This window comes from Paenibacillus sp. FSL H3-0333, from assembly GCF_038002805.1.
GTDB lineage: Bacteria > Bacillota > Bacilli > Paenibacillales > Paenibacillaceae > Paenibacillus_AQ > Paenibacillus_AQ silagei.
In genome coordinates, this window is record NZ_JBBODG010000001.1 from 5,582,112 (window position 1) to 5,638,878 (window position 56,767).

The window sequence follows — 56,767 nt, forward strand, 5'->3', positions numbered from 1 at the left end:
CCTACCTCGGACTGGGTGCCGAGCTTGCCTCCGTCCTTCCCCGGGAAGAACAAGCCGAACAGTTGGCGATGTCCATCTAAGCCGCATCTTGTAATGGATTGTATTACTGACATAAGAGCCTCGTCCTATTCTGGACGAGGCTCTTGGTGCGGGTACAGATCAATATATGATACGTTGACGGGGAGTGGTTTGATTAGACTTTGTCGTCTGGAGTACAGGCACAGGTAGCTCCACGCGAGCAATTGTAATTGGTTTTTCGATTACATTTGGAGCAGGTACCTTCGCGCGAGCAATTGTAATCGGTTTTTTGATTACATTTGGACCAGGTACCTCCACGCGAGCAATTGTAATCGGTTTTTCGATTACATTTGGAGCAGGTAGCTCCACGCGAGTAATTATAATCGGTTTTTCGACTATATTTGGACCAGGTAGCTCCACGCGAGCAATTGTAATTGGTTTTTCGCATACATTTGGCTCAGGTGCCTTCATGTGAGCTATTGTGTTCGGTTTTTGTGACGCCTAACCTTACTTTAGAACCTTCTCCAGCTGCTTCGATCCTGCCTCCGGGAACAGCTTGGCCGTATGCTCCATAATCCGCTCCCTGGATGACACTGGCTGATCATTGTAACGCGAAGTCACATAATCTGCTCCAAATACATACTCGCTCACGGCATAACGCCCGATTCCCCAGCCGTAGGGACGGCCATGCTTGTCCTGCTTATACTCGAATTTGCTGGCTGTAATGTAGGTCTGCATCTGGAGCAGCGTCATGGCTGTGTCGAAGCCTTTCGCACCTTTGGCCGCGAAGCCGGACAGCCCTTTAAGATCACTGGAGAGCAGCCCCGCCTCATGCCCCAGCAGCACATCCATGATTCGTTTGCTGGCCATGGAGGCCAGTCCGTCATCATATCTGGCATCGAAATCATAACCGTCCCGGCGGTAATTGGCGAAGTCCGGGTACCATTCTCTGCTGATGAACCCGGCCTTCTTGTTAAAAAGCTTCGCATAAGCGATCTCGCCCCCGGCCGCAATCTCCTCGCGCCACTCCCACGGCCCTTCTACCCCCTTCACGAACCAGTAGCCCGCAGGAGTGCATTCCTCCAGAGAGAAGCCTGCGATCTCGCAGCGGAACATGGGCAGGTAACCGATCTCCCGCACCAGCGCGGCCAGTTCCCCGGCATTCTTAATAACGGGCAGCTTCATGATTGCCCTCCAGGGTGGTAGGTCCAGCCCTCATCTCCGTGATAAATCATCTGCTTGCCCATCCCGCCATCGATTGTAATATTCTCGCCCGTTATGAATCCCGCAGCCTCACTGCACAAGAACAGCACCATGCCTGCGATATCCGCCGGAGTTCCTACCCTTCCCGCAGGATGCTGCAGGCGATCCGGCTCTGTATGAACCGGCTCTGCCGATTCCTCTGTACCGTGATAAGCGGTGGTATCAATCCAACCCGGGCTGATTGCATTAACCCGCACTTTGCCGCTAAGACTTACACTAAGGGCGTGGGTCAATGCGCCGATCCCGCCTTTGGCCGCTGTATAACTCTCGGTATCCGGCTGAGACATCCGCTCCCGGCTGGAGGAGATATTCACAATAGAGGCTCCTTGGGCAAAATGAGGCTTAAGCCGCAGCGTCAGGTAATAAGGCGCCGTCACTCCAATCCGCTGCACATACTCGAAATCCTCATAGCTGCATTCTGATTGCAGCCCTTTACGGCTGATACAGGCATTGTTAATCAGGTAATCCACCTGTCCGTAGCGGCTGATTACCTGTGAGATGAAATCATCCAGCACCGGCTGTTCCGCAATGTCTCCCTGATAAAAGAACAGACGCTCTCTTCCATACTTGGCCTCCAGCCAGCGTCCGGCAGCAAGATCCGTATCGATGCAGGCAACCACTGCTCCGGCCTTCAGTAATTCCTCGGTGAGGCAGCGTCCGATTCCGCCTGCACCTCCGGTAACGATCGCTATTTTATGATGATGACTCATCTTGACCTCCATTCTCCGCTCATTCCGGGGTATAGGCTTCCGGTCTCGGCTCGCTCACCGGCTGATACAGGTATCTCCGGTCCAGCTTCACCACATGCTTGTTCGGACGCCGGATCATCACCTGGGTCTCGTCCCAGGCCAGCACGATTCCCCGGATATCATTGCTCGCCAGCCCGTCGCGTACAACTCTTATCCGCTCACCGGAAATCCGGTAGGCATCCAGTTGTTCATCACTTATCATAGTATTCTTACTCCCCTCTCTGTGCTTAGCTTGTCCAATTTAACTCTGAATCCGGTCATGAAAAAGACCCAAATGAGAATCATCCGGGTCTAGTTATCTTTCAAAAGCAATCTGTATGTCTTATGAAGTTCCTATATCAGCGCTTCATTCTTCTCAAACCAGAAGTCAAGAACTTTAGCGGACATCACACGTTGTTCCAGATATTCGACCTGATGCTCTGTGAATGTCTGTCTCCAGCCATACGACAGCTCTTCACACAAACTTGTGATTGTCAAAAGCTCCGACCAAGCAACATAACGTTTGTACCAGAAAAATTGAGGATGTTCGATCATATAGGGATACAAATCGTCGAACTCCGTGTGTTTGCAATCCAGCGCACGTTCGAAATGATCCTTAGCCTCGGTTAGTTTATCAATAAAAAATTGCTCTGTCACCGGTTCTTTCCCCATTGTGACGCCTCCTCTCTCATGTCTAATTTTTATTATAAAGGAAAACTTATAGGGTGAAAAGCAGATGTTTCAAAAATAGGCTGTGTTCCTGTTATTGTCACTTCAGCCTTATCCAAAAACAATCGTCCCGTCATTAAGAGAGGTGATATCAACAAGAGACTCCAGACGGATTCCCTGTTCCCGGATCGTGCGTGCACCGGCCTGGAAGCTTTTTTCGACCACTACGCCAAGGCCCACCAGCTCGGCACCTGAACGCTGGATAATCTTAATCAGGCCGCGCGCCGCGTCGCCATTGGCGATAATATCATCGATGAAGAGGATTTTGTCATCCTCCGAGATGAACTGGCGGGACAGCATAATGTCCGTAACAATCCCTTTGGTAAAAGATGGAACCCGTTCACACAGAGCGTCGGGATCAGCCAGCAGCGTTTTTTTGCGCCGGGCAAACACCAGCGGCACCTTCATCTCATAAGCGGTGGCAAATGCCACGGCAATCCCCGAGGATTCCACAGTCACTACGCGAGTAACTCCAGCCTCAGCAAATCTGCGGGCAAATTCCCGTCCCATTTCCATCGTCAGCATCGGATCGACCTGGTGGTTAAGCAGTCCATCCAGCTTGAGCACCTGATCCGAGACGACTACGCCTTCCTCCAATATCCGCTGTTTCAATAATTCCATCATTGTAAACCTCCATTACCCTTTATAGACGTTCCACCGAAATCGCACCTGTTCGTCCAGGCGGAAGTCATGTCCCTCTGTTCCTCATCATAACCTGTACTATGCGGACTACACAAGGCTATATCCTTGCAGGCCCCGCAATTGTAAACTTCGCAGCATTCATAAGGAGGCTAAGCATGAAGTCACATATCCGCACATTACAGATCGCTTTCACTTATATTGGCACCATTGTCGGCGCCGGATTCGCTACCGGCCAGGAAATCCTCCGTTTTTTCACCAGATACGGCCACTGGGCGCTGCTGACGATTCTATTCTCTGCCGCTCTCTTTATCTGGCTGGGCACCAAAATGATGATCATCGCCCGGAAAATCTCTGCGGACTCGTATGAGGATTTCAACCGCCACCTGTTCGGAGCCAAGACCGGGACCATCATCAGCCTGTTTACCATGATTATTCTGATCGGGGTGAACAGCATCATGCTGGCAGGCGCCGGGGCGATCTTCAAGGAGCATCTCAGCCTCCCTTATCAGGCGGGGCTGCTTCTGACGATCCTCGGATCTTACTTGCTGCTGAAGCGCGGCATTTCGGGAATTCTGCAGATCAACAGCCTGGTGGTGCCCCTGATGCTTACTTTGTCGCTGATCCTTGTCTGTAATACGCTGGGCGTCCCGGGAGCCGACCGCTTCCTCTTCCTGCCCACGGATCACAGCGGCATCAATGCCTGGATCTCTCCGCTGCTCTATACTTCGTTCAACCTTGGCATGGCCCAGGCAGTGCTGGTTCCGCTGGCCCGTCATACGGATGACGAACGTGCGCTGGTGCGCGGCGGGATTCTGGGCGGAGCGGGCATCGGGTTCATGCTGCTGGCGGCCCATTTTGCCATGAGCTCGCAGATGCCGGGTATCCTGCAGTTCGAGATTCCGATGGGAAGCATCGCCATCCGGTTGGGTCCGGTGGTGCAGATGGTCTTCTTGCTGCTAATCTTCATGGAAATCTTCAGCACCTTCGTCGCCGGTATCTACGGAGTAAGCGTACAGCTCCAGCAGCGGCTCCCAGTCGCCCCTGCGCTTGTCGCCCCGCTGCTGATGCTGATCTGCTATGTGTTCAGCCAATTCGGCTTCAGCTCGCTGCTGGGCATCTTCTACCCGATCTTCGGCGCGCTGTGTCTGATATGGGTGGTCATGCTGGTGCGCTCCCCTATGTCTCCGCCGCCGGGGCAGGGCAAGCCGCCCACAGGAGGAGCGGGCGGCAAGAAGCAGGGAATCACGATTGTCAGCATCAAGCCTGCGATCCGCACTACACGGAAATAACTGCTGCGGCAGGAATGCTGCCCGCCACAGCTTCGGCGACATGACGATGGCAGGTCATCATGACGATCTGCCGGGAAGAAGACAGCTCACCAAGCAGAGCCAGAGCCGCATGAAGCCGGTATTCATCGAAGTTAACGAACAGATCATCGAAGAACAGCGGCAGATTCACCTTGCTGCTCATCGTTTCTGCCAGGGCCAGCCGGATTGCCAGATACAACTGCTCCGCAGTTCCCCGGCTGAGCAGCCCGCTGTCCAGCAGTCCGGCATCCTTATGTTCAGCCTTCAGCTCCTTATGCCCCAGCGTCATGACAATCCGGCGGTATTCCCCGTGCGTGAGCTTCGCGAAATACACGGAGGCCAGCTGCAGCACCTGAGGCTGCTTCTCCTGCTCATAGATCCGGCGTGTCCGGCCCATCAGCTCGGCCGCCAGCGCCGTTACCGCATATTGCCCGGCCAGATTACGCAGTGCCGCCCGCTGTTCCTCCAGTTGCTGGAGTGCAGTATCTTCCTTGCCGCGCTTCGTCAATGCTTCCCGTTCCTGCAGCAGCTTGCCGCGCTGCTCAAGCAGTGCGCTGCGTTCCTCTTCAAGCTCGGCCGCCGCTTCTTCCGCGGCCTGACGCTCCTGCGCAAGCCGCCCAGCGTCCAGATGCGTGAGCAGACTCAGCAGCTCTGCCCGGCCTTCGTCATCCCATCCGCTGAACATCGCCAGCTCCGCTTGACGCACGGACCGCGTAACCTCTATCCGCCTCAGCCACGCCGAGGAACGGCGCAGGAACTGCTCGCCGTCCTCAGCACCGCCTTCCTCCAGCAGCTTCGAGCAGCGCAGGTTCAATTCCGCCTGCTCCCTGTGATTCGCTGCCAGCTCCTCCCGGACTTCAGCCAGCCGCGTCTCCACACTCTCTCTGCGCAGCAGCTCAGCCTTCAGCTGATCCCACTCCCGCTTCCGCAGCTCCAGCCAGGTTAATAGGGCGGCTGGTGTGGGGTGGCGGGGAGCAGCTGGAGTTGCGGGTGGATGCTGGGCGGTAGGATTGGTGGCGGGGAGCGGGTGCTGGTCAGTAGAATCGGTAGCGGGTAGTAATTGCTGCTCAGTAGGCTCGGTAACGGGTAGATGGTGCTGATCAGTAAGCGGAGTAGCGGGTAGTGATTGCTGGACAGTAGACACCCTGGCGCGCTGTGATTGCTGCTCAGCTATATAGGGAATAGTGTCTGGCCGTCCGGTCTCCGCAGCTGCAAGCAGCTTCATCCCTTCCTGTTCATAGAGTGCACATTCCGCCGCCAGTCCGCTTAGCCGCGCAGACCATTTGGCCTCCTGGCGCAGCAGCTCATGGCCCTGCTCTGCCAGGGCGAAAATATCCGGCAGGCTGTCCGGGGACAGCCCTTCGGGGAGTCTCCGCAGACGCAGCCAATCTTCGTAGCGCGCCGCCAGCTCTGTGAAGCGGGCCTCCGCTTCCTCCAGCTCGCCGGTCAGCACCTGCTCCTGTCCGCTCAGCCGCTCAAGCTCCGTCCGGCAGGCCTCGGCCTCAGCCGCCTGCCGGTCTACGCGCTGGCGCCAGCTGCCCCAGGCCTCCATCAGCCGGCGCAGCTCGCGCATCCCGGCCTCCAGCCCGCCTGCGTCAGGGCTGGACGCCTTGCTGCTCTCCCGCTCCGCACCGGAGAGCAGCTGCCCGCGCAGCCGCAGCATCTCCGCTGCGGCCTTGCCCGCCTCCCCGCCGCCCGGCTCCGGCGGGGAAACCGCCGCCCCCGCTGCGCGCAGGGCGGCCCAGAGCCACAGGTCCGCTGCGGCCAGCAGGCCGAGCGCGGACCATACGCTGACCGGCGGTGCGCCGGTCAGCCACAGCGCAGGCGGCAGCAGCAGCGTAAGCGCTGCGCCCGCCTGCAGGAAGCGCCGGTAGCGTGCCGCCCGGCGCCCGTTCGCGCCGGGGCGGCTGCCCCCGGCGGCGTCACTGCGGCGCGGGGCTGACGCGCCGCCTTCCGGGCCGAGCTGCGCTTCGCGCCAGCGCTCGGCGGCCTGCTGCAGCTCGTCCCAGAGCTGCACCAGTTCACGCGGGCTGCGCGCAGCCAGGCCCGCGAAGTCCGCTGCGCCGCTGGCGTGCTCCTGCGCCAGCAGGCGCTCGGCCGCCTGCAGCGCAGCAGCGGCGGCGGCCTTACGGGCGCGGAGGCTCAGCAGCTCCGCGCCCCGGGTCTCCATTTGCCGGTCATACCCGGCAAATGAGGCGGCATAACGCCGCGCGGCCTCCCGGTCCGCGGCAGCGGGGGTGAAGCCCGCAAGCTCTGCGGGATCCCAGCCTGCGCCAATGCTGCGCAGCAGGCGTTCCAGCTGCTCCCGCAGAGCCGTCAGCTCCGCGGCAAGCCGCTGCTGCTCCGCCCGCTTGTCCTCATAGCTGCTGCGGCTGCGGTCCAGCGCTTCGAGCGCAGGCCCCTGCTCCGCAAGCAGAGGGTCGGGCGGATTCGCCGCAAGCTCTGCGGTAAGCTCCGCCATCAGCCGTTCCAGCCGGAACGCTGCGCCCTGCAAGCTGCGCAGATCGGCTGTAAGTGACCTCCAGCGTTCCGCCCCGTTATCCGGGAACGATGCAATCACGGGAAGCTCTTCAAGCTCCAGCCGGCCTTCGCTCCATTTCAGCCACAGCTCCCGGATGTCCTGCGCCTTGCGCAGCTTCATCAGCCTTGCTCCGGCGAGCTCGCGGTCCAGCTTCATCTGCTCCAGCTGCTGCTCCGCAGCTTCCAGAGCCAGAGTATTCCCGTTATATCTTGGCAGATAAGAGCGGCTCTCCGCTACCTCCTGCTCCAGCTTCCCGATAGACTGCAGAATCCTGGCCGCCTCCTGGACCTTACCACGCGGCTTGTAGAGCTTCTCGGACTCTTGAACCAGACGCTTCTCTGCCCTCATAATCTCCCCGCCGCCGCCCATCCCGGCATGGAACAGGTAGCTGCTCATTTCCCCGGACTGCAAGGCACCCAGCTCCTGCAGCTCGTCAAGTGAGACAGCGAACAGCTGGCGGAACATACTCCGGGAGATGCCGCCAAGCAGACGCCGCTCCAGCTCCGCCTGATTCAGCTCCTCCGTGCGGCCATCCGGATGGCTGAGTACAATATGCAGCTTCTCTGCTCTACCCGGCCCCGCGCCGCCGGATGCATACCGGCGGATAGTCCATAATGCGCCGGACTCATCCCTTGCTTCCAGCACCCCGCCGTGCGTTCCCCCTTGCAGCGGCTCGTACCGTTCAGCCGGATTCCCCCGGCCGGGGATGCCGTACAGCATGGCACGGATGAACTGCAGGGTCGTGCTTTTACCCGCCTCGTTGCGTCCGAACAGAACCGTGACCCCTTCATTCAGTCCGATCTCCCGCTGAGCCAGCCTTCCGTAGCCGTCTATCCGCAATGAATCGATCTTCATTCCTCTACCTCCCGGCCTTGCTGTCCATCGCCATCTCCTGCATCCTCAGCAGCGGCCTTACTCATCACCCATCCGTCAGTATCCTTCGGCGTCCTTCCCGCCACCAGTTCAGACCCTTCCATGAACGATTCACTGCCCTTAGCAGACCAGTCCTTGCCTTCTTCCGCAGCATTCTGCGGCGTCCCGCCGGACTCTTCCAGTCCGCTCAGCAATGTGATTCCCAGCTCCACTGCACCTCTAAGCCATTCCTGCTTCTCTTCGGCTCCTATGGATAATAGCAGCCTGCGCAGCTCCTGATTCTCCATCATCGGTCTCAGCGCAGTAGCGACCAGCTCGTCCAACTCTGCGGCATTCCCGCCACTGTGTTCGGCAAGCCGCAGCATTTCACCGAGGAAGCTGTCCTCCAGAAGCAAGTGCTCACGGTCAACCGCAAGTCCCGTTTCGATGGAGAAGCCTTCCGTCCAGACCAAGCCTGCATATTCCTTGCGCACCGCACGCACAGCTTCCCGCCGCTGCAGCTCGGTGAGCAGGTCATCCGCCGCCCCCTTCTCCGCCAGCACCTTATGTATATCGCCCCGCCCCGTCAGGCGGAACCTGACCACAGACATCATCTGCGGGGTCTCGCTGCGGATATCCTCCACTGCATTCTCTACAGCGAGGGTCCACTCGGCCTCGTCAATGAGCCCATCAATAGAGAGCTCGCGGACCTGCCAGCGCACACTGTCCAGTTCATGGAAATCCAGCCGGACTCCCCCCTCTGCATTGACATCAACCGTATAGCAGCCCTTTGGCCCGGTCTCCTTAATGCTTCTCCCTTGAATATTGCCCGGATAGACGATAGGCGGATGCTCATGCAGAATACTCCGCTTATGAATATGCCCGAGCGCCCAATAGTCATAGCCCCTGCCGATCAGATCCTTCCGGGTGCACGGGGAGTACGTCTCATGCTGGAGATCCCCGTCCACATTGCCATGCAGCAGGGCGATATGGAACAGGCTGCTGCCCGGCTGGCGGCTGAAGCGCAGAGCTGTATTCTCTGTCACTTTGGAGGTCGGGTAGGAGATGCCGCTAACCACAGCTACCTCCCGTCCGTCTTCCCTGCGGCGGGCGGTCACGTGCTTCGGCTCACTGCCGCCGAATACCGTAACATGGGCAGGCGGTGCCGAATTAAGGCGCGGGCCGTCCAGCGGATCATGGTTACCGTGGATCAGGAACACCTGAATCCCGTGGCGTCCAAGTTCCTCCAGGGCCTCCCGGAACCGGAGCTGCCCCTGAAGCGAAGCATCTGAGACATCGTAGACGTCGCCGCTAATGACTACGAAATCTACCTTTTGCAGGATGGCTACGCCAACAAGCCGCCCGAGGGCGGCGAAGGTGGACTCCCGGAGATAGGAGCGGATATCCTGCGGGAGATGGGACAGACCGGCGAACCGGCTGTCTAGATGCAGATCCGCAGCATGCAGGAAACGAAAAGGAATCATAGCCTCACCCCTTCATTCCCGGCTGGAACTGCAGATAGGTTTTCTTCAGCTCATTGGCTACACGGGTCAGGGAGTAGAGGCTCTTTGCTTTATCCCAGGCCGAACGCGACAGCTCATAGCGGTAGCCGGGGTCCGTGATCACTTTTTCCAGGGCATCTGCCAGTCCCAGCTCATCATCCGGATTCACCAGCAGCCCGTTCACCCCGTCCTCAATCTGCTCGGGAATACCGCCCACATTCGTCCCGACCAGCGCCAGACAGCTCAGCGCAGCCTCGGCAAACACCGAACCAAACGCCTCCGCCCGCGAAGGCAATACGAAGATATCGAAGAACGGCATGAATTCCTCAGGATGCAGCGTATAGCCGTAAAAAATAGTCTCATTATAGATGCCCAGCTTCTGCGCAAGCTGCTCCAGCTCCGCCCGGCTCGGTCCGTCCCCGATGATATGCAGCACATATTCATGCCCCCGCTTCTTCAGCTCGGCACAGGCCTTGAACAGAATATCGATGCCTTTGGCCGGTACGAGACGGGTAACTGTGACCAGCTGCGGAATGTCATTCTCATGCGGGACAGGCTTGAACCGCTTCTCATCGAATCCGTTGGGAATGACTCCAATGCTGTCAGGCTGGTCAATATAAGGAGTCACATAATCGGCAAAAGCACGCGAAACCGTCATCAGCCGGTCACTCACCTGCTCCAGCTCCCGGTAAATCGCGACCAGGAACTGATGCTCAAGCCCCCCCTCGCGGATCAACCCGTTCAGAATCAATTCACGCTCATAGCTGGAGTGCAGCGTCTGAATCAAGGGAACATCAGGATAAATTCTCTTCATCGCCAGCCCTGCAATCGGATGATGGGCATGGATCAGATCATATTTTTTGCTCATGCGCAGCTTGGTCCACCAAATGTAATCCCGGTAGGTCTGAATGTATTTTTGCACAACCGGACTTTCGCCGTACACTGTCCAGTCGAAGGTCTCGAAGACGATGTCTTCGCGTCCCTTGCCCCGGATGCGCTTGGGCAGCCAGAACAAATCCATCTCCCAGCGGCTGGACCGGAAGCGTTCCTGGAGATAAGGGATCATAGAAGATACACCACCGGGCTGCTCCGGCGGGAAGAATAGCGCTTGCAGCAAGTTCATATAGGTACATCTCCCTTTACAATTGCCCTATTTACGGTGAAGCCCGGCAATTATGATATAGTTGTGTATATGTACAATTACAATTTCGGGTACTGCTGAGGTATAGGTACGCTAAGGTTCCATATCTTAATTTTATCGGTATCCACGAGAAACAGCAACTAAGATGACAGCTTTACTTATCTTGAACTTGGACTAGAGGAGAGTGATTTATGAATGAAGAACGACTGCCTGCCGCTTACACCGCCAATATTAGAGAGATGCTGGGGGATTCGGCGGACGCTTTTCTGAAGAGCTATCTTGCTGCGCGGACCCAGGGTCTGCGGTTCAATACTTTAAAAAGCAGTACACCTTCCGGCCGCACCGCAGCGGAGCAGGCAATCCCACAATTCGGCCTGTCACAGGTAACATGGTGTCCGTCAGGCTTCTATTACGAAGACCCCGCTCGCCCGGGGAGACATCCGTATCATAACGCCGGACTATATTATATTCAGGAGCCCTCCGCAATGTCCGCAGCCGAGCTGCTGAAGCCGCTTCCCGGAGAGATCGTTCTCGACCTCGCGGCCGCTCCCGGCGGCAAAACCACCCATATCGCCGCACTGATGCAAGGGGAAGGGCTGCTTATCTCCAATGAAATTCACCCGGAGCGGGCCAAAATCCTGGCAGAAAACGTCGAGCGGCTCGGCATAAGCAACACACTGGTTACTTCCGCAGCTCCTGGTGATCTCTCCAAAAGATTCCCTGAGGTGTTCGACCGCATTATGCTGGACGCGCCTTGCTCCGGTGAAGGCATGTTCCGCAAAGACCCTGCGGCGATAGACGAATGGTCCCCGAAGCATGTGGAGATCTGTGTAGCCAGACAGTGGGATATTCTGCAGGATGCTTATCTGATGCTGAAGACTGGCGGCCATATGGTCTATTCGACCTGTACCTTCAACCGCCAGGAGAATGAGGAGACGATGGAGCGCTTCGTACAGACCTATCCCGATATGGAGCTGATCGTTACGAAGCGGCTGTGGCCGCATCTGGAGCGGGGCGAAGGGCATTTCGTGGCCCTGCTGCACAAGGCGGCTTCAGCAGACCCGGCGGATTCTGCTCCGCGCAAGAGCCGGGGCAAGCGCGGTGAACGCGGCAGTGACGGTCCGAAGACAAGTGCTACGCTTAGGGAGGCCTATCAACAGTTCATGAGCTGGGCGGCGGCAGAGCTGCCCGGATTCGCCGATCGCGGCGTCCCGCTTCTTTTCGGCGAATCCCTGTATCTGCTGCCTGAGGCATTCAATGAGCGGCTGCACACCGGGATACTGGACGGGCTCAAGGTGCCGCGTGCCGGACTGCATATTGCCCATCTTAAGAAAAACCGGATCGAGCCCGCCCACGCCCTGGCCATGACACTCCGGCCGGATCAGGCGGCGCGCAGCTATGATATGCCTGCGGACGGCACGGAGATCCAGGCCTGGCTGCGCGGCGAGAGTCTGCCGGTTCCGCCAAGCCTGCATGGCTGGACGCTGGTAACCGTAGACGGCTTGCCCGTAGGCTGGGGCAAAGCCAGCTCCGGCCAGCTCAAGAATCATTTGCCCAAGGGTCTGCGGATCAGGGCAGCCCATATTGACGAAGTTTAGGCTGCTGACCAGTTCACGAATCCTTCACAAGCATATGATGTCATTATCCCATGGAGGTCCGCCGGACTTAAGGCGGCAAGTGGGAACAGACATGAATCAAGGGAGGAATCAGACATGGGTGCAGGTGTAGGCTTCACTTCGACCGGTGCGATCTTGGTACTCTTCATATTGCTCGTAATCATTTCCCGTTCGTTGTTCGTCTAATTCCGCTATAAGCAGCACAGCACACGGACCTCAAGCAGCCCGCCCCCTTTAAGGGGGCAGGCTGCTTTTTCCGTTATTCGCATCATCAAGACAAACAATATTTTACCAGCGCATCGCGCACACCGTTCTCATTATTGGTGCCGGTGATCACATCTGCGGCTGCTTTAACCTCCACCGGAGAGTTATCCATCGCCACGCCCAGACCGGCATACGTCAGCATGGAGATATCATTATAATAGTTGCCGATCGACAGCACCTGCTCTTGCGGAATGCCAAGCTCAGCTGCCAGATGCTTCAGGGCATTGCCTTTGGAGGATTCCGGGTGCATGAGATCAACGAAGAACTCTCCGCTGCGCAGAATATTGTATTGCTCTCCCCAAGTAGCCCACTCCCGCTGCGCTTCATCCAGAATATCGGACTGTGTGAACACAGTGAATTTCACAATCGGTTCGCGGAACTCCTCCCAGGCTGGAAGGGATTCAGGCATAATCCGGAAATGCTCATACATAAAGTGGGCTTCCTTCGTCAGGTTCTCCACATTATCCACATACATCTCAAATGCCGTATTCACATCAAAATGGATATCACGCTCGCGGCAATAGGCGATATACGGGTCCAGCCCTCTGGCGTCCAGCCCGTACTGGTGCAGTACCTTACGGTCCTTGACACTCACCGTAGCCGCTCCGTTATGGCCCAGCACATACCCCGACAAGCCCATCTCCTCCATAAAAGGAATCGAATTCTGCGGACTGCGCCCTGTGCAGAGTACAATCTGCCCGCCCTGACGCGTGACCTCAGCAACCGCCGCTTTGTTCTCTTCGCTGAGCTGATGATCATCATTCAGCAGTGTTCCGTCTACATCCAGTGCAATCAGTTTGTATTTCATACCCCATCATCCTATCTCTGTATAGTATACCTCTATTCCGCAGCCCTGCCGCCGCGCAGCAGCTCCAGCTCACGGGCCGTGAGCTCCCGGCAAGCTCCCTCGGGCAGCGTCTCGTCCAGCTTCAATTCGCCCATCGACACCCGCTTCAGGAACACTACCTTCTTCCCGACAGCTACGAACATCCGCTTCACCTGATGGAATTTGCCTTCCGTAATGGTGAGTGAGATATACGACAGCACACGGCTGCCCCGTTCTCTGCTCAGAATGCTAAGCTGCGCGGGCAGGGTCACATAACCATCCTCAAGCGTAACACCCTCGGCAAAAGCAGCCACATCCGCCGCATCGACCTCACCCTCCACGGTGGCCTCGTAGGTCTTGGGGACATGCTTGCGCGGGGACAGCAGCTCATGTGCCAGCTTGCCGTCATTGGTAAGCAGCAGCAGACCCACGGTATCCTTATCCAGCCGCCCGACCGGGAAAGGCTCAAACAGCGCATGCTCCTGCTTCAGCAGGTCCAGAACCGTGCGGTCCCGTTTATCCTCGGTGGCGGATAACACGCCCGGGGGTTTATTCATCATCAGATAGATGAATTCCCGGTAGAGGACCGGCTCCCCGCCAACCTCTATGCGGTCCTGCTGCGGGTCTACATGGAACCCGCTGTCTTTGACGACAGCTCCATTTACTGTGATCAGGCCCTGCTTGGCCTGCTTGCGGATATCGCTGCGCGAGCCGATCCCCATGTGGGACAGCACCTTGTCAATCCGTTGCTTCTTATTTGCATTTCCTCCTGTAGCCATACTCTAAGTCCACCTCCAGCCTGCGGGATATTCGTTCTTCAGCAGCCCGTCCTGCCATTTGCCCCAGCCTGCGCTGAAGCCGTCGATGCAGACGAGGGTATAGCCTTTGTAAGCATGTCCTTCCTTAACGGACAGGCGCTCTGCGGGGATCGACAGGGTCTCCCCCTTCAGGTAGGACACCGCTTCCCCGCTGGCGCTGGATAGCGATACCGAGCGGCTGCATTCCTCAGGACGCAGTGCTGTAGCGAGCGGATGACCGGGAACAAATCTGCCGCTCTTGATCTGCCCCACATACCAGCCCGGCCGAACCGTCTTCAGACCGTCCAGCGCTTCACGCGGCAACGGGGAGATATATAGATGATCGCCGAACCATATGGCATGTCCGGGCGGCTGTGTCCCCAGCAGCTCTTGAATAAAGTCCGCATAGACCGCGAACGCTAGCGCTTCCCCGCCAGTTCGCTGTGACTGCGGACCTGGACCCGTTCCGGCTCTACCAGAGCCGGAGCCGTGTCCAGATCCGCGTCCTCCCTTGCCGCCCCGGCCGTGATCTGCCCTGCCGGGAACTGCCTTACTGTGAAAGTCTGTTTTCGCAGCCGTGCTCCGGGGCGCGGCAGACAGACTTCTCTCTCTCTTATCATTTCGTGCTTTTACCTTCTCTAAAGTGTCTGTCACCGTAGCTCCATTCTCTGCTGCCCCGGCCTCAAATGCCTCGCTCGCAGGTCCGCCACTTCCGTCATGGCGCAATACAGCCATGAAATGCCCTTCCCCCTTGACCTTATGCGGCCACAGCCGCGCCGCACCCGGCAATGGGCCGAGTCCCGCAGCGAACGGGCCGGTTCCGCCTACGGGAACCAGCGAGAACTGCGGATGGCCAGCCAGGAATCCGGCCACCAGTTCCTCGTCCTCTTCCGGCGCGAAGGTGCACGTCGAGTAGACCATAGTTCCGCCCGGCTTCAGCGCCGTGGCTGCCGTCTGCAGAATCTCACGCTGCATCTCCGCATATTTGTCCGGGGTTCCCGGCTCCCACTGTCTGACCATATCCTCGTCCTTGCGGAACATACCTTCACCCGAACACGGCGCGTCAATCAGAATCCGGTCGAAGAAGCGGGGGAAGGCCGCCGCAATCCGCTCCGGGCGCTCATTCAGGACAATGCCGTTCCGTACCCCGTACAGCTCCAGATTCTTGGCGAGTGCCTTCGTCCGTTCAGGATGCAGGTCATTCGAGACCAGCAGGCCTTCGCCTTGCAGCTTGGCGGCAATCTGGGTAGATTTACCGCCCGGGGCTGCGCACAGATCGAGCACACGGTCCCCCGGCTGAACGTTCAGCAGTTCAACCGGGGCCATGGCACTCGGCTCCTGAATATAGTACAGCCCGGCATGATAATAGGGATGTTTGCCGGGTCTGGCTCCCTCTCCGGTATAGAAGCCCGAAGGGCACCAGGGAATCGGCTCCAGGGTGAAGGGGGAGCGCCCCCGCAGCCCGTCCACCGTTATTTTCAGTGTATTGACACGGATTCCCCCGTAAGGTGACTGCTGATAGGTATCTGTAAATTGCTCATATTCCGGTCCCAGCAGCTCTTTCATACGCCGCGCGAAAGCTCCGGGCAGTTGTGCTGTCATGATGCCTTCCTCCCGCTCAAATAATCAGGAACACCCCTGCGGGTGCTCCTGTTGTAGCCTTACTATGGTCAAGCGCCATCCGGCCTGTTCCTCGGTCTGTCCGGCTGCTGCGGTCCGCGCCGCTGGGGCACCACAGGCTGAATGGACTCTGCCGCCAGCCTGACCTCTTCCTTCAGCACGGGGTCTACGATGCGGATGGTGAGATCATAATAATCAAAGGGCTGATCTTCGTAAGCTTCCAGACGGGCAACATACGCTCCCGCTTCCCGGACCAGCTTCTCCAGATCAATACCAAGCATCACCGCCGGATATCTGCCCAGTACTTCATGAGACTGCTTCAGCAGAATCAAGCCCCCGCGCACATTGGCATTACGGAAATGGTACAGCCCGACTGCCACCTGCAGCAGAGCTTTGTATAACGGATCACGCTGCTTTTCCAGCCATAATTCCTCAAGCACCTCATGACATTCGAAATAATCCCTGTCCCGGTTGAAGTAGATGAGGTAGGCCAGATACAGCGGCTCATAAGCCATCCGGCTCGCTGCCCTTCTTGGCATTCGAGAGCAACTCGCGCACATGGTCCAGCAGTTCCTTCATCGCATCCATATCCTGAGCCTGCCAGATCGCATTGAATCGTTCCTGGCTCTCAATCGCTTCATTCACAAGATGATAGAAATACAGCTGATGAATAGCCTTCAGCAGTTGGGTCGTCATGTTCGAGTTCTCCTCGAAGGTCTTCTGGGCCTCCAGAATCTCTTCCCGGATACTCGACATCTCGCTGTCCAGAATGGAAGCCGCTTCTGCTGCCGTCTTCAGGCGCACCCGCATTTCATCGGGCAGGCTCTCCCGGTATTTATAATTCAGCGAATGCTCAATGGTTGCCCAGAAGTTCATCGCCAGTGTACGGATTTGGATTTCAGCCAGTACAATCTTTTGGCCAAGCGCAGTCTGTACCGGATACCGGATGATCATATGGAAACTGCGGTAGCCGCTTTCCTTATAGTTGGTAATGTAGTCCTTCTCATATAACACTTCAAGATCCTTGCGGGCACGGATGTATTCCGCCACTCTGCGGATATCCTCGACGAACTGGCACATAATGCGAATGCCGGCGATATCCTCGATGCCCGTTTCCAGATCCTCCATTTTTACATTTAACCGTTTGGCCTTCTCAAGTATGCTAGACAGCCGCTTCACACGGCCGGTAACGAATTCAATCGGCGTATATTCTTCCCTTTTCTTGAGTTCAGAGCGCATCGTCTTGAATTTAACCTTCAATTCCTCCACCGTTTGTTCATAAGGAAGCAGAAAAGTTCCCCAGTCCCTGACGTCCATCGCCTTGTCCTCCTGTCCATTCATCCTTCAGTGATGATCAGCGCCTACCGCATCAAGGAGCCTCTCGAAGCCGTCCCGCCGCAGCAGCTGCCGTAGTCCGGCATGCACTCTGCGATTAACCTCCGGCCCTTCATAGATGAGTGCTGTATAAATTTCGACCAGACTGGCGCCTGCCCGTATCTTATCGTAAGCATCCTGGGCTGTAAAAATCCCTCCCGACCCGATAATCGGCAGCTTGCCGCCCGTCTGGCTATAGATTCTGCGGATAATCTCTGTAGAACGTTCGCGCAGCGGCTGGCCGCTCAGCCCGCCCGTCTCACCGGCTTTGTCGCTCTGCAGCCCTTCACGGGAGAGGGTCGTATTGGTGGCAATGATACCGTCCATTCCGGCTTCCGTGATGGTATGTACCATATATTCCAGCTCAGCGTCACTGACATCGGGAGCAATCTTGACCAGCAGCCCCTTCGCGGCGCCCGTCTTCGCCCGCTGCAGCTCCATCTCTTCCTTAACCTCGCTAAGCAGGTTCGAGAGCTCGCTGCCATGCTGAAGACTCCGGAGATCCGGGGTATTCGGCGAGCTGATATTGACCACAAAAAAATCACCGTACGGATACAGCGTACGGATACACTTGCGGTAATCCTCATGTGCCAATTCATTCGGGGTGGCCTTGTTGCGTCCGATATTGACCGCCACCGGAATTCTGCGCTTCTTCAGCTTCTTGAGGCGTTCAGCCATGGCCTCCGCGCCTTCATTATTGAAGCCCATCCGGTTAATGAGCGCCTTGTCGGGCAGCAGCCGGAACAGCCGGGGACTGTCATTGCCGGGCTGGCCTACCGGAGTTACCGTGCCTACCTCCATAAATCCGAAGCCGATCGAAGAGAACCCTCCTACCGCTTCTGCATTCTTATCCAGTCCTGCCGCTAAGCCCACTGGGGTCGGGAAATGTACCCCGAACAGATCCACCGCAAGGTCAGCTGTCTCAGGAACCCCGTACATGAGGCGCATAGCCGCGCTCCCGCCGGGAACCAGATCTGCTTTATTCAGTCCGCCGATGACGAGATGATGCGCCGTCTCCGGGTCCATTTTAAAGAAAATCGGTTTACCAAAATGTCGATACAGCACCGTTCTCGCTCCTTTAAGGGAACCACAATTGACATAACGACTCCCGTATCTATAGGTTTCTTCTTAATTTTATCCGTTTCCGGGGGAAAAGAAAAGTTTTTTGCCGCAGCGATTGTCCCCGCCCCTGCCGCACTTGCATAAAACCTTCCTTATGATACTCCAGCCGGTATTCCTCTGTATAGACCAAGACTTCGGCCAGCCAGTCCCTACCGTAAGAGATTGCAGCTAGACTTGTCTTTTCATCCAGACTAGAATAGAGGAGCGGGTACAAGTTCCATGCACCACCGCCAATCCTCACATGTAAGGGTTATCACAGAATAAGAGAGAAAGAAGGGTGACCAAATGTCAACGAAACGCAAACCTCCCACACTCCAGCAGAAAAAAGAAGAAGTCAACCGCAAAGCCATTCTGTGGATCAGCGCCAGTCTGGTACTGCTGATTGCGCTGATCGCCGTTTTATTTGTCTTTGTCGGGAATTAGTTCAGCCAATGGTATACTTTATGGGGGTTGGTCTGATTACGAGGCGAATCCGAAGGGAAACGTTCCTCCGGTACGACCAGCTCCTCAGGCAGAACCCCTTGACTGATTTGAACCTTCGTGCCCATCGGCACCATGGCGAACAGCTCCTCCACATCCTTCCGGCTCATCCGGATACACCCCAGCGACTCATCCTTGCCGATGCTATCCGGCTCATTCGTCCCGTGAATCGCATAATTACTGTCCGAGAGCTGCATGCCGCGGCTGCCGAACTCCCCGTTATCGCGCCCGTTTGGGTTCACAACTTTATCCTTAATGAAGAACTCCCCTTCAGGGGTCTTATCTCCGCCGAGTCCTACGGCATAATTCCGTAAAATCACATTGCCGCTGGTGACCGCCAGACGGTGGTTTTGCTTATCTACAATAATAGCAAGCGGTTCTTTGAAAAAAAGCTTCTCCCCCGGCCCCGCCGTTGGAGTTCCGCCGCCCGTCTGCTCTTGCCCCGGAATACCTGCATCTTGGCCGCCGGACGGCTGCGGAGATGCTGAGAACAGCGGCGCCTCTCCCCGTGCGGCTCTGCGCAGAGGTGCGAAGGCTTCCTTCATCAGCGGGGTGATGCCGCCCAGCACGTTCGCCGGGAACGGCTTCACTAATTCCTGTACCGCTTCGGGATATGCTCCCTTGCTGCTCTTGTACGCACGCAGCGCACTCCAGAGCACAGCCAGCTCCTCCTGCTGCTTCTGCCAGCCCAGCCCCTGCTGCTTAAGCTCCGCCGAATCCGGCGGCTGGCATGCGCACGCTGCCGGATTATAGGACTGATAGACTATACGCCCTTCTCCGCTCTTGGCAAGAGTAGCCCCCAGCGGCAGCCCTTTCTTCCACAGCAGCCATTTGCCCGAGCGCTTCATACCGAGCAGTGCGGTGGCGGAAGGCGTCTTCGCCGACTTCAGGATGGCTGCCAGGCCCCCGCCCCCCGCAGCAGCGTCCGCCGCTACCGCCGTGAAATCCAGACTTGCCGGTTCTTGCGGACTTACCCGCGTCTCTTCTGCTGTCTCCGGCAGCACGGCTGAGATATTCGCGACCGGCGCAGATGCCCCCTTACTGTCCGGCAGAATTCCCGGTGCGACGGCAGCCGGAATAAGCATGAGCAGCAGCAGCATTAGAGCCAGCAGCACCCGGCGCTTCCTGAGCCTCGCAGTCTGCCGTTCTCGGGCCGATTCCAGCAGCCCTTCCTCATACTGCTGCAGCATATCCGCGGGCACCTTGCTGCGTTCAAATGCCTCATACACTTCCCCGGCCTGATTATAGCAGTAATTCGCTTTTCCATACTGCCCGTTCTTATAGTATTCCTTACCAAGCAAGTACCATGCCATCTTATTATCCGGATGCATCTGTACATAGACTTTTAGATGCTGAGCATTCTTCATGTTGGCCTCCACTATTGGTGGTATATGGTTATGTATTCGTATGTACCTTCTATTGTATATCGGCAGTGGACGCAAAAAAAGACACCTCAAGCCGCATTTATCACGGTCCGGAGATGTCTTTATGAAGACGGCAGAAGCTTAGCCCTCTTTGTTGAAAGGCGAATCTGCAATCTTAATGGAATCTGTAGGGCATCCGTCAGCTGAATCCTGCAGGTCATCGAACAAGTCGTCTGGAATCACTACATTACCGTGGTTGCCGTCGTTCTCATAGATCACTTCTGCCAAACCTTCGTCATCATAATCAAAAATATCAGGGGCCGTCGCGCCACAAGCACCACAAGCGATGCATGTGTCCTTCTCGACCCAAGTGTACTTAGCCATTTTTTCTCTGCCTCCCGCTTAACTATACAGCCTGCAGTCGCAGCCTGTTATTTTTCTCATATTAATATAAATAGGATACAATTTCAATGAAATTTCAATGTGTTGACATTATTGCCTCATTCTCTGCGGGGCTCCAAGCCGCTGATGCCGGGCCTTAACTTAAGTCTATATCCTTGTCTGCGCCTCCCAGATTATCCTTCTGCAGCGAGGTTCCCCGCTCCTTATGGTTACGCAGCCGCGCCGAGTGGCTGTCGCTCAGCATGCCTGCGGTCAGCACCGCATTCTCGCCGAACTTGTTGCGCAGCATATCCATCGCCTTATTAAGCGACTCCTTCTTCGGCTGCCGTTCGTAGTCGAACAGATCCAGCTGAATAGCCGATTCCTCTTTGGGCATCAGCCCCTGGAGCGTTACCCCCAGCAGCCGCACCGGCTTGTCGCCCTTCCAGTGGCGCGCGAACTGGTCGCATGCCACCTTATAAATGTCCTCGGCGCTCTCGGTGGGAGCCTCAAGCTGGCGGGAGCGGGTGATCGTCTTCATATCCGGCGTGCGGATCGTCAGCTGTACCCCCGCTGCAACCAGCCCCTGCTTCCTCAGCCTCCGCGCAACCTGATCGCTCAGGTTCAGCAGAATCGGGCGTGCCTCAGCCAGGCCTACCACATCATGCGGCAGCGTGGTTGTATGGCCGATGGATTTGCTCTGCTCCCGCTCAGGATTGACGATCCCGTGATCAATCCCGTTCCCCGCCCGCTTCAGCCAGGCGCCCATGACGCCGAAATGGCCGACCAGCATCGCCTCATCCGCCGCCGCCAGCTGTCCGATGCTGTAGATGCCCAGCTTGCGCAGCTTCTCGGCCGTCTTGCCGCCAATGCCGAACATCTCATTGCACGGCTTGTCCCACAGCACGGACGGCACATCGCGCAGCCGCAGCACGGAGATGCCGCTGGGCTTCTTCAGATCGGAAGCGATCTTTGCCAGTAGCTTGTTGGGGGCAATCCCGATGGAGCAAGGCAGACCCAGCTCCTCCATAATCCGGCGCTGTAGCGCCTCGGCAATCTCCGGCGGCGTTCCGAATTGGCGGGAGCCGGTGATATCGAGATAGCATTCGTCTATGGAGACGGCTTCGAGCAGCGGAGTATAGCTGTAGGCAATCTGCATGAATGCATTGGAGTACTTGCGGTATAGATGGAAATCCGGCTTAATAAGCATTAAGGAAGGACAAATCCGCAGCGCCTTCTGCACCTGCATGCCCGTGGAGATGCCCAGCCTGCGCGCGGCGTAGGAGCAGGTGACGATAATTCCCCTTCTAGCCTCCACGCTGCCCGCCACTGCTGTCGCCTTGCCTTTATATTGCTCCGGATCTTCCGCCTCATGCACAGAACAGTAAAAGGCATTCATGTCCACATGCAGAATAACCCTGCCGCTTGCCGGATAAAATTGATCCACACTCTGCATGGCATCCACCTTCTTATCTTCGGGGTTCCATTGTTATTGTCAGCATACCTCTACCCCGGCGGGAGGTCAACTTGCCGGAGAGGCGCCTCGTGACAGCGGGGTGAAAAGTTCTTTGTTACTTTCCCGCGTAAAAATGCTATAATATAAAAATTAATTTCCTATGCGAAGGCTAATAACACTTTTAGGAGGACACTCATGTCTAAGTCTATCTCCATCTTCGATACTACCCTGCGCGACGGAACACAAGGCGAGGGGATCAGTCTGTCGGCGGATGACAAGCTGAAGATTGCCAGGAAACTCGACGATCTGGGTGTCCATTATATCGAAGGCGGCAATCCGGGAAGCAACAACAAGGACATCGAATTTTTCAAAAGAGTCCAGGAGCTTCATCTGAATGCCAAGATTACCGCATTCGGCAGCACCCGGCGCAAAAACACTGTAACTGAGCAGGACGAGGGGCTGCAGCGGATAATTAACGCTGGCGTTCCGGCGGCTACCCTGGTAGGAAAATCGTGGGACTTCCATGTTCATACTGCCCTGCAGACCACCCTGGAAGAGAACCTGGCCATGACCTTCGACTCCATCTCTTATTTGAAGCGTAAGGGGCTTGAGGTCATCTTCGATGCAGAGCATTTCTTCGACGGCTTCAAGAACAACCCTGAATACGCCGCTGCTGTTCTCACCCGTGCCCGCGAGGCCGGAGCAGACTGGCTGGTGATGTGCGATACGAACGGCGGCACCCTGCCGCAGGAGATTCATGATATTGTGACAAGCATCGGTGTGCTGCTCCCGGAAGCATCGCTCGGTATTCATACACATAACGATTGTGAGCTTGCGGTTGCCAACACCCTGAGCGCAATCGGCGCCGGTGCCCGGCAGGTTCAGGGGACCATTAACGGCTACGGCGAGCGCTGCGGCAATGCTAATCTGTGTTCCATCATTCCCACACTTCAGCTTAAGATGGGCTATCACTGCATTCCTGGCGATTCCCTGCCGCAGTTAACCAACACGGCCCGGTTCATCAGCGAGGTTGCCAATGTGAATATGCCGGTGAATCAGCCTTATGTCGGCACAGCCGCATTCGCCCACAAGGGCGGCATCCACGTATCTGCTATTTTGCGCGATTCACGGACGTACGAGCATATCGCCCCTGAGCTGGTCGGCAATAAGCAGCGTGTTCTGGTCTCCGAGCTTGCCGGACAGAGCAACGTGCTGTCCAAGGCGCAGGAGATGGGACTCAGCCTTGATCCAAGCAGCGAGCAGGCGCGCAAGGTGATTGACAAGATCAAGAATCTTGAACACCAGGGGTATCAGTTCGAAGGCGCGGATGCTTCGCTTGAATTGCTGCTCCGGGAAGCGACCGGCGAGATGAATGAGCTGTTCACCTTCGAGTCGTTCAAGATGCTGGTTGAGAAGACCGCCGGCCGCCCGGTCGTCTCCGAGGCCTTCGTCAAGCTGAAGGTCGGCGGCGAGAGCCTGTACACCGCCGCCGAAGGCAACGGACCGGTCAACGCGCTGGATAACGCACTGCGCAAGGCGCTGCAGACCTACTTCCCTCAGCTTAAGGATATGCACCTCTCCGACTATAAGGTACGTGTGCTGGATGAACAGGACCAGACTGCCGCGAAGGTGCGCGTGCTGATTGAATCCAAAGACTATAGCGACACCTGGAACACGGTAGGCGTGTCCAGCAATGTGATCGAAGCGAGCTGGGAGGCCCTGGTCGATTCTATGAGATATGCCCTTCTGGGACAGATCTCACTGGAGCAGGACATCCAGACCAGCAATGAACCGAGAGGTCTGGTCAATCACTGACCTCCTTGGCTTCGCTCTATGCACTCCAAAAAGCCCACCGCTGCGGAACTTTCTCCGCGCAGGAGGGCTTTTCACTATGCGGCTGATCGCGGGTGCTAAGAGCCAGTCAGCGCAATAATCTTTTTCTCCAATTCCTCTGCGCTCAGGACCCCCAGAATAATCTCGCTGATGACTCCGTTCTTATCAATCAATACATTGGTCGGGAACACCGCCCCGTTATACTTGTCGAAGATCTGGCCCTTCAGATCATACATCACCGGAAAGGTCAGCATGTACTTCTTGACGAAGCGTTCCGCATTAGGCTTGTAATCCTGGCTGGTCACGTTAATGCCGTATACATCCAGCACCTTGCTGTATTTCATAGCCAGCTTATTCAGCTCAGGAGCCTCCTGCCGGCAAGGATCGCACCAGGAGGCCCAGAAGTTAAGAATCACCGGCTTCTCCCTTGCCCCGTCGACGCCATATTGCTTATCCCCTTCCTGCACTGTAAAAGGAGGCGCCTTGAGTCCGGCAGATGCACCAGTCTCCGGTTCCGCCGTCTGCTGCAGGACCGCAACCGCCTTAGGCTCCGATTTTACTTTATGTTCTATGGCAAGAACGGCCAGAAAAACAATCAAGGCCAGAATCGTTATATTCCGTTTATGGACTGCTTTCATAGAGTTCAGATCCTTTACATGGAGGATTTTCCTCTATTGTACCCCCACTTGCTCCAGTTTCAAACGTAATTTACATAAAAAAGAGGATTCCGTCAAAGACGAAATCCCATGAAGAGAGAGGGGTAAAGCTGACAGCGGCCCAGGGAAGCCCCCGGCTGTTCAGACCGGACTCATCCGTACAGCAGAGGCTGGGGAAGCTTCTGCTGCCCGGCTGCCGCAGGAGACCTGCGGACAGCTGCTGGCGCTGCCGCAGCGGGCGGCATGTGTATTGGCCTAAGGCCGATACGCAACGTAGCGCCTGACCCGCCGCCTTCCTGATATACCTTAATTAGTCCCCGCTTTGCACTGCAATCCGGCTAGTCTTACACAATAACCCTCATGTCCTGCTTAGATAGGCATACAAGTCGCCTAACGTATCTACCTGATTCTTTTGTAAGATCTGGCGGATGTAAGCTACCCACAGCTTCGCCGTCATCTTGGCATCCTCCAGCGCATGATGGCGGCCCTCAATGGGAATCTCATGAACCGCCAGCAGCTCATCCAGCGTGTAATTGCTGCGGTGCGGCTCCAGCCAGCGGGCCAGCATCATCGTATCCAGCACCCGGTGGGTTAACTGGACCTTGGAGGTCTTCCATAGGGCGGCATTCAGGAACGCCTTATCATGGGCACTTCCGTGCGCCACCAGCACCCGCTGCCCGACGAAGGACATGAAGTTATGCAAGCCGTCCATCAGCGGCGGAGCAGAGGAGGTCATCTCAGCTGAGATTCCGGTCAGTCTCGTAATATTGTCCGGAATCGTTGCCCCGCAGTTCACCAGTGTATAGAAGCATTCCTCTGCCTTGATCTCTTCCCCGACCACCCGGATCGCCCCGATGGACATAATCTCATCCCCGCCCTGGTGGGAGAAGCCCGTAGTCTCCAGATCGAATATCACCGTCTCCAGTTCAGACAGCGGAGTATGCAGCACCTCGGGACGCCGTTTCTCGCGCATCAGAGAACGGATAAAGGCCATTTGCTGGGCTGTCTGCTGCGCCGATTCCCCGCCTCTCATGGAAGCGATGGCGGAGGGCATTCCGCCTTGCCGCAGATTATTCCAGAATCCTCCGCCCTTGCTCGGCTCCTTCATAGCTGTCTCCTTTCCGCTGACCGGAGCTGCCGCTGCAGCGCCTTATGCAGGCGTCTGATCAGCAGCAGGCTTTCCCGCAGCTCCGCCCGGAGCTGCTTATTCTTCAGATCATGCTCGGCATAATAATCGCTGCTCACGAGCAGGCCATCCGTCACCGTAAACGGCGTGTTCACCCGCATCCTGAGCGCCGTCAGACAAGCGCGCCTGATCTCTTCCAGATGCTGATACTGCTCCAGCTTAGCCAGCTCATCAAGCCGCTTCAATGTCGAAGATGCTTCGATTCCGTGCAGCAGCGACAAATGCCTGACAATATTGACAAGCGGAATGTAGAGGCCATATTTGACATCGAAGCCGCCGGCATTATCACCGAACCGTTCCGTGAGCACCTGCCCCAGCAGATTCAGCGTCGCTTTATGGCGCACCGTATTGCGCAGTACCGCCATCGTCAATTTGCTGTTATCTGTGAATCCGGCATGCAGGGTTTCCCGCCACTGCGCAGACAGTGCCTCACTTCCCGCTACATGACGCATATCCGAAGCTATAATCAGGTACCGGACAGGCTCCCATTCGAGTTGCTCCATCCAGTCAGCCAGCTGGCGCTTCCAGTCTGCCAGTGACTTCCGCCAGAGCGGCTCAGAGCACATGACCCTGCCCTCGCATTTCTCATAGCCAATCGCCTCAAGCATATCCGACAGCATGCTGCCAAAAGCTTCGAAATACCTTTTCCGCTCACCCTCCATCGCTTCCTCTACAATTAAGCCGTTATCCTGATCGCTCCACAGCGTAGCCTCCTGCCGGCCCGCACTGCCGAATACAATAAAGGAATAGGCGCAGGGAGGCAGGCCGTAGCCCGCCTCCTTCATCTGCGCCTCACATATGCGTACCGCCGTCCCGGCAAGCTGGTCATGCATCGCATTGACCCGGTGCATCCATTCCTGAACGGGAATCACACTCAGCTGCTCCAGCAGCACTTGTTGACATGCGGTACGCCTCGCCTTAAGCTCCTCCGGCGAACCGGCTGTTACGATGGACAAGTAACTTTCTTCTTCGTTCCAATCCGCTGCCTCCATCGAAGCCACTCGGTCCGCCTCCCTGCCTGAGTATAAATATTAGTGTTTGAGGGTTTTGGATTCTGATTCACTAATCAGCTTCATTTGCTCAGGATAACCGTACGTACCATGCTCACTGATATCCAGACCCATCAATTCTTCTTCTTCCGTTACACGGATACCCATAACCATCTTCATTACATACAGGATGACGAAGGACATCACAGCCACGAACACGAAGGTTCCGACTACACCCAGTGCCTGCACGCCGAGCTGATGGAAGCCGCCGCCGTAGAACAGACCTGCTTTACCTACAAGTGCGCCTTGTTCAATCAGATCAGGTGCTGCGAAGAGGCCTGTAGACAACGCCCCCCACATACCGGCGATACCATGTACAGAGAAAGCATAGATCGGATCATCCAATCCTGCACGCTCCAGCCACTGCGAGGTCATGAAGGTGAAGGCACCGGCAATGAGACCGATAACGATGGCTGCCCAAGGCTCTACGAAGGCACAGGCACCGGTGATGGCAACCAGAGCTGCCAGTACGCCGTTAAGCATGGCCGGAATATCGGATTTACCGAAGTACAGCCAGGAAGCTGCCAGTGCTGCCAGACCGCCTGCTGCCGCTGCAATGTTAGTAGTCAGCGCTACGTGTCCGAAGAATCCGCCCATAGGGGACAACGCGCTGCCTGGGTTGAAGCCGAACCAGCCAAACCAGAGAATGATAACCCCAAGTACAGTGAAGACCTGGTTATGACCCGGAATAATAACCGGCTTGCCTTCTTTGTTGAATTTGCCAAGACGGGGCTTGAGGAGAATGGTCGCCACTACAGCCGCCGTTGCACCTGTAAGATGGACTACTGTAGAACCTGCATAATCCTGCATGCTCAGCTCTGCCAGCCAGCCGCCGCCCCATACCCAGTGAGCGACAACCGGATAAATTACAACCGAGAAGAGAATTCCGAAGATAATATATACGCTAAGCTTAGCACGTTCAGCCATACCGCCGGATACAATCGCCAGGGAGACTGCGGCAAATGCCATTTGGAACAGGAATTTCGTATTTAGTGTTACATCGGAGAAGGCCAAGGATTCAAATGCAGAGGCCGTAGAATCACCGCCGTAGAAGAAGCCTGTAGTTCCGAAGAAGCTGTTGCCGTTACCGAAGCCAAGGCCAAAGCCCAGTGCCCAGAAGCACAAGCTGGCAATCGCCAGTGTCAATACCGTCTTACCGGCCACGTGGCCGGCATTCTTCATCCGGACCGAACCCGCCTCAAGTAATGCGAATCCTGATTGCATGAAGAACACAAGGATAAATGCCAGGAACGTAAATGCAGTGTCGAGTCCAATCTGCAGATCCGGTGCTGCCGGACCCTCAGCCGCGAAGGCGCTGACCGGATAGATCATTAGTGTAATCATACCCAGGAACATCATCAACATCTTTTTTTTCATAGTGTACCCCACTCCCCAATGTTATATTTTCTAACAAAGCGTGAAACTCTTAATGTCATTATAATCAGAAGTCAGGTAAATTGACAAGACTATTTTTTTGAATGCTCTAATTTAATTCTGGAAGCTGTATCATTCTTCACTCAAGGACCACTCCCGAGCATGATTACCGGTAACCCGCCAGGACTAGCGTGCTTCCTTACGTACCAATTATGCAAACGCATACAGTCAACAGAGCTTTCCCCTAGGTTGCATACTGTATTTTTATTAATGTCTATTAGTAAACATGCCTTTTATTATCCTTTGATCACACCACTTCGCACTCTCCGCCCACCGCGATCCTGATGATTTACAGATGACCTGGGCGCTCAAGTATGTAACACGTTATGTCATGTTTAACATGACTTTTTATCCTCTAAGGGGTATTCTCGCTTCGATTGCCTCCCCAGCATCTTTATGAAAAGTCAGCATATACTTTAAAGTAAGCATCACGTTTGACTGTACGGTTTCCAATTTGATATGATTATTTTACGCAGGAAATAGCGAGGTGAGATAACTTGGAGATATGACCCTTTACCGGATCGGAGAGCTGGCCAAGGCGGCCGGCATCAGTGAACGTACCATTGATTATTATACGAAGCTTGGACTGATAACACCGGAATCCAGAAGCATGAAGAATTACCGGCTCTACAGTCATGAAACCTTAGTCGTTCTGCAACGTATTAATCAGCTTAAGCAAGAGAAATATACATTGGAAGAAATCAAATCCCTGATGGGCAAGTGGAATGCAGCCACACCTGAGGCTGAGGTCTCCGGCAAGCTGGTCCAGCTTGAGCTTCAGATGCAGCAGCTGGAACGGGAAGTGAAGGCCCTGGAGCCCGTGATCAGCGGTTTGAAGCCGGGCCAGGCTAACCGGGCACTGGCAGCACTGATTCCTCAGGGCGTCGCCTGTATGGAAGCGATCCGGCTTCTGCTGACGCAGGGGCCGCCAATGTAACAGCTTGTAATTTATAATGGAGGAATGAGCACATATGATGCCACTAATGTATGTATTGTTAGCTGTCGCTTTTATCTTTTCTCTATGGGCCCAGTTCAGGGTCAAGGGCAATTTCAAGAAATGGGCCAAGGTGCCGAACATGAACGGCTTGACGGGTTATGAAGCTGCCCGGCGCATGCTGGATGCCAACGGACTCTACGATGTTCCCATCGAACCGGTTCAGGGAACCCTTACAGACCACTACGACCCGATTAACCGCATTGTGCGGCTGTCGGAGCCTGTATATTATGAAAGCTCCATCGCAGCAGTCTCCGTCGCTTGTCACGAGATCGGCCATGCAATTCAGCACAAGGAGCATTATCCGATGCTGGCGCTCCGCCACCGCATGTTCCCGGTCGTGAACTTCGCCTCCGGGGTCGCTCCCTTCATGCTGCTGGCAGGCTTTATCTTCAGCTCGTTCAACCTTATTGGGCTCGGCATTATCTTCTTCTCTGCCGCAGTAGCCTTCCAGCTCGTCACGCTGCCCGTTGAATTCAACGCCAGCAGCCGCGCGCGTCAGATCATGGTACAGCAGGGCTTCATCCGTAATGATGAAGAGCGCGGCGTAGCCAAGGTCCTGAATGCCGCAGCGCTCACCTATGTGGCAGCAGCGCTGGTATCTCTGATCGAGCTGATCCGCCTGATCCTGATGTTCCTCGGTAACCGCGATTAAGATCTATATCACTACACAGACAATACCCCGGTAGGCTATGAGCCGACCGGGGTATTGTCTGTGTGCCTGTCTTTGAAATAGGTAAGCAGGAAGTTACGGAAGGACTGGGCGACCAGCGGCAGCTTGCCTTCTGTCCGGTGAATCAGCCCGACGGTTCTGGTAATCGTAGGCTCCACCACCCGGACCTGTGCAGGCTGCATCGGGTTGGTCTGGTAGAGCGCCATCTCCGGCAGCAAGCTTACCCCCATCCCGGCAGCTACCAAACCGCGGATTGTATCGGTCTCTCCGCCTTCAAAAGCAATCTGCGGCTTGAACCCTGCCGCAAGGCAGGCCTGCCAGACAATCGGCCGCAGGGAGTAGCCTTGGCTGAACAATACGAACTTCTCGTCCCGCAGCTGCTCCAGCCTGATCACTTCTCTGCTTGCAAGCGGATGATTCTGCGGCAGAATGGCGAACAGCTCCTCGGTCATTACGATATCTCCGGCCACATGCCCTACATTCTCCGGGAACGGCGAGATGAATGCCAGATCCACCTCTCCTGAGATAACATCCTTGATTAAGGATGGATAGGCTCCCTGCTTGAAGCGGAATTTCACATGGGGATAATGACGGCGGAACTCCGCCACAATGGAGGGAATCAGATGGGTCCCGAGGCTGTGCGGGAAGCCGATGCGGATCTCGCCGCGCTCCGGGTCAAGGAATTCATGCACCTCCGCCACCGACCGGTCGAGTTCATTCAGCACCGACTCCACTCTTTTGCAAAAGAGCTGCCCGACAGGCGTAAGCTGCAGATTCCTCCCCTTCTGCATGAACAGATCCACTCCCAGCTCCTGCTCCAGCTGATGAATCTGGCGGCTTACCGCAGATTGTGCGACATGCAGCTCCTCCGCCGCTCTGGTGACATGTTCCTTCTGGGCAACCTTCAGAAAATACTGCAGCTGTCTAAGCTCCACGATTACACCCTTCCTTATCGACGTTTTCGTTTGAATACACGGATGATTAGCCCATAGATGAAGAATCCGGCGATCAGGCCGCCGATATGAGCTATATAGTTGATATTTTGAGCGGCAAAGGATACGATAATCCCCATCATCAGAAGTCCGTAGAGCGTCTTGCGCGAGCCCTCATCCATCATGGCCCTTTGGAACACCGCAATATAGAGGAATGCGCCATAGACGGCGTAGATCGCCCCCGAGGCCCCTACAGAGACAATTCCAATCTCCACATTCCCGCGGCTGCTTATAAGAACCCACAGCAGATTTGCAATGAAGCCGCCGCCCAGATACAGCAGTGCATAACGCCACCAACCCATCAACCGCTCCAGCGGCGGGGCGAACACAAGCAGCGAGAAGCTGTTGAAGAACAAATGGGCGAAGCCGTTGTGAAGGAACATCGCCGTCACGCAGCGCCACAACTCATCCGTTTCAGCACCCACATTGACCGTAGCCCCGTACTCCACCAGTGTATACAGGTTGGTGGAGCCGCCATTCAGGGACAGCACGATGAACATAACCACATTGGCCAGAATCAGCGCACAGGTTACAGGATAATACCGGAGATAGCTTCTCCACTTCTCATACCTTATAAAAATCATAACACCCATCCTTTTATGTATGTTGTCCAGCTCGACATCCAGCTTCTAAAAAGATTATAATTTATTCTGGCAGGTACATGCCAATAATGCAATTCAAGGAGGAAACAAGGACATGACGCAAGAAAGAACAGGCGTAGCCACTTTTAAGGGCAACCCCATTACTCTGGTAGGCCCACAGCTGAAAGCCGGAGATTCCGCGCCGCAATTCACGGTAAGCAAGAATCTCCTGGAAGATGTTACACTTACAGAATACGCTGGCAAAATCAAGCTGATCAGCGTTGTACCTTCCCTGGATACCGGTGTGTGCGATGCGCAGACCCGCCGCTTCAACAGTGAAGCTGCCGGTCTTGGCGATGATGTTGTCATCCTCACCATCAGCACAGATCTTCCTTTCGCCCAGGCCCGCTGGTGCGGCGCCGCAGGCATCGACAGTGTAATCACCCTGTCCGACCACAAAGAGACTTCCTTCGGACAAGCCTACGGCGTCCTGATTAAGGAATTCCGCCTCGACATGCGCTCCATCTTCGTTGTAGACAAGAACGACACTTTGGCTTATGTCGAGTATCTCGGTGAAATGGCTGAGCACCCGGACTACGAAGCGGCGATTTCCGCAGTTAAAGCCCTGCTCTAGGCTTAAACGGACAGCACTGATATGTTATACAGCATCCAAGCCTATAAATGTACATTTTTGAAAAAAAGCGGCAGAAGGTCATCCTTCTCCGCTTTTTGCGTATGATGATCAATAAGGATATCCGTGCCCGGAACGGGCTGTCCCACTCCCGGAAACCGCATACAATCCCGGCAATACAAGCCCGGATGCTGTCCTTAATCCACCTTATATTTGCCCAGCTTCTTATCCAGAGACTGGTACAAACGCTGAATGACACGGTAATTGGCACCCAGATCGCCAAGCGACCCTCTGGATGCTGAATATATATCTACGGCACAGCGTACGGGCGTGGTGCTTAACACAGATACGGTAATATCCAGCGAGCGGCCTAACGCCGTTCTTTTCTCCAGGGTAATCTCCCCTACAGACTGCACTTCATGCAAGACCTTATAACCAGGAATTTTCTTCAGCGTTGCGGATACTTCATCCCACGCCTTGTCTCTTGAAAGATTGTAATAACGCGTTTTCAATGCCGGATCTTTGGCACGGTCGCTTGTTCCGTCATGACTGCGAAATAAACCGACCAAGGTTCTTTTCAACGACAAAATTCTTCCCCCTCTTCAAATCCCAAGTTCACTATCCTAAGTGTAACACTCTTGTCCGCGGAACAAAAGGGCATTGCTCACTTTAACCTTGAAAAAGGCACCCTCTACCCGCTAGTGAGCAGGTAACAGGATGCCTTGTCAATTCCATTAGAAAACCCGCCTATGCCGTCCGGCTGCAGTGTCTTCTGAACCTGCTAGAGCAGGTGGGTGACCGCAGAAGTCGTTTTTGAATTCCCCAGGTCATATAGACAGGGCTGTTCAGCCGCGCTTCATGTAGATCTCCCAAGACATTATCATTGGTTCAAAACAACGAGCAACCATAACGTACATCGCAGGATTTATAATCATTATATTGCGTTTTGACGAAAAAGTAAACCTGTATACGCTTTATTTAACACCGGGATCATTTTCCGTTGACATTGCTGCCCTCATGATCAAGGGAATGTTAAGTCCGCTTGAAATCCTTACCGGTGTCCTTATCTCTGTCGTCTTCATCCTCGTCTTCGTCATCATCATCGGCCGGCAGACCTTCATTCTCAGCTGCTTCCAGCGCGGCCTGTTCTTCAGCCAGCTTCTTCTTCTCCACCTGTAGTTGCAGCTTATTGTATGTAGCGAAGAAATTAAAGAAGGCGAGCATAGCAATCAGCGTAGGAATACACAGCACATAGAGCACCGGATACCGCAGACCTATATAAAGAAGAACGCCTGAACCAATCAACGTCGAGAACACACGGATCGGCCGGGCGATCGTGAGCAGAATCGAATTGGTTACCACTTCCTTGAACGTCATCTGGTAGTGAACCACGATGGAGAAGAAGTTAAACATCGATACGAACAAAATAATCATCAGCACCAGCATCAGGATACCGACGATCTTGAAATTCGGCATTTGCGTCATGTATACGGTCACATCAACGTACATCACGACAAACAGCAGGGTGTAGATAAGCCCTCCCAGCATGCTTTTCAGATAATTCTCTTTGTATCCCTGAAAAAAAGTGCGGAATGTACTTACATCGGTATTGCCCATTACCCATTTGCGCACCACTGTAAATAACGCCGACGTAGCCGGAAATACAGTGAATGGCGCGAATACCCCAAGTACCCAGTTCAGCATAATCTGCTCATTCGGTCCGCCTGCTTCTGAACCCAGCATGAGGATCTTCATAATTCCTGCGAACAGAAACGGTATCGAACACAATGCCCATAAAATATTGCTGAAGGCGATGCGTGAGATCCATTCCGTGATGCGGTATATACCGCCCATTGCTCCTTTAAACTCCAATTCCCTTCCTCCTGTCTATCTTGTGCATACTGCATATCTTAACTATACCTGTTTGTACAGGACTTTTCCAGCGCCCAAGTTTACAAGTTCTAGGTAAGTGTCTAAGCAAGCTCTGCAATACGTCCATATATTACATTGTAACCACAACAAATCCCCCATGCTCAAAGGAGGTTGACCTCATGTCCGCACCTGGCTGCTGCAATCCCTGGACTTCCACCGGAACAATTCTCGTGCTCTTCATCCTGCTGGTCATCATCAGCCGTACCTTCATCTAAGTGAATCCACAGCAAAAAAAAGAAGACGGGAACCGGTAACGGTTGCTCGTCTTCTTCAAGGTGTTCTGTTATAGCTTAAGCGTCAAAATCCTGCTTGGCCGGGCGGGTGCTTGTGCTGCTCGGACGCGAGGACGGTCTTCCGTCTGTGTTACGGCTCGCTCCATCACGGTTGCCTTTGTAACCGCCGCCGTAGCTGCTGCCGCTTCCGCTGTTGCCGCCATAGCCGCTGCTGTAGCCGCCACGGGTGCTTCCGCCGCTGCTGGCATTGTCACGATTTCCGCGATAGCCGCCGCCACTTGCATTGTCTCGGTTGCCGCGATAGCCGCCACCGGAGCTAGAACCGGAACCGGAACGGTTGCCGCCATAGCCGCCGTTAGGCTTACGCCCGCTACGGATGTCGTTCTTGCCGCCGCGGCGCTTGGCACGGATCGGATCTTCAGGAGTCAACTCAATTTGCGCATCCTTGTTATCGCCGGTAAGAAGCTTCATAGCTGCGGACAGCAGCTGTACAGAATCATATTGCTCCAGCAATTGAATGGCAATGCCTTTATATTCGTTCAGTTCGCCAACCTCAACCATTGCAAGCAGACGTTCTGCTGTAATGCGTTGTTTGCCTTCAATAGCCTCGGCCATCGTAGGAAGCGGTTTGCGGGTAATCCGGTGACGGGTCACGCGTTCGATCAGGTGCAGGTGATCCATTTCGCGCGGAGTTACGAAGGACCAGGCTGTTCCTTCTTTGCCGGCGCGGCCTGTACGGCCAATACGGTGTACATAGCTCTCCGGGTCCTGCGGAAGGTCGAAGTTAATTACATGCGTTACGCCGGATACGTCCAGGCCGCGTGCAGCTACGTCTGTAGCAACCAGTACATCAATGCTGCCGTCGCGGAATTTGCGCATTACAGCATCCCGCTGGTTCTGCGACAAGTCGCCATGCAGGCCGTCAGCGGAATATCCGCGCTTCTGCAAGCCTTCTGCAAGCTCGTCTACCCGGCGCTTCGTGCGGCCGAATACAATGGCCAGATCTGGCGATTCCATGTCAATCAAGCGGCTAAGCGCTTCGAATTTCTGGCGTTCAGGCACTTCAACATAAGCCTGGTCGATAAGCGGTGCGCTAATTTGTTTAGGAATTACGGATACATGCTGCGGGTTCTTCAAGAACTGCTGGGCAAGGCGTTGAATGTTAGGAGGCATAGTAGCCGAGAAGAGCATGGTCTGACGTTCTTCAGGAACGAGCTTGAGGATGGTCTGGATATCCTCCATGAAGCCCATATCTAGCATTTCATCGGCTTCATCCAGTACGATCGTCTGAACATCATCCAGGCGGATGGTCTTGCGGTTGATATGGTCCAGGAGGCGTCCTGGTGTACCAATAATAATCTGTGGTTTTCTCTTCAGTCCGCGGATCTGGCGGCCGATATCCTGCCCGCCGTAGATAGCCAGTGAACGAAGTCCTTTGAAGCGGGTCAACTTACCGATTTCTTCAGCGACCTGGATGGCCAGCTCACGTGTTGGCGTCATTACCAGTGCCAGAATCTTCTCTTCTTCTCTTGCGATCTTGGAGATGAGGGGAATCCCGAAGGCTGCGGTCTTACCTGTACCCGTCTGTGCCTGTCCGATAAGATCCGATCCGGCCATAGCAAGCGGGATAGCCTGTTCCTGGATTGGTGTTGCTTCCTCAAATCCTAGCTCTGTGATTGCTTGAAGTACTTTTGGCTCCAAGCCGAATTCTGCGAATGTTTTCAAATTATTCATGCTCCTTCTATACAGTGGACATTCCACATGCTTGTCTGTATTCTTAAGTAGCGGTAAACACATTTATAGGCTGTCCAATCATGCCGGATTTTCTGCATGGTTTAGCGCGTATTGGGACAAACAACTGTCCTATGATCAGGCCACTACATACACCTGACAATTGTAGCTTCGCATTCTAAGCAATGCAAAAATACCATTGTAACGTCCTACTCAAGAATATCCTATACATTATATCACAAACCCAATCAGGAATACCAGTGTATTCCTTACTTTCATTACTTACATGACACTCACACTACACTCAGAGGTGAATTTGCTTGGTTAAACTAAGATTATTCGGGAGCTTTCTTGCCGTCCTCTTCGGTTCAGCGATGATCGCAAGCGGCTTTAATCTGTTCCTGATCCCCCACAGACTGCTCAGCGGAGGCGTATCCGGCCTCGCCATGCTGGCCGGTTATTTCACTCCTTTTAACATCAGCTTACTCTATTTACTCTTCAATATCCCGCTGCTTGCTACCGGATGGTTCCAGCTGGGCCGCCGATTTATTATTCTCAGCATGGTCTCTGTAGGGGCTACCACCTGGCTGATGACCGTGGTACCGGTCTTTCAAGTATCCTCGGATATGCTGCTTGCCTCGGTCTTCGGCGGGGTGCTTGTGGGTGCCGGTGCAGGCATCTCCTTCCGTGTAGGAGGCTCCTCAGGTGGCTTCGATATTCTGGGCTCCATTATAACACGGTACCGGGATTTCCCGGTAGGCAGTGTGCTAGTCGGTCTCAATGGTCTCGTCATTCTTGCTGCGGCTTATTTTGACGACAACTGGAATCTGGCGCTTGCTTCGATGGTCTCCATTTACGTCACCGGCAAGGTGGTCGACCTGATTCATATCAGCCACATCAAAGTTACCGTGTACATCATCACCAACCGGACTGACGAGCTGCTGCAGCAATTGCTGGGCCTTCAGCGCGGCGTTACAAAATTTAAGACAGAAGGTGCTTATTCTCATGTAGAACGGGACATGCTAATGACAGTGACCACACGGTATGAGCTTGCAGAACTGAAACGTATTATTAAAACAAGCGACCCGCAGGCTTTTGTAAATATTGTTGAGACTGTCGGTGTAATGGGCTCTTTCCGCAAACGGTAATTCATAAGAAAATGCTTATCCGTTCAAATTATGTTATATTATAGCTACGCAGGACCTTAACAATTTCATGAAGATTGTGATTTACCCTCTTTTTTCCAGGCACTTCGTTTTTCCGGGTGGACCCTGAATTCTGATTCAGTTCGATTCGAAAAAGGAAAGGGTGATTTTTGTGGAAATGGAAACGGTAAAACTGTCAGCAATCGTCATGAGGTGGTATCCGGATATGATACCGTTCCTGAAGCAGGACGAACTCAATTCTGTAATCGTACTGCGTGACGGTCTGAGTATTCTGGAACCGGCAGATGCCATGGATATCATCCATTACAGCATTTGCGAGCATCAGAATTCTGCGTATCTTCATTAAGCAAGCTGCCCTAAAGAGCAAGTTGTAATAGTTGCCGTCCTGGTCATTGGCCTTCGTGCCAGTCCGGGGCGGCATTTACTTTTATAATCAGCGGTTCAAAATCTGTACATCCCGTTTATAAACAACAAGAGCGGAAATATGACCTCAAAAAATTACGGGTATTGTTACAAGTCTGTTCTTTTTGGGTGCATCCGTTACCTTATACTTTATAAGGAATGTACATAAAGGGAGCGAATAAGAAATGAATATCACCTGGGCTTTACTGATGATGGCCCTGGGAGGCGTAGGTGTCCCGAATCAAGGACATGAAGCCGATGTGGCAGCAGTACTGCAGAGCGCCATGAATCCCCCCATCGTCGCTGAACACACCACCAATCCGGACGCAGCAGCATCACCGAACGGAGGCGGTATTGCCTCTCCTGCACCTTCACCAGGCGCATCGCCGGAGACAGCACTTCTTGCCGATCCGCAGCCGGATGCTCCCAAGGTTAAAGGGATATACGTGACTGCCTACAGCGCCGGGGGTGCACGGATGGAGACCCTGCTTGCCCTGCTGGACAAGACTGAGCTCAACTCCATGGTTATCGATATTAAGGATGATGCCGGATATATCACCTACAAGACGGACAATGCTGAGCTTCAGCAAATGGGACATCCACAGCCGTTCATAGGTGATATCAACAAGCTGATGACCCGCCTGAAGGAGCATGATGTCTACCCGATTGCGCGGATCGTAGTATTCAAGGATTCTGTGCTCGCCAAAAAGAACAAGGAATTATCCTTCGTAAACAAAGACGGCTCAGTCTGGGCCAACAAAGGCGGAGACAGCTTCGTCAATCCTTATAATGAAAATGTATGGAAGTATAACGTAGATATTGCCAAGGAGGCCGTTAAGCTCGGGTTCAAGGAAATCCAGTTTGACTATGTACGCTTCCCTGAAGGCTTCGAGAAGCGTGCGGACACTCTGAAATACACGAAGAGCGACAGACCGCGCGTGGAAATTATCGCCGACTTTGTTAAGTATGCCAAAGCTGAGCTGGCACCGCTGGGGGTTCGGATCTCTGTGGATATCTTCGGCTATGCCGCCTCGGTACCTGCCGCAGAAGGTATCGGCCAGGATTTCGTGAAGATCTCCAAGAATGTCGATGTCATCAGCCCGATGGTCTATCCGAGCCATTATTCCACCGGCTGGTTCGATGTGAAGGACCCGGACAAAGACCCTTATGCTACCATTAAGGGCTCAATGGTCGATACACACAAGAAGCTTAATCCGCTAGGCAGCTTCAAACCGGTGATCCGCCCATGGATTCAGGATTTCACCGCCAGCTGGCTGGGCAGCGGGCATTATGTCAAATACGGCAAGAAGCAGGTTGAAGATCAGATCCGCGCCTTGAAGGATCAGAATATTGACGAATTCCTGCTATGGAATGCCAACAACCGCTATACGGCCGATGTGAAGTACGACCAATAAGCTTTCTGCAATTATCCGGATGTATCCATAGCCGCATGATATCCAGAGCCCGGCAGCTGCCGGGCTTTTTACTGGGAATATTTTCACTGGGAATATAAGTATTTAAAATAAAGATAACGGGGCATTGATGATTATGAAACAGACAACTTCCATTAAACAAAAGGCCGGGCAATTCCTGCATATATTGCTTCCCATTCTGATTACTCAGATTGCATTGTCGGCCATTACCTTCTTCGACACCAATATGTCCGGCAAATTCGGCACGAATGATCTGGCCGGCGTAGCCATCGGAACAAGCCTGTGGATTCCGATCCAGACAGGCCTTAGCGGTATTCTTATGGGGATCACACCCATCGTGTCTCATCTCCTCGGCAGCAAGCGGGGCAAGGATGTGGCCAACCAGGTAATGCAGGGCATTTGGCTCTCCCTGATTGTATCCGTGCTCGTGCTGATTCTTGGCAGCCTCGCTCTCACACCGATCCTGAATTTCATGAATCTGGAGCCTGCGGTACGAGATATTGCCTTCCGCTTCCTCGGTGCTATCTCCTTCGGCATTATTCCGCTGTTCGGCTATACCGTTGTCCGCAGCTGTATTGATGCCCTGGGTCAGACCCGTGTCTCCATGTTCATCACCCTGATTGCCCTGCCGGTCAATGTGGGACTTAACTATCTGCTGATCTTCGGTAAATTCGGCTTCCCCCGCCTTGGCGGAGTAGGCGCAGGCGTAGCCTCTGCGATCACGTATTGGGTCATTTTTCTGATTGCCCTTATCTTCGTCTACCGGGCTGAGCCTTTCCGCAATCTGCAGATTTTCCGTAAATTTCACTCGGTGTCCCTGGTAAGTCTCAAGGAGCTGCTGAAGATTGGTGTGCCTATCGGCTTTTCGATCTTCTTCGAGACGGCGGTGTTCTCGGCTGTAACCCTGCTGATGAGCCGCTTCGATACCATTACAATCGCTGCCCATCAGGCCGCCATTAACTTCGCCTCCACCCTCTATATGATTCCGCTGAGCATCTGCATGAGTCTGACAATTCTCGTCGGCTTCGAGAGCGGCTCCGGCCGGCTGAAGGATGCGCGCCAGTATGGCATTATGGGCATTGGTACGGCGGCTGTCCTCTCCCTGCTCACAGCGCTGGTGCTGCTCTTCGCCGGGAATCATGTCGCCGGACTGTATTCGGATGACCATGAGGTGATCTCGCTGATCCAGCATTTCCTGATCTACGCGATCTTCTTCCAGATCTCCGATGCCATCGCAACCCCGACTCAAGGTGTACTGCGGGGATATAAGGATGTTAATCCTGCGTTCGTCATCTGCTTCATTGCTTATTGGGTGATCGGCCTGCCCGTCGGATACCTGCTTGCTACTTATACTGAGCTTGGGGCTTACGGCTACTGGATCGGACTCATTACCGGCCTTGGAATCGGCGCAATTCTGCTCCTGGGCCGGCTCGTCAGGGTGCAGCGCAGATTCGCCCCGGAGAAGGCATAATTGACAACAGCCACAGACAAGGGAGAGTACTCTCCTTCGTCTGTGGCTGTTCTTCATTACCGGCTTTTTACAAGCAGATCTACTGCTTCCTTAATCACTTGCTCAGGGGAGTTCCCCTTCGCAAGCTCTTCCTGAATGCAGTGCTCCAGATTGTCTCCGATCACGGCACCAATAGAGCGGTCTACGGCTGTTCGTATCGCTGTCAGCTGAGTCACGATCTCGCGGCAATCTTTGCCTTCCTCCAGCATCCCGAGTACTCCCCTCACCTGACCTTCGATACGCTTCAACCGGTTGCTAATAGCTTTATCATACTCCACTGTCCCTTGGCCCCCTCTAGATGAATAAGTTCACGCCGGAATCCTCGGCAGCTCCCAGATAGCTGGCAACACCGCCGAAGTCTACACCTTCTATTAATTCCTCCTGCTTGATGCCCATGATGTCCATGCTCATCGTGCAGGCCATCAGCTTAACCCCGGCATTCAGTGCGCCTTGCATCAGATTCTCCAGGGATTCCACATTCTTGCGGCCCATAGTATAGCGGATCAGCTTCGACCCAAGCCCGCCCATGTTCATGCGGGATAAGGGAAGCTTCCGCGTCCCCTTCGGCATCATCATGCCAAACATCCGGTCTAGAGCATTCTTCTTCACCTGCGGAGACTGCCCCCGGCGCAGAACATTAAGCCCCCAGAAGGTAAAGAACATCGTTACCTGCTTGCCCATCGCTGCGGCGCCTGTTGCAATAATGAAGGAAGCAATGGTTTTGTCCAGATCACCGCTGAAAACAATCATCGTTGTACCTTCAGAGACCGCTGACTGTTCCCCCGGAACTACGGTTCTGTCTGACGGGTCTACTCCCTTCCGTACCAGCGCCTGGACTTTGCCGCCGGATACATCCACAGATTCCAGCGTGTTTCCCGTCTTGCTGCACCACTGCCTGATATCAGCGGCAAAACCGAAATCCGTTGCAGTAATCTCAACCCGCTGGCCTTCCTCCATTGAGCTTATAGTCTCATATACTTTGAGTATAGGGCCGGGGCACTGTAATCCGCAAGCATCCAGCAGGAGCTGCGGCTTACGAGTGAGCTGTTCGTGGCTATGGACTATACTGGCGGGAGACGGGGCATTCACTTTTAAAGCCGGTGTCTCTCTCTTCCCGGAAATCTCAGTGTTATTCCCCCTTGCCATCGCTGCGTATGTTTTGTACCCTCCGTCAACGTTTTGTACTGCATATCCGTATTGGATTAACATGCGGGCAGCAATGTAGCCGCGCAGCCCTACCTGGCAGGACACGGCGATCTCCCGATCCCCGGGAATCTCTGTGAGCCGGCCTCTCAGCTCAGCCAGCGGAATGTTGATGGAACCCGGAATGAAACCGGCTAAACGCTCCGCTTCGTCTCTGACATCAATGATGAGGCCGCCACTACATGTGAATTCATCCACTTCATGCCATTGCAGATTACGGACGAGTCCCTCCATCAGATTGGAGGCAACATAGCCCGCCATATTGACCGGATCTTTGGCCGAGGAATACGGCGGCGCATACGCCAGCTCCAGATCGGCCAGCTCATCTGCCTTAAGCTTGCTGCGGATCGCGGTGGCAATGACATCTATTCTTTTGTCCACTCCGGCACTTCCGGCCGCTTGTGCTCCATAAATCTCTCCTGTCTGCGGGTTGAACAGCAGCTTAAGCGCTATCGGTGCAGCACCGGGGTAGTAACCGGCGTGAGAATTCGGATGGATATGCACAGCTTCATAAGGTACCCCAAGCGACTTAAGCGTCTTCTCATTATTCCCGGTCAGCGCAGCAGTCATATCGAAGATTTTGATAATCGCAGTACCTAATGCCCCAGTGTAAGAGGCTTCCCGGCCGTTGATATGATCGGCGGCCAGACGCCCCTGCCGGTTCGCTCCCCAGGCCAGGGAGACCATGGTATCGAACCCTTGAACGCGGTCCTTCACTTCAATGACATCCCCTACGGCATAGATGGCCGGATCACTGGTCTGTAGCGAGGCATTGACCTTAACCGATCCCCGGATGCCCAGCTCCAGCCCGCAGCTCCGTGCCAGGTCATTCTCAGGACTGACCCCAATTGCCAAGATAACCATATCCGTTCTAAGCTCCCCGCCGGAGGAGAGACGGAGCAGGCTGCCTTGCTGTTCAATAGCCTCTACACCCTCATTCATCCGCAGTTCCACCCCGTGCAGACGCATATGCTCTTCCAGCGGACGAACCATCTCCAGATCAAGCGGGTTCAGAATCTGCTGACCCCGGTCAATCACAGTGACATCAAGCCCCCGCTCCCGCAGGTTCTCCGCCATCTCAAGACCAATAAAACCTGCACCAATTACAGTGGCATGCCGGGGGTGACGGCTGTCCACATAGGCCTTGATACGGTCTGTATCAGGAATATTCCTTAAGGTGAACAGGTTCTCAGCCTCTGAAATGCCCGGAATCGGGGGAACGATCGGCTTCGCTCCCGGTGAGAGTACTACGATATCATATGGAATCTGAAGTGTCTCGCCTGTTGTAACATTGCGGCAGTGTACCTGCTTACGTTCACGGTCAATCTCTGTCGCCTCGGTAAAGATTCTCACATCAATATTGAAGCGTGCCCGGATTCCAGCCGGTGTCTGCAGAAACAGCTTGTCCCGGGAATCAATACTCTCCCCAATATAATAAGGCAGCCCGCAATTGGCAAAAGAAACATGCTCTCCCCGCTCAAGCATGATAATGTTGTCTTCTTCGTTCAGTCTTCTTAGGCGTGCCGCAGCGGATGCCCCTCCGGCAACTCCGCCGATAATGACTATAGTTCTGCTCATTCTTATTCCCTCCTAGTTATATACCCCTATGGGTATGATATTATACGGGTGGGGGTATACTGTCAAGTCAAAAAAGAGCAGCCCCTTCCGGTGATGGAAGGCTTGCTGCTCCGCTGAGAGTTGAAGATCCTATAAATTCTGCTGCTCTTACTGGGACAAACGGGAAGCCAGCTCATACAGCTCGATATTGAAATCCTTCTTCGTATTCACTACCTTATCGATATCGGTCAGGGTCAATTCCCCTTTAATAATTCCGCATGCCTTGTCCGATTCGCCTTCAATCAGCTTACGAACCGCGAAATCAGCCAGACGGCTGGCGAGGTTACGGTCTCCTGGTGTTGGAGTACCTCCGCGCTGAATATGTCCCAGTACCGTAACACGGGCATCCAGGGAAGCATGGCGGTCTTTGAGTGCCTGAGCAACATCCTCACCCTTGCCAACGCCTTCAGCTACAATGACGATACTGTGACGTTTGCCGCGTGCGAAATTATCCTTCATCCGGTCAGCTACCTCATTCAGGTCATAAGGCATTTCCGGCACCAGAATCGTCTCCGCCCCGGAAGCAAGGCCTGCATGCAGAGCTATATCTCCGCAGTGACGCCCCATAACCTCTACGATGGAGGAACGCTCATGGGATGACATGGTGTCGCGCAATTTATTGATCGCATCCACTACCACGCCAACGGCAGTATCGAATCCGATAGTGTAATCTGTGAACGATATATCATTATCAATGGTACCCGGCAGAGCCATCGTCTTGATTCCAAGCTTGCTGAGCTTGTTGGCGCCATGGTAAGAGCCGTCTCCGCCGATAACAACCAGACCGTCGATGCCGAGCTCATTCAGAATGTCAGCACCTTTCTGCTGGCCTTCCGGCTTCATGAACTCCAGACAGCGTGCAGACTGCAGAACCGTACCTCCGCGCTGGATGATATCTCCGACACTGCGCAGATCCATCGGGAAAATGTCGCGGTTCAACAGGCCCTGATACCCGCGCTGAATGCCGAATACTTCAATTCCGAAGTAGATCGCGCTGCGGACAACCGCACGCACTGCGGCGTTCATCCCCTGGGAGTCTCCTCCACTGGTTAATACTGCGATTTTTTTTACGTTTGACATTCTGTTAGTTCCTCCTTAAATTTGTGCCAGTTTCTCCCCTTACCCGGAGAAGATCCGGCAGCATCTAATACATGTGTTTGCGTATCCAGCGGCTGTTGACGAAGAAGAAGAGTCTGGTCAGCGGACTATTCTTCATCAGCCTCCGGGATACCGAGCGGACCTCGCGTTGCTCACTAACCTTGGGATCGGATAAATACAGGGCCAGCAGTCCTTCGATGATCATACGGTGCATGGAGTTCTCAGGAAGACTCCGGACATCCTTGCGGGCCCATTCCACAATGGAAGCGATCCGGTTCAGCATCATATCCGTATTCTCATAATAATTGCAGAAATTGAGATCACCGCCGGCCCGGTCTTCATCCTGGTCAATCAGATAATCCAGCATGATATGCAGGCCGCACACATGCGGAAAATAAGCAGCACGAATGGATGATGATGCCACTGTGCTTAGCTTAGGATCACAGGATGCCAGAAAAAGCATGAATACGCCCAGGGTTGAACCGGTTGCGGCCGCAAATTCATTCCACTGGAGATGAGGCGCGCGGTACCCCTCCTTCTCCCACCATTCCTTGAGGGCAGCTTCTCTAAGCTCCGGGTGAATGTGCTTATAGACCTGAAGATCAGTGTACAATACAGCCAGATTATAGACCTCTTCAGTAGCAGCACCGTAGCCGGGTAGCCGGGAGGTCATCTCCTGGCATTTGCGGACCAGTCTGTGCAGGTATCCGCCGTCATTCTGTTCCGTACGCAGCGCGTAATAGTTCACAGGCTCCGCGCCGGGGGTAACAGCATCCAGCATGGACTTATGCAGCAACCGGAAATCGGCCGGGTCAAGCGAAGTACTGCGGTCACACAGGTTGTCCAAATAATCACTGATCGTCTGATAAGCAACAATTAGCGGAATCAGTATATGTCTCATCGACAAATTGCCGGCGGCATAGATTCCGCCGCCTTCGCAATGAAACTGCTTCGTTTCAATGCTGGCAAGCGCTTGCTTACGGAGCTCGGGATCGGGAATTCCTTCTGCATCCTTGCGCCAGGAATCGAGACATGATCGCACTTCCGGCAGCACGTACTTATAGACCCTCTTCATGAGTCCAATAGGACCGCGCGGACTACGGTTACGGCCTTGCTCAAATTCATTCAATGACAGTGCCTCCACATTGTTGTCTCCTTATCCAAATCATGATTATTATAATATGCAGAGCGGATTTGTACAAACAACAAAATCACTTTCGCAAACTCTTGAAAGATTCAGAAAATCGATATTATACGAATCCCCCGGCCTCTCCGCTTTATGCTATACTATACTTTTCTATATCCCGAAGGAGTGCACAATCATGAATGCGAGGCGGAGCGGCGGCCAATACAGTGATCAAAACTGGCTGCGATCCTTTATGTTTACGCTGTACGGCACCAGTGTGCTGGTTGTTTCTTATTTCCCGTTATTTTATGCCCACTTAGGCTTCAGCAGTCCGCAAATGGGTCTGCTCTACTCGGTAGGCCCGTTGATCTCGATTCTCTCTAATCTGTTCTGGAGTATGATGAGCGACCGGCTGGGTACCGTCCGTAAGATTATGGCTCTCCTGCTTGGAGGCCAGCTAATCACCGCCATTATTCTGGCCAGAGCCACCGATTTCTCGAGTGTCATGCTTATTTTATCCTTTTTCTATTTCTTCTATTACCCTGTCTTTCCACTGGCAGATACGATGGCAATCAAAATTGCCCAGCGCCACGGGCGGAATTTCATTGCCATCCGTGTATTCGGCTCGCTCGGTTACTCCTTCTTCGCCCTTACAATCGGCTATGTACTCAGAACACTGGGACCTCAGTACAGCGTAGCGATTTGTATTGTGATTGTCGTAACCGCGCTGCTGATTACGATTGGGCTGAAGGATGTGAAGCGAACCGAAGCGGCTCCGCTCTCTATAGACAAGGAGTCTACGGACAAACCGCTGAAGGGCGCCGGACTCCGGGAGATTCTGCTGCAAAAGGAAGTGCTGTGGTTCTTCAGCTCTGTCTTCTTGCTCGCCATCGGCTACCGGATGAACGAGGCCTTCCTGACGATCAGCCTCAAGGGCATGAATGCAGGAGATGAAGTTGTCGGCTGGGCGCTGCTGGCTTCAGCGCTCAGTGAGATCCCCATCTTCTTCCTGCTCAGCAGATATGGCGACAAGTTCAAGGAGCTGCCGCTGCTTGCTTTTGCCAGCCTGATGTTCACGCTGCGCTTTCTGTTCATGTCGCTGGCCCAGGAGCCGGGTACCGTAGTTGCCATTCAGGCCATGCACAGCATTTCGTTCGGCATTTATTATGTAACTGCGGTCCGCTACATCACACGGATCATCCCTGATCACCTGCGGGCAACCGGAATGGCACTCTTCACCGTTGTATGGTCCAGCGGCGCAGGGCTGCTCAGCGGCACCTTCGGCGGGCTGATCTACCAGGATGCCGGCCGAATTGTATTCTATCTGGTTGCTACCGGCTTCTCGGTTCTGGCCTTCATCGGCTTCCTGTCCAAGCATCTGATGGACCTCGGTGGCGGTGCGGACCGTCCGCTGCGGCGTAAGAGCAAGACCCCGCTCTGACTGATTATGGGCGGGGAAGGATATAGCACCACCGGGCACGCCGCAGCATAACAAAATGCCTGCGGCATCCTCATTGTGGTCGGTTTTTCGACCATATCCCGCCCACTCGCCTCTTCCGCACCGAATGTGGTCGGTTTTCCGACCATATCCGGCTGTTCGCTGAAATCAGCGAAGTCATTCCTATTAACTTGATGCGTAACTTATCCACACCGGACGTAAATCATAATTTCCTAACCAATAAAAAAACACAGCCCCCGAAGGAACTGTGCTGCTCAAGCTGCCTGATGCTACTTATGCCAGTGCGTGCTAGATCAAATATATATATTGCGGCTGACAGAAGCTCTGCCTTGGCCGTATTTTATAATTTAACTACGTTCGCTGCCTGTGGACCACGGTTACCGTCAGTAACATCGAATTCTACCGCTTGGCCTTCGTCCAAAGTCTTGAATCCGTCGCCTTGAATCGCTGAGAAGTGAACGAATACATCTTCGCCGCCTTCAACTTGAAGGAAACCATAACCTTTTTCTGCGTTAAACCATTTTACTGTACCTTTCAAATGAACAACCTCCTAAAAATACCGCCATATATGGCGTATGCTTACATTATACTCTTTCTATACTTGTAAAGCAATCCATCTTTTCCCTGATTTCATGATTTAATTTGCTTTTCCCTTCTCCGGTGCGTTATCATTGACCCAAAAGCCAAAAATCGCCAGGGTGGTAATGATAATGATCAAAAAACATGAAATATACAAAACAGACAAGTGGAACATGATGACGGTGGAGGTTCAGGGACGTTATATTATCCTTCGTGAAATCTCCGACCAATGGGGAGAAGAAACGCATACCTTCATGAGCCGTCCGGCTATGATGCAGTGGGTGAACAACCGCTTCAATAAAGAATCCTACAAGGATAATGAAGAAGAGTACAAGAATATCATCGCAGCCTTCAAACAGGTATAGTCCGGCATGGATAATGAGAGTCTTGTCATTTATGTCATTGTCGTCCTGTGCCTGGGTGCCGTACTGATTATGAGCAAGGACAAAATGCCCCCGCGCTTGAAGCGCGGGATGGCATTGACCGCAGTCATTATGATTGCGCTGGCTTTTGTCTTCATTATTTATAGCCTGCTCACATAACTTCATCTGTAAGCAAGATTTAATAAACATGAATTGGCAGGGCATACTAAGCAGACTTTGAGAATCAGGAGGCTGCCGTCATGTCCGTTACCGCCAAATCACTCCCGCTCCTGCTTGCGCTCAGCCTGCTGCAGGGAAATCTGTCCTCAGCGCTCCCGCAGGCGGAGAGCAGCCCAGCCGCATCCCATCTACCGAGGAGGATTTCTATGGAACAATTACCTAAGAGAAGTGAAGTGCCCGCCGAGAACCGCTGGAAGCTTGAAGATATGTTTGCTTCAGAGGAGCAATGGGATGCCGAATATAAGGAAGTGAAGGCGCTGATTACAAGCGCTGCCTCCTTCCAGGGGAAGCTGGATTCTCCGGATGCCCTGAAGAAGTGCTTCGAGCTGGACGATAAGCTGTCCCTGCTGACTGAACGCCTCTATGTCTATGCGCATATGCGCCAGGACGAGGATACAGCGGCTCCGAAGTACCAGGCTCTCTCCTCCAAGGCCAAGAAGCTTGGCGTTGAAGCGGGTGAAGCTCTTTCTTTTGTCACACCTGAGATTCTGGCCCTGCCTGACGCGACACTGGACCAGTTCATCGCTGACCCTTCGCTCTCCGACTACACCTTCACCTTGACTGAAATGAAGCGTGAGAAGGCCCATGTCCTGTCCAAGGCGGAAGAAGCGCTGCTGGCTCAGGTCAGCACGATCGCCCAGGCCCCGCAAACTGTATTCAGCATGCTGAATAATGCGGATCTGAAGTTCCCTAAGATTAAGAACGAAGAAGGCAAGGAAGTTGAGCTGACCCACGGAAGCTATATTCAATTCCTCGAAAGCCCGGACCGTGAGGTACGCAAGAACGCCTTCAAAGCGGTCTATGAAACTTACGGCAAGCAAAAGAACACGATTGCTGCCACGCTGAGCGCGAATGTGAATAAGAATGTCTTCTACTCCCGTGTGCGCAAATATCCTTCCGTACTGGAAATGTCCTTGTACGGCGACAATATTCCGAAGGAAGTCTACACGAATCTGATCGATACGATTCACGAGAGTCTGCCGCTGATGCACCGTTATATGAAGCTGCGCCAAAAGCTGCTTGGGGTAGATGAGCTACATATGTATGACTTGTTCGCTCCGCTGGTGGACGAATATAAGCTGGATATTACGTTTGACGAGGCCAAGAAGATTACCAAGGAAGGCCTGAAGCCGCTTGGCGAGGACTACCTGAGTGTTCTGCAGGAAGGCTATGACAAAGGCTGGATCGATGTCTACGAGAACGAGAACAAACGCTCCGGCGCATACAGCTGGGGAGCTTACGGCACCCATCCTTTTGTGCTGCTGAACCATAATGACAATCTGAACAGCATGTTCACACTGGCACATGAGATGGGTCACGCCCTGCACTCCTACTATTCGGACACAGCGCTGAAATACCGGGACGCGCAGTACACTATTTTCCTGGCGGAGGTTGCTTCTACTACCAATGAGGCGCTGCTGATGGATTACCTGCTGAACAAATCCACAGATCCGAAGGAAAAAATGTACCTGCTCACCTATTATGCCGACCAGTTCCGCACGACGGTATTCCGGCAGACGATGTTCGCTGAATTCGAAAAAATCATTCACCAGCGTGCTGAAGAAGGCGAGTCGCTCACACCGCAGGATCTCTCGGCTATCTACTATGACCTGAATGTCAAGTATTACGGCAAGGATATGGTGATTGATCAGGATATTGAGATGGAATGGGCACGGATTCCGCATTTCTATAACAGCTTCTACGTCTATAAATATGCTACCGGCTTCTCGGCGGCGACGAGCTTCGCCAAACAGATTCTGGAGGAAGGCAAACCGGCGGTAGACCGTTACCTAGGCTTCCTGAAGAGCGGCGGCAGTGATTATTCAATCAACATTTTATCCAAGGCAGGGGTTGACATGTCCTCTCCTGAACCGATCCGCGAAGCGATGAGCGTATTTGAGAGCGTCATTGAGCAGATGGAGCAGTTGACCAAGTAAGACAGAAGGCTTAGTATTACAGTAATCCCTTGCCCTTTGCGGGCAGGGGATTTGTATTGTCACATCATCCTGAGGAGGAAGCTATATGAAATTACAATGGTCACTTATATTAGGTTTATTTTTCGCTCTGCTGACGGCAGTATTCGCAGTAATGAATGTGGATACGGTGCCCGTTAATTTCGGGTTTGACTTTGTCAGCATTCCGCTTATCCTCGTTATTCTTGGCTGTGCGCTGATCGGCGGTGTTGTGGTCGGTTCGTACGGGATTTTCCGCCAGTATAAGCTGCAGAAGCAGATCAAGAGCCTGAATGCCGAGCTTGCCAAGCTGCGTGACTCTAACAGTATCAACATGGAAGCTATCCCTGCTGAGAGTGCTCCCTTTACTCCAGAAGGATCATCCCAGCTGTAACCCATAGACGAATAGGAGGAACTGTCCTTGCTTAACATCCAGCCCAATGAAGAATATATTCTGAATCTGCTCAAAAAACTGCTCGACACCCCAAGCCCCAGCGGCTTCACCGCCCAGGTGATGGCACTCGTGGCTGAAGAAGCGGCAGCGCTGGGTATTCCGCTCACCTGGAATGAAAAAGGCGGCGCGATGCTCACCGTACCCGGACTTGATCCTTCGCGCACGATCGGCATCAGCGCCCATGTGGATACGCTCGGTGCCATGGTCCGCTCTATTAAGTCTAACGGTACCCTCCGTTTAACCTCTGTAGGCGGATTCAGCATGAACAGCATTGAGAATGAATATTGCATCATCCATACCCGCAGCGGCCTAACTTATACCGGTACGATCCTGACCAGTCATCCATCTGTGCATGTGTATGCCGATGCCCGTGATTTCAAGCGTGCGGAAGAGAATATGGAGATCCGGATTGATGAGCTGGTCTCCACCAAGGATGATGTGCTGAAGCTGGGGATTTCGGTAGGTGACTTCATTTCGTTCGATGCAAGGGCGGTGCTTACCCCCAGCGGATATATCAAATCCCGCCATCTGGACGACAAAGCCAGTGTAGCCGCTTTATTCGGGCTGCTGGAGAGCATCCGGCGCGAAGGCTGGAAGCCGCTGCATAACCTGTCCCTTCTCATCTCCAACTATGAAGAGGTAGGTCACGGTGCTGCCTGGATTCCAGGGGAGATCAATGAGATGATCGCTGTGGACATGGGCGCGATGGGCGATGACCTCAGCTGCAAAGAGACGGATGTCTCCATCTGTGCTAAGGACTCCTCCGGCCCGTATGACTATGCCATGACCAGCCGCATGATCGAGCTGGCGAACGGTCTGGCCATTCCATTCGCGGTCGATATCTATCCGCAATACGGCTCCGACGCCTCTGCTGCGCTGCGCGGCGGAAATAACATCCGGGCCGCACTGATCGGACCGGGCGTACACGCCTCGCACTCCATGGAGCGTACCCACAAGCAGGCTGTGCTTAATACGGCTAAGCTGCTGGCGGCTTATGTTGGGGCGAACTGATCGGGCTGCTCGCCACGGCGGGTCACTTTCTATAGCAACACGACCTGGATATTAGTAAACAAGTACAAAAAGGCAGCCCCAGCTCATGTAAATAGCTGGGGCTGCCTTTTTAGTTGACCATATTAATCTTGACCAGGCCGAAATGTTGCAACTATTGCAACCTGGCCTGCCCATAACTGGACGTTTGCAGGGGATTCCTGCATAAATTGCAACAATCTCCCCGCCCACCGGCTCCAGGGAGGATTTATCCTGCATTTTGTGCAACATTTGCGGATTAGAGCTGAGATAACGAGTGAGATGTTGCATTTTGGGCAGGATTTTCGCATAAACCTTCTGAACTTGAGGATTAGGCTGCGATGACACGTGAGATGTTGTATCCCCCGGTTAAGGCCATACCTGCTCCAGCTTGTCCGCATAGTACTTGATGGCCTTACGGTAATCCCGGATACCGGGATCGGCAGATGTATCCGCAAGTAAGGTAAGCAGCAGCTCCATGGCTTCGGTGTGTGCACCGAGATTATGCAGCGTCATGGCCAGAAAAGCCTTGAATTCCGCCCGTTGCGGGAATTCAAGCGCACCCTGCTCCAGGAGCGCACGGGACTCCGCATACTGCCCGAGCGTCCGGTACGTACTGCCCAGACCCAGCATCGCGCCTGCCTTCTGCTCCGCATCTGGAAGACCTAAGGCAAGACTCTGCTCGTAATAAGCTACCGCCTCACGCTCCAAGCCCAGCACATCATGCGTCCATGCCAGCTGATAATGCAGCTCAGCAGTACTGTCGCCCTCTGAGAGTAGCTGTAGCAGCATGTTCCTCGCTTCTTCAGCTTGGCCAGAGGAGCGCAGCTGCACGGCTTCTTCTATCGTATGAGTCACAGTCACTGGGTCACCGGCCCCTTTCTAAGCGTTGCTGCTTACCTACTTACCCGCGATCTTCTCCGCCAGCTCACTCAGATACGTCCAGCGCTCCATCAGGCGCTCCAGCTCTGCCTCGGCCTGCCGCTGCTTCTCCACCAGCTCCTGGAGTCTGCCGGAGTCAGCGAAGGCCGCTTCCATCTGTGCCGAGATGTCCGTCAGATGCTGCTCCGCCTGTTCAATGGCCTCGTCGATTCCTTCATACTCACGCTGCTCCTTGAAGGTGAATTTCAGCTTCTCGCGCGGCGCTGACCCGGCCTGTGCATTCCCGCCCTGCTCAGCAGCGGCAGCACCCGTCCCGCTGGCGCTGCGGCCGGAGCCGCCTTCTGCCTTGCCGGAGTTCCCGCTGCCCGAAGGGACGTTCTTCGCCAGCCACTCTTCATATTCGCTATAGTCGCCGACATGCAGGCGGATGCCCCCATCCTCGAAGGCAATCAGCTTATCCACGGTGCGGTCCAGGAAGTAACGGTCATGCGATACCGTGAAGACTACGCCAGGGAATTCATCGAGGTAATCCTCCAGCACAGCGAGTGTACCGATGTCCAGATCATTCGTCGGCTCATCGAGCAGCAGCACGTTCGGCGCTCCCATGAGGACACGCAGCAGGTAGAGACGTCTTTTCTCGCCGCCGGACAGCTTGGAGATTGGCGTCCACTGCATCGCGGGCGGGAACAGGAAGCGCTCCAGCATTTGCCCGGCGGTGATGACACTGCCGTCTGCTGTCTTGATGATCTCGGCTTCTTCCTTCACATACTCGATCGCCCGCAGGCTGAGATCCATGTCCTGATGCTCCTGGGTGAAATAGCCCAGCTTCACGGTTGTCCCGAGCTGCACCTCACCGCTGTCCGGGGTAAGCTTACCGGCAATCAGGTTAAGCAGCGTGGACTTGCCGCTGCCGTTCTTGCCGACAATCCCCACACGGTCCTGCGGCACAGCAATATAATTCAGATCCTTGATTAAGGTCCGGCCATCCAGCGATTTGGTGAGATCCTGAATCTCAATGATTTTGCGGCCCAGTCTGGTGGAGGCTACAGAGATATCCATAGATGACGCCGATGCGCCTCCCGTGCTCTCCTTGAGCTTCTCGAAGCGGTCGATCCGCGCCTTCTGCTTCGTGGAGCGTGCCTTAGCCCCGCGGCGAATCCAGGCCAGCTCGGTGCGCAGCAGATTCTTGCGCTTCTGCTCGGCCGAAGCCTCCCGTTCTTCACGGTCTGCCTTCAGCTCCAGGAACCGCGAATAGTTCGCTTCATACCGGTACAGATTCCCGGCGTCCAGCTCAAGCATTACACTGGCTACCCGTTCCAGGAAATAACGGTCATGCGTGACCATCAGCAGCGCCCCGCGCCGCTTCTGCAGATACTGCTCCAGCCAGGCTACGGAATCCGTATCAATATGGTTGGTAGGCTCATCCAGAATCAGCAGCTCCGACGGCGTAATCAGTGCCGCCGCCAGCGCCACGCGCTTGCGCTGTCCGCCCGACAGGCTCTCCATCCGGGCATCGAAGCGGGTAATCCCCAGCTTCGTGAGGACCGTCTTGGCTTCACTCTCCAGCTGCCAGGTGCCGGCGGCGTCGATGGCCTGTCCAATCCGGACAAGCCTGCTCTCCAGCCCTGAGTCTCCCGGATTCTGCTCCAGAAGAGACATAACCTCCATGTATTCCCGCATCGTCGCAAGCTCCGGGTCCTCTCCGGCAAATACCTGCTGCAGGACCGTATTTCCAGGCTCATAAGGCGGATTTTGGGCCAGGAACTGCACCCGCACATCATTGCCGATGCTAATCTGCCCTTCATCTGCTGTATCGAGCCCGGCGATAATCTTCAGAAAGGTTGATTTTCCCGTGCCATTGACACCAATTACGCCTATCTTATCCCTGTCGTCCATGCCAAAGGAGGCATCACGGAACAGGGTTTTCTCCCCGTAGCTCTTGGAGAGATGTTCCACCGTCATAATATTCATCAGTTGTCCTCGCTTGCCTTATATTTTGAAACCGGAATTGGCTGTACTCTCTTAAGATTCAGCTTCAGCAGGGAAGTCGCCCGGCGCCGAATCCAGGCTGCCCAGCGCCCCAGTGATAAAGAGCCTGGCCGCAAACTTCGCCCGCTTATCCGCATCTGCCTCGGCAAACTCAGGGTCGAACAGGATATCCATTTTCAGACGGTCCAGAATCCCGATGTACGACTGCGCCATCAGCTCCGGCTCGGTAGCCCCGCCTTCCAGCAGCACCTTCACCACAGCCTGCATATAGGCTTCCATGAACTGTGCCATATACGCCACCAGCTCAGGGTTATTGTTAGGCGCACGGAAGAACAGCTTCGTATGCTGCTTGCGCTCATAGTAATAGAACAGATGATGCTCTGCAATCACGGAGAGCTTGTCTGTCAATGCGGAGCAGGTCCTCAGCTTACCCTCAAGCTGCTCAAGGAAGCCTTCACAATCGCGGCGGGTAACCGCCATGAAGAGCTCCTCTTTGCTTTTAAAATATAAATAGACCGTACCCTTGGCAATGCCTGCACGTTCGGCCACTTCCGACATCTTGGTCTCATAAAAGCCGCCTGAACCGAAAAGCTCATAAGCGGCATCCAGAATAGCTGCATGTTTGTCTACGGATGCACTGCTCAACGGTTCACCTCCCAACCCATAGAATCCTGTATGTTACCGGATAATGCAACGGCCGGCTTAATCCTCAGGTCCGTCCTTATCCTATGTAACTGATATAACTGACCAGCAGCGCTACAGCACCGCCTATTATAGAACTTACAGCATTTACAGTATCATTGTCCATCCAGCGCCAGCCCCTGGCGTATACCGTAGGCTTCCCGCAGTGCTTGGAGGCCTCGACCTCGCGGCCGCAGACCGTGCAGCGGTTCATCCGTTGCACGGTAGCACCCAGAACCGAGTCGGCAAAAGCTCCCGCAAGCCCGCCCAGCAGTCCGGCCATCACCAGCAGCCAGATGGCATGGGGCGTCATGCCGGAGGCCGCCCGCAGCAGCCAGGAGGCTGCACCGATGAGCGCTCCTCCCGCCGCAGCAGCCAGCGTCCCGGGCAGGGATACGCCGCCGGAGGTGCCTGCCTCCAGCACCTTCCCGGTCAGCACCGACCGGGGAGGCTTCCGGGCCAGCGTGCCGATCTCTGTCGCCCATGTATCCGAGGTCACGGTAGCCATCACCCCGATGAACAGGAAGCCCCAGAGCTCCAGCGGATAGACCGCGTTCAGCAGAACGGCCAGCATCCCGAGTCCGCCGTTGGCGAAGACCTGACCCGCGTCGCGGCGTCCGGTTTTGTCATACGTGGCCTCCAGCTCTGCCTTATTCTCATGATGCAGCTTCGACAGCAGGGTTGAGGAGATGAAGAACACGAGCAGGATACCGAACCAGAACAGATTTCCCGCACCGAAATAGATCGTCCCCATGACGACTGCCGCCACCATCCCTGAGAAGCTAAGCGAATGCTTCCAGTAGGCAGCCCCGGCAACCAGCAGCGCGCCGCAGGCCCCAATCAGCCATTGCAGCACTTCAAGTCCTGAGAGCATCGCCTTAACCGATCAGGCAGGTGCCCATGAGGGTATCGCCCCAGAACAGCTCGAACGAATCGCCCGCCACTACAGGACCTACACCGGCGGGAGTTCCGGTGAAGATAATATCGTCTTTGCCCAGCCCGTAGCGGGCGGCAATGAATTCAACGATTTTTTGCAAGGAGAAAATCATATTCTTCACGTTCCCGCGCTGAACCTCAATCCCGTTCTTGCGGACGGTAAAGTCGGTGGCCTCCAGTTCCTCTTCCTCAGGCAATGCCATGTACGGGGTCAGCGGAGCTGCGTTCTTGAAGCCCTTGGCGGCCGTCCACGGCAGCCCCTTGCGCTGCAGATCATTATGCACATCACGGAGCGTGAAGTCGAGGCCCAGCGCCATCACATCCACCAGCTCCTGTACACTCATCCCCGGCACGTAATCACGTGCAATGCGCAGCACCAGCTCCCCCTCGTAATGAATCAATCCGGCGTCCTTGGGCAGATGGATGATCGCTTTATCCAGGGCCACGGCAGCATGAGACGGCTTCAGGAAGATCAGCGGCTCGGCAGGCACCTTGTTGCCCAGCTCCTCCGCATGTAATTGATAGTTGCGTCCTACACAGTATACATTATTGATCGCACTGCTCATTGTTCCGTCAGCTCTCTTCCTCTATGAATTGGAATTCATACTGCAATGCTGCAATCCTTATTAGGCCTTCAAAAAGAGTTCGCCCCAAATATCCGGACGGTTCGTACAGATCATAATATCGGAATGAATCTCCGACAGGCGGCGCATCTCCTTGCCCT

57 protein-coding genes and 1 other RNA gene (2 of these 58 only partly in view) are annotated in these 56,767 nt (G+C 54.4%); 20 read left to right on the plus strand and 38 right to left on the minus strand.

The annotated features are described in order from the left end of the window. On the plus strand, window positions 1–80 hold the 3' end of the coding sequence (locus MHH78_RS24750; RefSeq protein ID WP_340992245.1) for a hypothetical protein. The gene continues 379 nt to the left of window position 1, outside the view; the window shows 80 of its 459 coding nt (coding positions 380–459); its start codon lies beyond the left edge, outside the window; it ends in the stop codon at window positions 78–80. Between the two features lie 445 nt (window positions 81–525). Here the strand turns inward: MHH78_RS24750 and MHH78_RS24755 are convergent, their stop codons facing one another. From MHH78_RS24755 to MHH78_RS24775, 5 genes are all read right to left on the minus strand, one after another. Next, window positions 526–1,203 carry an AlkZ-related protein gene (locus tag MHH78_RS24755; RefSeq protein ID WP_341169156.1) on the minus strand — a complete coding sequence of 226 codons (678 nt, stop codon included), beginning with the start codon at window positions 1,201–1,203 and terminating at the stop codon, window positions 526–528. Continuing rightward, window positions 1,200–1,991 (minus strand): SDR family oxidoreductase, encoded by a 792-nt coding sequence (locus MHH78_RS24760; RefSeq protein WP_341169157.1) that lies wholly within the window; start codon window positions 1,989–1,991, stop codon window positions 1,200–1,202. The genes MHH78_RS24755 and MHH78_RS24760 overlap by 4 nt, the downstream gene beginning before the upstream one ends. 19 nt (window positions 1,992–2,010) lie before the next feature. After that, window positions 2,011–2,232 (minus strand): hypothetical protein, encoded by a 222-nt coding sequence (locus MHH78_RS24765; RefSeq protein ID WP_036725081.1) that lies wholly within the window; start codon window positions 2,230–2,232, stop codon window positions 2,011–2,013. Between the two features lie 131 nt (window positions 2,233–2,363). After that, window positions 2,364–2,681: a hypothetical protein gene (locus MHH78_RS24770; protein ID WP_076078468.1), complete on the minus strand. Its 318-nt coding sequence runs from the start codon at window positions 2,679–2,681 to the stop codon at window positions 2,364–2,366. A 108-nt stretch (window positions 2,682–2,789) separates the two neighbouring features. Then, complete coding sequence (locus MHH78_RS24775) at window positions 2,790–3,359, minus strand: xanthine phosphoribosyltransferase (protein WP_036725092.1); 570 nt, start codon at window positions 3,357–3,359, stop codon at window positions 2,790–2,792. 176 nt (window positions 3,360–3,535) lie between these two features. Here MHH78_RS24775 and MHH78_RS24780 point away from each other — a divergent pair, with 176 nt between their 5' ends. Next, the gene (locus MHH78_RS24780) at window positions 3,536–4,669 is read left to right on the plus strand and encodes a YkvI family membrane protein (protein ID WP_076078466.1); all 1,134 of its coding nucleotides are present in this window, start codon (window positions 3,536–3,538) and stop codon (window positions 4,667–4,669) included. Here MHH78_RS24780 and MHH78_RS24785 read toward each other — a convergent pair. From MHH78_RS24785 to MHH78_RS24795, 3 genes are read right to left on the minus strand one after another with little or no spacing between them, the layout of a single operon-like run. Then, window positions 4,656–8,063 carry an AAA family ATPase gene (locus tag MHH78_RS24785; protein WP_341169158.1) on the minus strand — a complete coding sequence of 1,136 codons (3,408 nt, stop codon included), beginning with the start codon at window positions 8,061–8,063 and terminating at the stop codon, window positions 4,656–4,658. The genes MHH78_RS24780 and MHH78_RS24785 overlap by 14 nt on opposite strands. After that, window positions 8,060–9,544, minus strand: a complete 1,485-nt coding sequence (locus MHH78_RS24790; protein WP_341169159.1) for a metallophosphoesterase family protein — start codon at window positions 9,542–9,544, stop codon at window positions 8,060–8,062. Before MHH78_RS24790 ends, MHH78_RS24785 begins: the two co-directional genes overlap by 4 nt. 4 nt (window positions 9,545–9,548) lie before the next feature. Further along, window positions 9,549–10,685: a glycosyltransferase family 4 protein gene (locus tag MHH78_RS24795; protein WP_076078456.1), complete on the minus strand. Its 1,137-nt coding sequence runs from the start codon at window positions 10,683–10,685 to the stop codon at window positions 9,549–9,551. Between the two features lie 209 nt (window positions 10,686–10,894). Here MHH78_RS24795 and MHH78_RS24800 point away from each other — a divergent pair, with 209 nt between their 5' ends. Together MHH78_RS24800 and MHH78_RS24805 are read left to right on the plus strand one after the other, a co-directional pair. Then, on the plus strand, window positions 10,895–12,301 hold the full coding sequence (locus MHH78_RS24800) for an RsmB/NOP family class I SAM-dependent RNA methyltransferase (protein WP_341169160.1): 1,407 nt from the start codon (window positions 10,895–10,897) through the stop codon (window positions 12,299–12,301). 114 nt (window positions 12,302–12,415) lie between these two features. Then, the gene (locus MHH78_RS24805; protein WP_143803672.1) at window positions 12,416–12,505 is read left to right on the plus strand and encodes a sporulation protein YjcZ; all 90 of its coding nucleotides are present in this window, start codon (window positions 12,416–12,418) and stop codon (window positions 12,503–12,505) included. Between the two features lie 85 nt (window positions 12,506–12,590). On the opposite strand, the gene MHH78_RS24810 is transcribed toward MHH78_RS24805, so the two are convergent. The 6 genes from MHH78_RS24810 to MHH78_RS24835 all read right to left on the minus strand — a co-directional run bounded on the left by MHH78_RS24810 (window position 12,591) and on the right by MHH78_RS24835 (window position 18,265). Further along, window positions 12,591–13,391 (minus strand): Cof-type HAD-IIB family hydrolase, encoded by an 801-nt coding sequence (locus MHH78_RS24810; RefSeq protein ID WP_076078453.1) that lies wholly within the window; start codon window positions 13,389–13,391, stop codon window positions 12,591–12,593. A 32-nt stretch (window positions 13,392–13,423) separates the two neighbouring features. Continuing rightward, window positions 13,424–14,188 (minus strand): pseudouridine synthase, encoded by a 765-nt coding sequence (locus MHH78_RS24815; protein ID WP_076078451.1) that lies wholly within the window; start codon window positions 14,186–14,188, stop codon window positions 13,424–13,426. A gap of 3 nt (window positions 14,189–14,191) precedes the next feature. After that, window positions 14,192–15,808 carry an RsmB/NOP family class I SAM-dependent RNA methyltransferase gene (locus MHH78_RS24820; RefSeq protein WP_341169161.1) on the minus strand — a complete coding sequence of 539 codons (1,617 nt, stop codon included), beginning with the start codon at window positions 15,806–15,808 and terminating at the stop codon, window positions 14,192–14,194. Between the two features lie 68 nt (window positions 15,809–15,876). Beyond that, window positions 15,877–16,341, minus strand: coding sequence for a DUF309 domain-containing protein (locus tag MHH78_RS24825; RefSeq protein ID WP_341169162.1), 465 nt, complete (start codon window positions 16,339–16,341; stop codon window positions 15,877–15,879). After that, entirely contained in the window at window positions 16,331–17,143 is an 813-nt protein-coding gene (locus tag MHH78_RS24830) for a GTP pyrophosphokinase (protein ID WP_036725183.1), read from the minus strand. Before MHH78_RS24830 ends, MHH78_RS24825 begins: the two co-directional genes overlap by 11 nt. 27 nt (window positions 17,144–17,170) lie before the next feature. Beyond that, complete coding sequence (locus MHH78_RS24835) at window positions 17,171–18,265, minus strand: quinone-dependent dihydroorotate dehydrogenase (RefSeq protein ID WP_076078446.1); 1,095 nt, start codon at window positions 18,263–18,265, stop codon at window positions 17,171–17,173. Window positions 18,266–18,607: 342 nt separating this feature from the next. Between MHH78_RS24835 and MHH78_RS24840 the strand changes: the two genes are divergently transcribed. After that, window positions 18,608–18,745, plus strand: coding sequence for a hypothetical protein (locus MHH78_RS24840; RefSeq protein ID WP_200869536.1), 138 nt, complete (start codon window positions 18,608–18,610; stop codon window positions 18,743–18,745). Here MHH78_RS24840 and MHH78_RS24845 read toward each other — a convergent pair. From MHH78_RS24845 to MHH78_RS24855, 3 genes are all read right to left on the minus strand, one after another. Continuing rightward, window positions 18,742–20,169, minus strand: coding sequence for a L,D-transpeptidase family protein (locus tag MHH78_RS24845; protein WP_341169163.1), 1,428 nt, complete (start codon window positions 20,167–20,169; stop codon window positions 18,742–18,744). The genes MHH78_RS24840 and MHH78_RS24845 overlap by 4 nt on opposite strands. Window positions 20,170–20,307: 138 nt before the next feature. Continuing rightward, complete coding sequence (locus MHH78_RS24850; RefSeq protein WP_076078441.1) at window positions 20,308–20,550, minus strand: ferredoxin; 243 nt, start codon at window positions 20,548–20,550, stop codon at window positions 20,308–20,310. 154 nt (window positions 20,551–20,704) lie between these two features. Next, window positions 20,705–22,003: a DNA polymerase IV gene (locus tag MHH78_RS24855; RefSeq protein ID WP_076078440.1), complete on the minus strand. Its 1,299-nt coding sequence runs from the start codon at window positions 22,001–22,003 to the stop codon at window positions 20,705–20,707. Between the two features lie 195 nt (window positions 22,004–22,198). Between MHH78_RS24855 and cimA the strand changes: the two genes are divergently transcribed. Beyond that, on the plus strand, window positions 22,199–23,818 hold the full coding sequence (gene cimA / locus MHH78_RS24860; protein WP_036725192.1) for a citramalate synthase: 1,620 nt from the start codon (window positions 22,199–22,201) through the stop codon (window positions 23,816–23,818). Between the two features lie 95 nt (window positions 23,819–23,913). Here cimA and MHH78_RS24865 read toward each other — a convergent pair whose 3' ends face one another. The 4 genes from MHH78_RS24865 to MHH78_RS24880 all read right to left on the minus strand — a co-directional run bounded on the left by MHH78_RS24865 (window position 23,914) and on the right by MHH78_RS24880 (window position 28,104). Beyond that, window positions 23,914–24,474 carry a TlpA family protein disulfide reductase gene (locus MHH78_RS24865; protein ID WP_076078437.1) on the minus strand — a complete coding sequence of 187 codons (561 nt, stop codon included), beginning with the start codon at window positions 24,472–24,474 and terminating at the stop codon, window positions 23,914–23,916. A 376-nt stretch (window positions 24,475–24,850) separates the two neighbouring features. Further along, window positions 24,851–25,600 (minus strand): exonuclease domain-containing protein, encoded by a 750-nt coding sequence (locus tag MHH78_RS24870; protein WP_036725197.1) that lies wholly within the window; start codon window positions 25,598–25,600, stop codon window positions 24,851–24,853. Next, window positions 25,597–26,670 carry a DUF294 nucleotidyltransferase-like domain-containing protein gene (locus MHH78_RS24875; RefSeq protein ID WP_341170373.1) on the minus strand — a complete coding sequence of 358 codons (1,074 nt, stop codon included), beginning with the start codon at window positions 26,668–26,670 and terminating at the stop codon, window positions 25,597–25,599. The genes MHH78_RS24870 and MHH78_RS24875 overlap by 4 nt, the downstream gene beginning before the upstream one ends. A gap of 39 nt (window positions 26,671–26,709) precedes the next feature. After that, the gene (locus MHH78_RS24880) at window positions 26,710–28,104 is read right to left on the minus strand and encodes an ammonium transporter (protein WP_076078435.1); all 1,395 of its coding nucleotides are present in this window, start codon (window positions 28,102–28,104) and stop codon (window positions 26,710–26,712) included. Between the two features lie 562 nt (window positions 28,105–28,666). On the opposite strand from MHH78_RS24880, the gene MHH78_RS24885 reads away from it, so the two are divergent. Together MHH78_RS24885 and MHH78_RS24890 are read left to right on the plus strand one after the other, a co-directional pair. Beyond that, on the plus strand, window positions 28,667–29,098 hold the full coding sequence (locus MHH78_RS24885) for a MerR family transcriptional regulator (protein WP_036725200.1): 432 nt from the start codon (window positions 28,667–28,669) through the stop codon (window positions 29,096–29,098). Between the two features lie 34 nt (window positions 29,099–29,132). Further along, complete coding sequence (locus MHH78_RS24890; RefSeq protein ID WP_445668066.1) at window positions 29,133–29,810, plus strand: zinc metallopeptidase; 678 nt, start codon at window positions 29,133–29,135, stop codon at window positions 29,808–29,810. Between the two features lie 35 nt (window positions 29,811–29,845). Here the strand turns inward: MHH78_RS24890 and MHH78_RS24895 are convergent, their stop codons facing one another. Together MHH78_RS24895 and MHH78_RS24900 are read right to left on the minus strand one after the other, a co-directional pair. Continuing rightward, window positions 29,846–30,763 carry a LysR family transcriptional regulator gene (locus MHH78_RS24895; protein ID WP_076078432.1) on the minus strand — a complete coding sequence of 306 codons (918 nt, stop codon included), beginning with the start codon at window positions 30,761–30,763 and terminating at the stop codon, window positions 29,846–29,848. A gap of 14 nt (window positions 30,764–30,777) precedes the next feature. After that, window positions 30,778–31,404 carry a rhomboid family intramembrane serine protease gene (locus tag MHH78_RS24900; protein ID WP_076078430.1) on the minus strand — a complete coding sequence of 209 codons (627 nt, stop codon included), beginning with the start codon at window positions 31,402–31,404 and terminating at the stop codon, window positions 30,778–30,780. Window positions 31,405–31,516: 112 nt separating this feature from the next. Here MHH78_RS24900 and tpx point away from each other — a divergent pair, with 112 nt between their 5' ends. Continuing rightward, window positions 31,517–32,035 carry a thiol peroxidase gene (tpx, locus tag MHH78_RS24905; RefSeq protein WP_076078429.1) on the plus strand — a complete coding sequence of 173 codons (519 nt, stop codon included), beginning with the start codon at window positions 31,517–31,519 and terminating at the stop codon, window positions 32,033–32,035. 194 nt (window positions 32,036–32,229) lie between these two features. On the opposite strand, the gene MHH78_RS24910 is transcribed toward tpx, so the two are convergent. The 3 genes from MHH78_RS24910 to MHH78_RS24920 all read right to left on the minus strand — a co-directional run bounded on the left by MHH78_RS24910 (window position 32,230) and on the right by MHH78_RS24920 (window position 33,904). Then, window positions 32,230–32,619 carry a DUF1499 domain-containing protein gene (locus tag MHH78_RS24910; protein ID WP_036725209.1) on the minus strand — a complete coding sequence of 130 codons (390 nt, stop codon included), beginning with the start codon at window positions 32,617–32,619 and terminating at the stop codon, window positions 32,230–32,232. Window positions 32,620–32,768: 149 nt separating this feature from the next. Then, a non-coding RNA gene (gene ssrS, locus MHH78_RS24915) (6S RNA) lies at window positions 32,769–32,960 on the minus strand. 104 nt (window positions 32,961–33,064) lie between these two features. Next, window positions 33,065–33,904 carry a YesL family protein gene (locus MHH78_RS24920; protein ID WP_341169164.1) on the minus strand — a complete coding sequence of 280 codons (840 nt, stop codon included), beginning with the start codon at window positions 33,902–33,904 and terminating at the stop codon, window positions 33,065–33,067. A 179-nt stretch (window positions 33,905–34,083) separates the two neighbouring features. Here MHH78_RS24920 and MHH78_RS24925 point away from each other — a divergent pair, with 179 nt between their 5' ends. Beyond that, entirely contained in the window at window positions 34,084–34,179 is a 96-nt protein-coding gene (locus tag MHH78_RS24925) for a hypothetical protein (RefSeq protein ID WP_036702210.1), read from the plus strand. A 75-nt stretch (window positions 34,180–34,254) separates the two neighbouring features. Here MHH78_RS24925 and MHH78_RS24930 read toward each other — a convergent pair whose 3' ends face one another. Continuing rightward, window positions 34,255–35,922: a DEAD/DEAH box helicase gene (locus tag MHH78_RS24930; protein ID WP_036725212.1), complete on the minus strand. Its 1,668-nt coding sequence runs from the start codon at window positions 35,920–35,922 to the stop codon at window positions 34,255–34,257. A gap of 326 nt (window positions 35,923–36,248) precedes the next feature. Between MHH78_RS24930 and MHH78_RS24935 the strand changes: the two genes are divergently transcribed. From MHH78_RS24935 to MHH78_RS24950, 4 genes are all read left to right on the plus strand, one after another. Then, complete coding sequence (locus tag MHH78_RS24935; protein ID WP_036725214.1) at window positions 36,249–37,076, plus strand: YitT family protein; 828 nt, start codon at window positions 36,249–36,251, stop codon at window positions 37,074–37,076. 175 nt (window positions 37,077–37,251) lie between these two features. Beyond that, window positions 37,252–37,440 carry a hypothetical protein gene (locus MHH78_RS24940; RefSeq protein WP_171718441.1) on the plus strand — a complete coding sequence of 63 codons (189 nt, stop codon included), beginning with the start codon at window positions 37,252–37,254 and terminating at the stop codon, window positions 37,438–37,440. Window positions 37,441–37,681: 241 nt separating this feature from the next. Next, window positions 37,682–38,911 (plus strand): putative glycoside hydrolase, encoded by a 1,230-nt coding sequence (locus MHH78_RS24945; RefSeq protein WP_341169165.1) that lies wholly within the window; start codon window positions 37,682–37,684, stop codon window positions 38,909–38,911. 133 nt (window positions 38,912–39,044) lie between these two features. Beyond that, window positions 39,045–40,400 (plus strand): MATE family efflux transporter, encoded by a 1,356-nt coding sequence (locus MHH78_RS24950; RefSeq protein WP_341169166.1) that lies wholly within the window; start codon window positions 39,045–39,047, stop codon window positions 40,398–40,400. Window positions 40,401–40,456: 56 nt separating this feature from the next. On the opposite strand, the gene MHH78_RS24955 is transcribed toward MHH78_RS24950, so the two are convergent. The 4 genes from MHH78_RS24955 to MHH78_RS24970 form a co-directional block, all read right to left on the minus strand. Further along, the gene (locus MHH78_RS24955) at window positions 40,457–40,717 is read right to left on the minus strand and encodes a metal-sensitive transcriptional regulator (protein WP_341169167.1); all 261 of its coding nucleotides are present in this window, start codon (window positions 40,715–40,717) and stop codon (window positions 40,457–40,459) included. 16 nt (window positions 40,718–40,733) lie between these two features. Continuing rightward, window positions 40,734–43,220 carry a CoA-disulfide reductase gene (locus MHH78_RS24960; protein WP_341169168.1) on the minus strand — a complete coding sequence of 829 codons (2,487 nt, stop codon included), beginning with the start codon at window positions 43,218–43,220 and terminating at the stop codon, window positions 40,734–40,736. 147 nt (window positions 43,221–43,367) lie between these two features. After that, window positions 43,368–44,339: a 6-phosphofructokinase gene (pfkA, locus tag MHH78_RS24965; RefSeq protein ID WP_036725223.1), complete on the minus strand. Its 972-nt coding sequence runs from the start codon at window positions 44,337–44,339 to the stop codon at window positions 43,368–43,370. A 64-nt stretch (window positions 44,340–44,403) separates the two neighbouring features. After that, entirely contained in the window at window positions 44,404–45,486 is a 1,083-nt protein-coding gene (locus MHH78_RS24970) for a tetraprenyl-beta-curcumene synthase family protein (protein ID WP_076078515.1), read from the minus strand. 193 nt (window positions 45,487–45,679) lie between these two features. Here MHH78_RS24970 and MHH78_RS24975 point away from each other — a divergent pair, with 193 nt between their 5' ends. Then, the gene (locus tag MHH78_RS24975) at window positions 45,680–46,924 is read left to right on the plus strand and encodes an MFS transporter (protein ID WP_341169169.1); all 1,245 of its coding nucleotides are present in this window, start codon (window positions 45,680–45,682) and stop codon (window positions 46,922–46,924) included. 358 nt (window positions 46,925–47,282) lie between these two features. Here the strand turns inward: MHH78_RS24975 and MHH78_RS24980 are convergent, their stop codons facing one another. Continuing rightward, window positions 47,283–47,480: a cold shock domain-containing protein gene (locus MHH78_RS24980; RefSeq protein ID WP_036725228.1), complete on the minus strand. Its 198-nt coding sequence runs from the start codon at window positions 47,478–47,480 to the stop codon at window positions 47,283–47,285. A 172-nt stretch (window positions 47,481–47,652) separates the two neighbouring features. Between MHH78_RS24980 and MHH78_RS24985 the strand changes: the two genes are divergently transcribed. The 5 genes from MHH78_RS24985 to MHH78_RS25005 all read left to right on the plus strand — a co-directional run bounded on the left by MHH78_RS24985 (window position 47,653) and on the right by MHH78_RS25005 (window position 51,540). After that, window positions 47,653–47,886, plus strand: coding sequence for a hypothetical protein (locus MHH78_RS24985; protein WP_036702226.1), 234 nt, complete (start codon window positions 47,653–47,655; stop codon window positions 47,884–47,886). Window positions 47,887–47,892: 6 nt separating this feature from the next. Next, entirely contained in the window at window positions 47,893–48,063 is a 171-nt protein-coding gene (locus MHH78_RS24990) for a hypothetical protein (protein WP_209874284.1), read from the plus strand. 206 nt (window positions 48,064–48,269) lie between these two features. Then, complete coding sequence (pepF, locus tag MHH78_RS24995; protein WP_036725485.1) at window positions 48,270–50,060, plus strand: oligoendopeptidase F; 1,791 nt, start codon at window positions 48,270–48,272, stop codon at window positions 50,058–50,060. Between the two features lie 85 nt (window positions 50,061–50,145). Further along, on the plus strand, window positions 50,146–50,469 hold the full coding sequence (locus tag MHH78_RS25000) for a LapA family protein (protein WP_341169170.1): 324 nt from the start codon (window positions 50,146–50,148) through the stop codon (window positions 50,467–50,469). Between the two features lie 27 nt (window positions 50,470–50,496). Further along, entirely contained in the window at window positions 50,497–51,540 is a 1,044-nt protein-coding gene (locus MHH78_RS25005) for a M42 family metallopeptidase (RefSeq protein ID WP_341169171.1), read from the plus strand. Window positions 51,541–51,924: 384 nt separating this feature from the next. Here MHH78_RS25005 and MHH78_RS25010 read toward each other — a convergent pair whose 3' ends face one another. From MHH78_RS25010 to MHH78_RS25035, 6 genes are all read right to left on the minus strand, one after another. Continuing rightward, window positions 51,925–52,419: a tetratricopeptide repeat protein gene (locus MHH78_RS25010; protein ID WP_341169172.1), complete on the minus strand. Its 495-nt coding sequence runs from the start codon at window positions 52,417–52,419 to the stop codon at window positions 51,925–51,927. Window positions 52,420–52,455: 36 nt separating this feature from the next. Next, the gene (locus tag MHH78_RS25015; RefSeq protein ID WP_076078415.1) at window positions 52,456–54,408 is read right to left on the minus strand and encodes an ABC-F family ATP-binding cassette domain-containing protein; all 1,953 of its coding nucleotides are present in this window, start codon (window positions 54,406–54,408) and stop codon (window positions 52,456–52,458) included. 51 nt (window positions 54,409–54,459) lie between these two features. Next, window positions 54,460–55,071 carry a TetR/AcrR family transcriptional regulator gene (locus MHH78_RS25020; protein WP_341169173.1) on the minus strand — a complete coding sequence of 204 codons (612 nt, stop codon included), beginning with the start codon at window positions 55,069–55,071 and terminating at the stop codon, window positions 54,460–54,462. Window positions 55,072–55,147: 76 nt separating this feature from the next. After that, window positions 55,148–55,960 carry a DUF92 domain-containing protein gene (locus MHH78_RS25025; RefSeq protein WP_341170375.1) on the minus strand — a complete coding sequence of 271 codons (813 nt, stop codon included), beginning with the start codon at window positions 55,958–55,960 and terminating at the stop codon, window positions 55,148–55,150. Between the two features lie 25 nt (window positions 55,961–55,985). Then, a complete protein-coding gene (locus tag MHH78_RS25030) occupies window positions 55,986–56,609 on the minus strand; it encodes a fumarylacetoacetate hydrolase family protein (protein WP_339255344.1) in 624 nt (207 codons plus the stop codon). Window positions 56,610–56,669: 60 nt separating this feature from the next. Next, window positions 56,670–56,767, minus strand: partial view of a glycerophosphodiester phosphodiesterase gene (locus tag MHH78_RS25035; protein WP_341170376.1) — the end only. 634 nt of this gene lie beyond the right edge of the window; the window shows 98 of its 732 coding nt (coding positions 635–732); the start codon falls outside the window, past its right edge; the stop codon is at window positions 56,670–56,672.

Excerpts from the sequence above, each read along its gene's own strand:
- MHH78_RS24810 (WP_076078453.1), bottom strand. The coding sequence starts at position 13,391 with ATGAAATACAAACTGATTGCACTGGATGTAGACGGAACACTGCTGAAT.
- MHH78_RS24770 (WP_076078468.1), bottom strand. The coding sequence starts at position 2,681 with ATGGGGAAAGAACCGGTGACAGAGCAATTTTTTATTGATAAACTAACC.
- MHH78_RS24925 (WP_036702210.1), top strand. The coding sequence starts at position 34,084 with ATGTCCGCACCTGGCTGCTGCAATCCCTGGACTTCCACCGGAACAATT.
- MHH78_RS24975 (WP_341169169.1), top strand. The coding sequence starts at position 45,680 with ATGAATGCGAGGCGGAGCGGCGGCCAATACAGTGATCAAAACTGGCTG.
- MHH78_RS24880 (WP_076078435.1), bottom strand. The coding sequence starts at position 28,104 with ATGAAAAAAAAGATGTTGATGATGTTCCTGGGTATGATTACACTAATG.
- MHH78_RS24785 (WP_341169158.1), bottom strand. The coding sequence starts at position 8,063 with ATGAAGATCGATTCATTGCGGATAGACGGCTACGGAAGGCTGGCTCAG.
- MHH78_RS25030 (WP_339255344.1), bottom strand. The coding sequence starts at position 56,609 with ATGAGCAGTGCGATCAATAATGTATACTGTGTAGGACGCAACTATCAA.
- MHH78_RS24760 (WP_341169157.1), bottom strand. The coding sequence starts at position 1,991 with ATGAGTCATCATCATAAAATAGCGATCGTTACCGGAGGTGCAGGCGGA.
- pfkA (WP_036725223.1), bottom strand. The coding sequence starts at position 44,339 with ATGTCAAACGTAAAAAAAATCGCAGTATTAACCAGTGGAGGAGACTCC.
- MHH78_RS24940 (WP_171718441.1), top strand. The coding sequence starts at position 37,252 with ATGGAAACGGTAAAACTGTCAGCAATCGTCATGAGGTGGTATCCGGAT.
- MHH78_RS24795 (WP_076078456.1), bottom strand. The coding sequence starts at position 10,685 with ATGAACTTGCTGCAAGCGCTATTCTTCCCGCCGGAGCAGCCCGGTGGT.
- MHH78_RS24815 (WP_076078451.1), bottom strand. The coding sequence starts at position 14,188 with ATGGCTACAGGAGGAAATGCAAATAAGAAGCAACGGATTGACAAGGTG.
- MHH78_RS24850 (WP_076078441.1), bottom strand. The coding sequence starts at position 20,550 with ATGGCTAAGTACACTTGGGTCGAGAAGGACACATGCATCGCTTGTGGT.
- cimA (WP_036725192.1), top strand. The coding sequence starts at position 22,199 with ATGTCTAAGTCTATCTCCATCTTCGATACTACCCTGCGCGACGGAACA.
- tpx (WP_076078429.1), top strand. The coding sequence starts at position 31,517 with ATGACGCAAGAAAGAACAGGCGTAGCCACTTTTAAGGGCAACCCCATT.
- MHH78_RS24840 (WP_200869536.1), top strand. The coding sequence starts at position 18,608 with ATGTCAACGAAACGCAAACCTCCCACACTCCAGCAGAAAAAAGAAGAA.
- MHH78_RS24790 (WP_341169159.1), bottom strand. The coding sequence starts at position 9,544 with ATGATTCCTTTTCGTTTCCTGCATGCTGCGGATCTGCATCTAGACAGC.
- MHH78_RS24990 (WP_209874284.1), top strand. The coding sequence starts at position 47,893 with ATGGATAATGAGAGTCTTGTCATTTATGTCATTGTCGTCCTGTGCCTG.
- MHH78_RS24885 (WP_036725200.1), top strand. The coding sequence starts at position 28,667 with ATGACCCTTTACCGGATCGGAGAGCTGGCCAAGGCGGCCGGCATCAGT.
- MHH78_RS24755 (WP_341169156.1), bottom strand. The coding sequence starts at position 1,203 with ATGAAGCTGCCCGTTATTAAGAATGCCGGGGAACTGGCCGCGCTGGTG.
- MHH78_RS25015 (WP_076078415.1), bottom strand. The coding sequence starts at position 54,408 with ATGAATATTATGACGGTGGAACATCTCTCCAAGAGCTACGGGGAGAAA.
- MHH78_RS24960 (WP_341169168.1), bottom strand. The coding sequence starts at position 43,220 with ATGAGCAGAACTATAGTCATTATCGGCGGAGTTGCCGGAGGGGCATCC.
- MHH78_RS24800 (WP_341169160.1), top strand. The coding sequence starts at position 10,895 with ATGAATGAAGAACGACTGCCTGCCGCTTACACCGCCAATATTAGAGAG.
- MHH78_RS24805 (WP_143803672.1), top strand. The coding sequence starts at position 12,416 with ATGGGTGCAGGTGTAGGCTTCACTTCGACCGGTGCGATCTTGGTACTC.
- MHH78_RS24950 (WP_341169166.1), top strand. The coding sequence starts at position 39,045 with ATGAAACAGACAACTTCCATTAAACAAAAGGCCGGGCAATTCCTGCAT.
- MHH78_RS24855 (WP_076078440.1), bottom strand. The coding sequence starts at position 22,003 with ATGCAGAGTGTGGATCAATTTTATCCGGCAAGCGGCAGGGTTATTCTG.
- MHH78_RS24875 (WP_341170373.1), bottom strand. The coding sequence starts at position 26,670 with ATGGAGGCAGCGGATTGGAACGAAGAAGAAAGTTACTTGTCCATCGTA.
- MHH78_RS25000 (WP_341169170.1), top strand. The coding sequence starts at position 50,146 with ATGAAATTACAATGGTCACTTATATTAGGTTTATTTTTCGCTCTGCTG.
- MHH78_RS24870 (WP_036725197.1), bottom strand. The coding sequence starts at position 25,600 with ATGAAGGAGCCGAGCAAGGGCGGAGGATTCTGGAATAATCTGCGGCAA.
- MHH78_RS24945 (WP_341169165.1), top strand. The coding sequence starts at position 37,682 with ATGAATATCACCTGGGCTTTACTGATGATGGCCCTGGGAGGCGTAGGT.
- pepF (WP_036725485.1), top strand. The coding sequence starts at position 48,270 with ATGGAACAATTACCTAAGAGAAGTGAAGTGCCCGCCGAGAACCGCTGG.
- MHH78_RS24830 (WP_036725183.1), bottom strand. The coding sequence starts at position 17,143 with ATGGACGTCAGGGACTGGGGAACTTTTCTGCTTCCTTATGAACAAACG.
- MHH78_RS24775 (WP_036725092.1), bottom strand. The coding sequence starts at position 3,359 with ATGGAATTATTGAAACAGCGGATATTGGAGGAAGGCGTAGTCGTCTCG.
- MHH78_RS24845 (WP_341169163.1), bottom strand. The coding sequence starts at position 20,169 with ATGAAGAATGCTCAGCATCTAAAAGTCTATGTACAGATGCATCCGGAT.
- MHH78_RS24825 (WP_341169162.1), bottom strand. The coding sequence starts at position 16,341 with ATGGCTTATGAGCCGCTGTATCTGGCCTACCTCATCTACTTCAACCGG.
- MHH78_RS24890 (WP_445668066.1), top strand. The coding sequence starts at position 29,133 with ATGATGCCACTAATGTATGTATTGTTAGCTGTCGCTTTTATCTTTTCT.
- MHH78_RS24900 (WP_076078430.1), bottom strand. The coding sequence starts at position 31,404 with ATGATTTTTATAAGGTATGAGAAGTGGAGAAGCTATCTCCGGTATTAT.
- MHH78_RS24820 (WP_341169161.1), bottom strand. The coding sequence starts at position 15,808 with ATGACAGCACAACTGCCCGGAGCTTTCGCGCGGCGTATGAAAGAGCTG.
- MHH78_RS24985 (WP_036702226.1), top strand. The coding sequence starts at position 47,653 with ATGATCAAAAAACATGAAATATACAAAACAGACAAGTGGAACATGATG.
- MHH78_RS24865 (WP_076078437.1), bottom strand. The coding sequence starts at position 24,474 with ATGAAAGCAGTCCATAAACGGAATATAACGATTCTGGCCTTGATTGTT.
- MHH78_RS24765 (WP_036725081.1), bottom strand. The coding sequence starts at position 2,232 with ATGATAAGTGATGAACAACTGGATGCCTACCGGATTTCCGGTGAGCGG.
- MHH78_RS24780 (WP_076078466.1), top strand. The coding sequence starts at position 3,536 with ATGAAGTCACATATCCGCACATTACAGATCGCTTTCACTTATATTGGC.